The following is a 57671-nucleotide window of genomic DNA, read 5'->3' as shown; positions in this document are numbered from 1 at the left end:
TCCGTACTTTTGCTGGCATCCGGCGCTGGGCAGCGTCGGTGCTTGCCGCCAGTGTGCGGTGAAGCAATATCAAAACGCGGAAGACACGCGTGGTCGCCTGGTGATGTCCTGTATGACGCCAGCCACCGAAGGCACTTTTATTTCGATTGACGACGAAGAAGCCAAACAGTTCCGCGAGAGCGTGGTGGAGTGGTTGATGACCAACCACCCGCACGACTGTCCGGTCTGTGAAGAGGGCGGTAACTGTCACCTTCAGGATATGACCGTGATGACCGGCCACAGCTTCCGTCGCTATCGCTTTACCAAGCGTACCCACCGTAACCAGGATCTGGGGCCGTTCATCTCTCACGAAATGAACCGCTGCATCGCCTGCTACCGCTGCGTGCGTTACTACAAAGACTATGCAGACGGTCAGGATCTGGGCGTGTATGGCGCGCATGACAACGTCTACTTCGGTCGTCCTGAAGACGGTACGCTTGAAAGCGAATTCTCCGGTAACCTGGTAGAAATCTGCCCGACCGGCGTTTTCACGGATAAAACCCACTCCGAGCGTTACAACCGTAAATGGGACATGCAGTTTGCGCCAAGCATCTGCCAGCAGTGTTCCCTCGGCTGCAACACCAGCCCGGGTGAGCGCTACGGCGAACTGCGTCGTATCGAAAACCGTTACAACGGTACCGTTAACCACTACTTCCTGTGCGACCGCGGTCGTTTCGGCTATGGCTATGTGAACCTGAAGGACCGTCCGCGTCAGCCGGTTCAACGCCGTGGCGACGACTTCATTACCCTGAACGCTGAACAGGCGATGCAGGGCGCGGCAGATATTCTGCGTCAGTCGAAGAAAGTGATCGGTATCGGCTCTCCGCGCGCCAGCATCGAAAGCAACTTCGCCCTGCGCGAGCTGGTTGGGGCGGAAAACTTCTATACCGGTATCGCCCAGGGCGAGCAGGAACGTCTGCAGCTGGTACTGAAAGTGCTGCGTGAAGGCGGTATCCATACCCCTGCGCTGCGCGAAATCGAATCCTATGATGCGGTCCTGGTGCTGGGTGAAGACCTGACGCAGACCGGCGCACGCGCGGCTCTGGCGGTTCGCCAGGCGGTGAAGGGTAAAGCACGTGAAATGGCAGCGGCGCAGAAAGTGGCTGACTGGCAGATTGCGGCAATCCTGAACATCGGCCAGCGCGCGAAGCATCCTCTGTTTGTGACCAACGTCGACAACACCCGTCTGGACGATATCGCCGCGTGGACCTACTGCGCACCGGTTGAAGATCAGGCGCGCCTCGGCTTTGCGATTGCCCACGCGCTGGACAACAGCTCACCGGCCGTTGAGCTGGATCGCGACCTGCAAAACAAGGTCGACGTGATTGTTCAGGCCCTGGCAGGTGCGAAGAAGCCGCTGATTATTTCCGGTACCAACGCCGGTAGCGCAGAGATCATTCAGGCGGCAGCCAACGTTGCCAAAGCCCTGAAAGGCCGTGGTGCGGACGTCGGCGTGACTATGATTGCCCGTGCGGTGAACAGCATTGGTCTGGGCATGATTGGCGGCGGCTCGCTGGAAGAAGCCTTAAGCGAACTGGAATCCGGTGCCGCTGACGCCGTGGTGGTGCTGGAAAACGACCTGCATCGTCATGCATCTGCCGCTCGCGTTGACGCTGCGCTCTCCAAAGCGCCGCTGGTAATGGTGATTGACCATCAGCGCACCGCGATTATGGACAAAGCGCACCTGGTGCTCTCTGCGGCAAGCTTCGCAGAAAGCGATGGTACCGTTATCAACAACGAAGGCCGCGCGCAGCGTTTCTTCCAGGTTTACGACCCGGCGTACTACGACAGCAACACCGTGATGCTGGAAAGCTGGCGCTGGCTGCACTCCCTGCACAGCACCGTGCAGAGCCGTGAAGTGGACTGGACGCAGCTCGACCACGTTATCGACGCGGTAGTCGAAAAACTGCCTCAGCTGGCAGGCATTAAAGATGCCGCGCCTGAAGCAAGCTTCCGCATTCGCGGCCAGAAACTGGCGCGTGAACCGCACCGTTACAGTGGCCGTACTGCGATGCGTGCCAACATCAGCGTGCACGAACCGCGCCAGCCGCAGGATAAAGACACCATGTTCGCCTTCTCGATGGAAGGGAACAACCAGCCGTCTGCGCCGCGTTCGCAAATCCCGTTCGCATGGGCACCGGGCTGGAACTCCCCGCAGGCATGGAACAAGTTCCAGGCTGAAGTGGGCGGCTCCCTGCGCCACGGCGATCCGGGCGTGCGTCTGATTGAAGCCTCCGAAACCGGTCTGGACTTCTTCACCACCGTACCGGCGAGTTTCCAGGCGCAGGACGGTAGCTGGCGTATTGCCCCGTACTACCACCTGTTCGGTAGCGACGAGCTGTCCCAGCGTTCACCGGTCTTCCAGACCCGTATGCCGCAGCCGTACATCAAGCTTAACCCGGCTGATGCCGCGAAGCTTGGCGTTAACGCGGGTGCAAACATCGCCTTTAGCTATGACGGCCAGACCATCAGCCTGCCGCTGATTATTTCTGAAAGTCTGACAGCAGGGCAGGTGGGTCTGCCGATGGGTATGCCTGGCATCGCGCCGGTTCTGGCAGGTGCGCGTCTTGATAATCTGCAGGAGGCAAAAGCATGAGTTGGTTAACGCCGGATCTTATCGACATCCTGCTGAGCATTCTGAAAGCGGTTGTAATCCTGCTGGTGGTGGTCACCTGCGGCGCGTTCATGAGCTTTGGTGAACGTCGTCTGCTCGGTCTGTTCCAGAACCGTTACGGACCGAACCGCGTGGGCTGGGGTGGTTCACTCCAGCTGGTCGCGGATATGATCAAGATGTTCTTTAAAGAGGACTGGATCCCGCGCTTCTCGGATCGCGTGATCTTTACTCTGGCACCGATGATCGCCTTCACCTCGCTGCTGCTGGCGTTTGCTATCGTTCCGGTCAGCCCGACCTGGGTGGTCGCTGACCTGAACATCGGCATTCTGTTCTTCCTGATGATGGCAGGCCTCGCGGTTTACGCGGTCCTGTTCGCAGGCTGGTCCAGTAACAATAAATACTCGCTGCTGGGGGCGATGCGTGCTTCCGCGCAGACCCTGAGCTACGAAGTGTTCCTGGGGCTTTCCCTGATGGGCGTGGTGGCGCAGGCCGGTTCATTCAACATGACCGACATCGTCAACAACCAGGCCGACATCTGGAACGTTATTCCGCAGTTCTTTGGGTTTATTACCTTTGCCATCGCGGGCGTGGCAGTGTGTCACCGTCACCCGTTTGACCAGCCAGAAGCCGAACAGGAACTGGCCGACGGTTACCACATCGAATATTCCGGTATGAAATTCGGTCTGTTCTTCGTGGGCGAGTATATCGGTATCGTCACCATTTCCGCGTTGATGGTAACGCTGTTCTTCGGTGGCTGGCATGGCCCGTTCTTACCGCCGTTCATCTGGTTCGCGCTGAAAACCGCGTTCTTCATGATGATGTTCATTTTGATTCGCGCAGCGTTACCGCGTCCGCGTTATGACCAGGTAATGTCCTTCGGCTGGAAAGTGTGCCTGCCGCTGACGCTCGTCAACTTGTTGGTAACGGCCGCTGTCATTCTCTGGCAGCAGCCATAAGGGGCAATAGACCATGACCTTAAAAGAATTACTGGTAGGCTTCGGTACCCAGGTACGCAGTATCTGGATGATCGGCCTGCACGCGTTTGCCAAACGCGAAACCCGGATGTACCCGGAAGAGCCGGTATATCTGCCGCCGCGCTACCGTGGCCGTATCGTGCTGACGCGCGACCCGGACGGTTCCGAGCGCTGCGTTGCCTGTAACCTGTGTGCGGTAGCGTGTCCGGTAGGCTGTATCTCTCTGCAGAAAGCCGAGACGGTAGACGGCCGCTGGTACCCTGAGTTCTTCCGCATCAACTTCTCACGCTGCATTTTCTGCGGTCTGTGTGAAGAAGCGTGCCCAACCACGGCGATTCAGCTGACTCCAGACTTCGAGCTGGGTGAGTACAAGCGTCAGGACCTGGTGTACGAGAAAGAGGATCTGCTGATTTCCGGTCCGGGCAAATACCCGGAATATAACTTCTACCGGATGGCGGGTATGGCAATCGACGGCAAAGATAAGGGTGAAGCAGAGAACGAAGCTAAGCCTATCGACGTCAAGAGCCTGTTACCGTAAGGAGAGGGCAATGGAATTCGCTTTTTATATCTGTGGCCTTATCGCCATCCTGGCTACGCTGCGAGTGATCACGCACACCAATCCGGTGCATGCGCTGCTGTACTTAATCATCTCGCTGCTGGCCATTTCCGGGGTGTTCTTCGCACTGGGCGCGCACTTCGCCGGTGCGCTGGAAATCATCGTCTACGCCGGGGCCATCATGGTGCTCTTCGTGTTCGTGGTGATGATGCTGAACCTGGGCGGCTCTGAAATTGAGCAGGAACGTCAGTGGTTAAAACCGCAGGTGTGGATCGGCCCGGCAATTTTGTCGGCCATCATGCTGGTGGTGATCGTTTACGCCATTCTGGGTGTTAACGATCAGGGCATCGACGGCACGCCGATTGGCGCGAAAGAGGTAGGTATCACGCTCTTTGGCCCATACGTTCTGGCGGTTGAACTGGCCTCAATGCTGCTGCTGGCAGGTCTGGTTGTGGCTTTCCACGTTGGCCGCGAAGAGCGTGCTGGCGAGGTGCTGAGCAACCGCACTGACGACCGCGCGAAAAGAAAAACGGAGGAGCGCGCATGATCCCCTTAACACATGGACTGATCCTCGCTGCGATTTTATTCGTTCTGGGTCTGACCGGTCTGGTTATCCGCCGCAATCTGCTGTTTATGCTGATCGGGCTGGAAATCATGATTAACGCCTCCGCGCTGGCCTTCGTGGTCGCCGGAAGCTACTGGGGCCAGACCGATGGTCAGGTGATGTACATTCTCGCCATCAGCCTCGCGGCTGCCGAAGCGAGTATTGGCCTGGCGCTGTTGCTGCAGCTCCATCGTCGCCGCCAGAATCTGAACATCGATTCAGTAAGTGAGTTGCGTGGATGAACATGCTTGCCTTAACCATTATTTTTCCGCTGATTGGCTTCGTGCTGCTGGCGTTTTCTCGCGGCCGCTGGTCTGAGAACCTGTCTGCCACCGTCGGCATGGGCTCTGTTGGCCTGGCTGCGCTGGTGACGGCGTATGCGGGTATCGACTTCTTTAACAACGGGCGTCAGCCTTTCAGCGTGCCGCTGTGGACCTGGATGTCGGTCGGTGATTTCAACATCGGCTTCAACCTGGTGCTGGACGGCCTCTCGCTGACCATGCTCTCCGTGGTCACCGGCGTCGGCTTCCTGATCCACATGTTCGCCTCCTGGTATATGCGCGGTGAAGAGGGGTACTCCCGCTTCTTCGCCTACACCAACCTGTTTATCGCCAGCATGGTGGTTCTGGTGCTGGCCGATAACCTGCTGCTGATGTATCTGGGCTGGGAAGGCGTAGGTCTGTGTTCTTACCTGCTGATCGGTTTCTACTATACCGATCCGAAGAATGGCGCAGCGGCCATGAAAGCATTCGTCGTGACCCGCGTGGGTGACGTCTTCCTCGCTTTCGCGCTGTTCATTCTTTACAACGAACTGGGCACGCTGAACTTCCGCGAAATGGTGGAACTGGCGCCGGCGCACTTCGCCGCAGGCAACAACATGCTGTGGTGGGCAACGCTGATGCTGCTGGGTGGTGCCGTGGGTAAATCCGCGCAGCTGCCGTTGCAGACGTGGCTGGCCGACGCGATGGCGGGTCCAACCCCTGTCTCCGCGCTGATCCACGCTGCGACCATGGTAACCGCCGGTGTTTACCTGATTGCGCGTACCCATGGCCTGTTCCTGATGACCCCGGAAATTCTGCATCTGGTGGGTATCGTCGGTGCGGTCACGCTGGTGCTGGCAGGCTTTGCCGCGCTGGTGCAGACCGACATCAAGCGCGTTCTCGCGTATTCCACCATGAGCCAGATTGGTTACATGTTCCTGGCGCTGGGCGTTCAGGCGTGGGACGCGGCCATTTTCCACCTGATGACGCACGCGTTCTTTAAAGCGCTGCTGTTCCTCTCATCCGGTTCCGTGATTCTGGCCTGCCACCACGAGCAGAACATCTTCAAAATGGGCGGACTGCGTAAGTCCATTCCGCTGGTTTATGTCTGCTTCCTGGTGGGCGGCGCGGCGCTGGCGGCACTGCCGCTGATCACCGCGGGCTTCTTCAGTAAGGACGAAATCCTTGCGGGTGCCATGGCGAATGGTCATATCAATCTGATGGTTGCAGGTCTGGTCGGTGCGTTCATGACCTCCCTGTATACCTTCCGTATGATTTTCATCGTATTCCACGGTAAAGAACAAATTCACGCTCACGCAGGGAAGGGGATTACCCATCACCTGCCGCTGATTGTGCTGCTGGTACTGTCCACCTTCGTTGGCGCGATGATTGTGCCACCGCTGCAGGGCGTATTGCCAGACACCACCGAGCTTGAGCACGGTCGCGTTCTGACGCTTGAAATCACCTCCGGTGTGGTCGCTATCGCGGGCATCCTGATCGCTGCATGGCTGTGGCTGGGCAAACGTACGCTGGTCATTGCCGTGGCCAACAGTGCGCCGGGCCGCCTGCTGGGCACCTGGTGGTACAACGCGTGGGGCTTCGACTGGCTGTACGACATGATCTTCGTTAAGCCGTTCCTGGGCATCGCGTGGCTGCTGAAGCGCGACCCGCTGAACAGCCTGATGAACATCCCGGCGATCCTTTCCCGCTTTGCAGGTAAAGGCCTGCTGTACAGCGAGAACGGTTACCTGCGCTGGTATGTGGCGTCCATGAGCATCGGTGCGGTTGTCGTGCTTGCGCTGCTGATGGTGTTGCGTTGATCGTTAAGTGAATTTTATTCGAATTCGTTGAAAATCAGGCCCCTGCTGGGGGCCTTAAAAAGGAATGTAAATCGCCATGTTACTACCCTGGCTAATATTAATTCCCTTCATCGGCGGCTTCCTGTGCTGGCAGACTGAACGCTTTGGCGTGAAGATGCCGCGCTGGATTGCGCTGATCACCATGGGATTGACGCTCGCGCTTGGCCTGCAACTGTGGTTGCAGGGCGGTTACTCACTGACCCAGTCTGCGGGCATTCCGCAGTGGCAGTCTGAGTTCATCCTGCCGTGGATCCCGCGTTTCGGCATTACGATCCACCTGGCGATTGACGGTCTGTCTCTCCTGATGGTGGTGCTGACCGGTCTGCTCGGCGTTCTGGCGGTACTCTGCTCCTGGCGAGAAATTGAAAAATACCAGGGCTTCTTCCACCTGAACCTGATGTGGATCCTGGGCGGCGTAATCGGCGTGTTCCTTGCCATCGACATGTTCCTGTTCTTCTTCTTCTGGGAGATGATGCTGGTGCCGATGTACTTCCTGATCGCGCTGTGGGGCCACAAGGCGTCCGACGGTAAAACGCGTATCACGGCGGCAACCAAGTTCTTCATCTATACCCAGGCGAGTGGTCTGGTGATGTTGATTGCCATTCTGGCGCTGGTGTTTGTTCACCACAACGCGACCGGCACCTGGACCTTTAACTACGAAGACCTGCTGAAGACCCCAATGTCGCACGGCGTTGAATATCTGCTGATGCTGGGCTTCTTCATCGCGTTCGCGGTGAAAATGCCGGTCGTTCCGCTGCACGGCTGGCTGCCAGACGCGCACTCTCAGGCACCAACGGCGGGTTCCGTTGACCTGGCGGGCATCTTGCTGAAAACGGCGGCCTACGGTCTGCTGCGTTTCGCTCTGCCGCTGTTCCCGAACGCCTCCGCAGAGTTCGCACCGATTGCCATGTGGCTGGGTGTGATCGGTATCTTCTACGGTGCCTGGATGGCCTTCACGCAGTACGACATCAAGCGTCTGATTGCCTACACCTCCGTTTCCCACATGGGCTTCGTGCTGATTGCTATCTACACCGGCAGCCAGCTGGCGTACCAGGGCGCGGTGATCCAGATGATTGCGCACGGTCTGTCTGCAGCCGGCCTCTTCATCCTGTGCGGTCAGCTGTACGAACGTCTGCATACCCGCGATATGCGTATGATGGGCGGTCTGTGGAGCAAAATTAAGTGGCTGCCAGCGCTGTCCATGTTCTTCGCGGTGGCTACCCTGGGGATGCCGGGTACCGGTAACTTCGTCGGCGAATTTATGATTCTGTTCGGCAGCTTCAAAGTGGTACCGGTGATTACCGTGATCTCCACGTTTGGTCTGGTGTTCGCTTCCGTATACTCGCTGGCGATGCTGCACCGCGCTTACTTCGGTAAAGCGAAGAGCGAAATTGCTGCACAAGAACTGCCGGGGATGTCGCTGCGTGAGCTGTTCATCATCCTGCTGCTGGTCGTACTGCTGGTGCTGCTGGGCTTCTTCCCGCAGCCAATTCTGGATACCTCGCACAGCGCGATGGGTAACATCCAGCAGTGGTTTGTTAATTCTGCTTCTACTACAAGGCCGTAATTCGCCATGACAATAACTCCACAACAACTGATCGCGCTGCTACCGCTGCTGATCGTCGGATTGACGGTGGTGGTTGTGATGCTCTCCATTGCGTGGCGACGCAATCACTTCCTGAATGCCACGCTGTCGGTCATCGGCCTGAACGCCGCGTTAGTCTCTCTCTGGTTTGTTGGTCAGGGTGGGGCGATGGACGTCACCCCGCTGATGCGCGTTGACGGTTACGCCATGCTGTATACCGGACTGGTGCTGCTGGCAAGCCTGGCAACCTGTACCTTTGCGTACCCGTGGCTCGAAGGCTACAACGACAATAAAGAAGAGTTTTACCTGCTGGTTCTGATTGCCGCGCTGGGCGGCATTCTGCTGGCGAATGCGAACCACCTGGCCGCGCTGTTCCTCGGCATTGAGCTGATATCTCTGCCGCTGTTCGGCCTGATTGGTTACGCCTTCCGTCAGAAGCGCTCCCTGGAAGCAAGCATCAAGTACACTATTCTGTCTGCTGCTGCATCCTCGTTCCTGCTGTTTGGTATTGCGCTGCTGTACGCACAGTCCGGTAATCTCTCCTTCATGGCGCTCGGCAAGAGCCTAGGCGACGGCATGCTGCATGAGCCGCTGCTGCTGGCGGGTCTGGGCATGATGATTGTTGGCCTTGGCTTCAAACTCTCTCTGGTGCCGTTCCACCTATGGACGCCAGACGTATACCAGGGCGCTCCGGCTCCGGTGTCGACCTTCCTGGCGACGGCGAGCAAAATCGCTATCTTCGGTGTGGTCATGCGTCTGTTCCTGTACGCGCCGGTAGGTGACAGCGAAGCGGTACGCGTGGTGCTGGGCATTATCGCGTTCGTCTCCATCATCTTCGGTAACCTGATGGCGCTGAGCCAGACCAACATCAAGCGTCTGCTGGGCTACTCGTCTATCTCTCATCTGGGCTACCTGATGGTGGCGCTGATTGCGCTGCAGAGCGGCGAGATGTCGATGGAAACCGTTGGCGTGTATCTGGCCGGTTACCTGTTCAGCAGTCTCGGCGCCTTCGGCGTGGTGAGCCTGATGTCCAGCCCGTACCGTGGTCCGGATGCCGATTCACTGTTCTCCTACCGTGGCCTGTTCTGGCACCGTCCGATCCTGTCTGCGGTGATGACCGTGATGATGCTCTCTCTGGCAGGTATCCCGATGACGCTTGGCTTTATCGGTAAATTCTACGTGCTGGCCGTCGGTGTGCAGGCGCACCTGTGGTGGCTGACCGCGGGCGTGGTGATCGGTTCCGCGATTGGTCTCTACTACTACCTGCGCGTGGCCGTGAGCCTGTACCTGAGTGCGCCTCAGCAGCTCAACCGTGATGCCCCAACCAACTGGCAGTACAGCGCCGGTGGTATCGTAGTGCTTATCTCGGCGCTGCTGGTGCTGATCTTCGGTATCTATCCGCAGCCGCTGATTGATATCGTGCAGCGAGCGATGCCGCTGATGTAAAACAAAAAACCCGCCTCGGCGGGTTTTTTTATGTTTTTCGCCCTCTCCCTGTGGGAGAGGGACGGGGTGAGGGCACCAGCCCGCACCAGACTTAAGCCAGCTGCTTCCTGCTTATAAGCGGCCCGTCAATCTTCTTCATCGAGCGGTCCAGCACTTCCTCAATCACCGACGACAGCTCGTTCAGCTCAAACTTCGCCACGTAACCGTCCGCCTTCACCTTACGAATATGATCTTCGTTGGCGTTGCCGGAAAGGGAAGAGTGGATCACCACCGGAATGTCTTTCAGGAACGGGTCGGTTTTGATTTTGCGCGTCAGCGTAAAGCCGTCCATCTCCGGCATTTCAAGATCGGTCAGCACAAGCGCGATCTTGTCGGTGATGGGAACTCCTTCAGCCTGCGCCTGAGCGGCCAGTACGCCAATTTTCTCCCACGCATCTTTGCCGGTGATATGCAGCTGTGCCGGGATCTCCATCGCCTGCAGGCCTTTCTCCAGCATCGAACGCGCGACTTTCGAATCTTCCGCGACGATGGCGACAGCGCCTGGCTTAATATGGAATTTGGTGGTCTTCAGATTGGTGGCGTGCAGATCGTGATTGGCCGGGGTGATGTCGTACAGGATCTGCTCAACGTCCAGCACCATCGCCAGATCGTTGGTATCCGTTTTCTCGTCCAGGCAGGCGATGCTGGTGATGTAGCGACCGCTGACGGCGGTTTCCGCCGCGTGCACCTGCTTCCAGTCCAGACGCATGATGTTCTCAACCGACTCCACGGCAAACGCCTGTACGCTGCGCGCGTATTCGGTGATCAGCAGGATATTCAGCCCGGTGGTGGGCTTACAGCCCGCCACGGCGGCCAGGTCGATCACCGGGATCACCTGATCGCGAATATTCACCATTCCCATCAGCGGTGATTTCATCCCGGCAGGTTTCGTGAACTCCGGCATCGGCACAATTTCACGCAGTTTAAAGACGTTAATGCCAAACAGCTCAGATTTATTTTCGTTAAGAGAAGTGCCAAGACGGAACAGCAACAGTTCAAAACGGTTCGACAGGGTCAGATTCGCCCTGTCATCAATATCTTTCTGGAAATTATCCATTCTACCCTCGAGAGAAATGCTGACCTTTTAATCGTTATCGGCATCCTGAGGGAAAAATGAAGGACTAAACGCTGACCTGAGCGAAATCTTCGGCCAGCTCACATTCCGGGAACAGCGCGCGGCACTCTGCCAGCAGCTTTTCACAGCCCCGCGCGTCGTAGCGCGAGCTGACATGGGTGACGATGAGTCTCCCGACGCCCGCGTTACGGGCAAGCTGCGCCGCCTGACGCGTAGAGCTATGGCCCCGGCTGTTGGCTTTTTCTTCCATCGCTGTTTCAAGCGTTGCTTCATGCACCATCACATCCACGCCCTGGGCAAGGTGAAGCGCTGCCGGGCACGGGGCCGTGTCGCCAAATATCGCCAGCTTTTTGCCGGGCTGCGGTGCGGCGAGATAATCCTGGCCGTTGATGACGCGCCCGTCCTCCAGCGTGACGGTCTCACCGTGCTTCAGGCGCTGGAACAGCGGCCCGGGTTTTACGCCGTCGGCCATCAGCGCGGCGGCATCCAGCGCGCCGGGTTTATCATACGCATCAATACGGTAGCCATAGCACTCGACAGGGTGACTGAGCGGCTGAGCGCTCACCTTATATTCGCCGTCATCGAAAACCAGGCCTTCGGTAATCTCAACGACCTCCAGGGGATAATCTGTCCATGACCCGCTCAGGCGTAGCGTAGTTTCGACAAATTCACGAATACCCGCTGGCCCGTAAATCGTCAGCGGGTTGGCGTTTCCGGCCATCGAGCGGCTGCACAGCAGGCCGGGAAGGCCAAACAGGTGGTCGCCATGCAGATGGGTGATAAAAATTTTATCCAGCTTGCCGGGGTGGTAAGCGGTGTGTAACAGCTGATGCTGCGTCCCTTCACCGCAGTCAAACAGCCACAGCCCGCCGCGGGTGGGATGCTTAAGATCCAGCAGGATCGCCGTCACGTTTCGTGAGCGGGTTGGCACGCCAGCGGACGTACCCAGAAAAATCAGTTCCATAATGTAATCAGCCCTTTGCCGAACGGAGAGGGGTTTAGTATAACGTGATGAACCCCAGGAAGGAGACTGACATGATCCAGTGGCAAGATTTACATCATAGCGAACTCACCGTTCATTCACTTTACGCCCTGCTGAAACTGCGCTGCGAAGTTTTTGTGGTTGAACAGACCTGCCCGTATCAGGACATCGACGGCGACGATCTCGTTGGGGAGAACCGCCATATACTCGGCTGGCGGAATAACGAGCTGGTGGCGTATGCGAGGATTCTGAAAAGCGAAGACGATTTTGAGCCTGTCGTCATTGGCCGCGTCATCATCAGCGGTAAGGCGCGCGGCGAAAAGCTGGGCTATCAGCTGATGGAAAAAACGCTGGAGGCGTGCCGGAAACAGTGGCCTGACAAGGCGTTATACCTGGGCGCGCAGGCACACCTGCAGTCCTTCTACGGCCACTTTGGTTTCGTGCCGGTCACCGATGTGTACGATGAAGATGGCATTCCCCACGTCGGCATGGCGCGAGAAGCGAAGCAGGCGTAATAGCGAGTCGTTGGCTATAGTTAGCGGACTGGTGTACTAACATGGAGAAAAATATGTCATTTCAATCCTGGGATACCCGTATCGACGACGACCTGGCTTTACTGAGCGAAACGCTGGAAGAGGTGTTACGTTCCTCGGGCGACCCTGCCGATCAGAAATATATAGAGCTAAAAGCCCGCGCCGAACAGGCGCTGCATGAAGTGAAAAACCGCGTCAGCCATGCGTCTGATACCTACTACTACCGCGCCAAAAAAGCAGTGTATCGTGCCGATGATTACGTGCATGAAAAACCGTGGCAGGGTATTGGCGTGGGGGCTGCCGTAGGGCTGGTACTGGGGCTGCTGCTGGCCCGTCGCTAAACCGCTTAACCACTCCCTATACGTGGGTACTGCTATTTATCGTCAGTACCCCGTATAATACGAGGTTTTAACAGGGAGAGGTTCGCGTGAATTCGATTTTCCTCGCGCTGGAGCAATTGCGTACCCAGCTTTCGCAAGCGTTACCCGCAACACCCGGCTTACGTCATTTCGACGTCTCTTTCCCGTTAAACGACGCCTTCGACCCTCTCGCCTGGCTTGGGGCTCAGCAGTGCTATCCGCAGTTTTACTGGCAACAGCGTAACGGCGATGAAGAGCTGGCTGCGCTGGGGGCGGTTACCCAATTTTCCTCTCTGGCGTTAGCCACGCAGTTTTTGCGCGAGCAAAATGCGGCACAAGATACCCGTATCTGCGGCCTGAACGCTTTTAATCCGGAGCAGGGGAGCCTCTTTTTACCGCGGCTGCTCTGGCGACGTACCGCCGGCAACGCCACGCTGCGCCTGCAGTTGTGGAGCAATTATTCTCTTCAGGAAGATGCCCGCGCCGCGCTGGATTTTTTACAGCAGCTCCGTCCTGCAAGGCCTATCCGCCCGCTGTCCGTTCAGGTAGAGCACGAAACCCATCTGCCGCAGCAGGCCGAATGGCTGACGCTTATCCGCAGGGCGACAGAGACCATTGCGTGCGGTGAATTTGAAAAAGTGGTTCTCGCCCGGGCAACCGATATTCGTTTTACACAGCGCGTAAACCCCGTCGCGCTGATGGCAGCCAGCCGGGCCCTGAATTTACATTGCTACCATTTCTGCATGATTTTCGACGCCCGCAACGCGTTTCTCGGCTCGACCCCCGAGCGTCTGTGGCGGCGGCGCGGCACGCTGCTGCGTACGGAAGCGCTGGCGGGCACCGTCGCCAGCCATAGCGATGATAGCCAGGCGCAGCGTCTCGGCGAGTGGCTGCTGAACGATGATAAAAACCAGCGTGAAAATATGCTGGTTGTGGAGGATATCTGTCAGCGTCTTCAGCACTCTACGCAGACGCTCGAGGTACTGCCCCCCCAGGTGGTACGCCTGCGTAAAGTGCAGCATTTGCGCCGCTGTATCTGGACCGAGCTTAAACAGGCTGATGACGAGCAGTGTCTGCTCATGTTGCAGCCAACCGCAGCCGTTGCCGGATTACCCCGACAGCCTGCGCGCGAGTTTATTCAGAAGGTTGAACCCTTTAACCGCGAATGGTACGCCGGTTCGGCCGGGTATTTATCCCCCGAGCAGAGTGAGTTTTGCGTGGCGCTGCGCTCCGCGCGCGTTCAGGAGGACTCCCTGCGGCTCTACGCCGGCGCCGGTATCGTCAGCAGATCTGACCCGGAGCAGGAGTGGCAGGAGATTGAAAACAAAGCCGCCGGATTGCGCTCTCTGCTCCTAAGGGATTAATACAGATTCGCGCAATCCCGATTCATATCAAAATTCCAATTTTTTCTATTATTTATACTGTGTCGCATTCTTGATACCGGACAATCTCATGTCAGTAAGTTCTTTTAACCGACGCTGGGCGGCGGTGATCCTTGAAGCCCTGACGCGCCATGGCGTCAGGCACGTGTGTATTGCACCGGGTTCTCGCTCAACGCCGCTGACGCTGGCGGCCGCCGAAAACCGGGCGTTAATTCACCACACCCACTTTGATGAGCGCGGCCTCGGCCATCTTGCGCTGGGTCTGGCGAAGGTCAGCAAAGAACCCGTGGCGGTGATTGTCACTTCCGGTACCGCCGTGGCGAACCTCTATCCGGCGCTGATTGAAGCCGGGTTAACCGGTGAAAAACTGATTCTGCTGACGGCCGATCGTCCCCCTGAGCTTATCGACTGCGGCGCCAATCAGGCCATTCGCCAGCCGGGACTCTTTTCTTCGCATCCTTCGCAGACGATTTCGCTGCCCCGTCCCACCCAGGATATTCCGGCAAGCTGGCTGGTCTCTACCGTCGATCACGCCATGGAGACGTTGCGTAGCGGATCGTTGCATATCAACTGCCCGTTTGCCGAGCCGCTTTACGGTGAGCTGGACGACACGGGTCTTGACTGGCAGCAGACCCTCGGCGACTGGTGGGAGAGTGAAAAACCGTGGTTGCGCGAGCAGACGCATCTCGAGAGCGCGAAGCAGCGCGATTGGTTCTTCTGGCGACAGAAGCGCGGCGTGGTTATCGCCGGGCGCATGAGCGCCTCTGAAGGCAAGCTGGTTGCCGAATGGGCGCAAACCCTGGGCTGGCCGCTGATAGGCGACGTGCTTTCCCAGACCGGTCAGCCGCTGCCGTGCGCCGATCTCTGGCTGGGTAATGCCAAAGCGGTCACCGAACTGGCGCAGGCGCAGATTGTGGTCCAGCTTGGATCGAGCTTGACCGGCAAACGGTTACTGCAGTGGCAGGCGACCTGCACACCGGACGAGTACTGGCTGGTGGACGCGCTGGAAGGGCGGCTTGACCCGGCGCACCACCGCGGCCGTCGTCTGGTGAGCAGTATCGACGCCTGGCTGGCGCTTCATCCGGCTGAGAAACGCAAGCCCTGGGCGGTTGCCATTCCGGACCTTTCGCGCCAGGCGTGGGAACTAACCAAAGCGCACTGTGAAGCGTTTAGCGAAGCCGGGCTGGCGCACCGTATTCGCCAGTACCTGCCCGAGCAGGGGCAGCTGTTTGTCGGCAACAGCCTGGTCGTGCGGCTGATTGACGCTTTTTCGAAGCTGCCCGCGGGCTACCCGGTGTACAGCAACCGTGGTGCCAGCGGCATCGACGGGCTGATCTCCACGGCGGCGGGCGTACAGCGCGCCAGCGCGAAATCGACGCTGGCGATCGTGGGCGATCTCTCCGCGCTCTACGATCTCAACGCGCTGGCGCTGCTGCGTCAGGCGTCAGCCCCGTTTGTGCTGATTGTGGTCAACAACAACGGTGGGCAGATTTTCTCCCTGCTGCCTACGCCGCAGAGCGAGCGCGAGCGTTTCTATCTGATGCCGCAGAACGTGCAGTTCGAACACGCCGCGGCGATGTTTAGCCTGAAATACCATCGCCCGGAAAGCTGGGAACAGCTGGACGCGGCGTTAAACAGCGCATGGAAACAGCCGGGCGCGACGCTGATTGAGCTTGTGGTGAACGATGCTGACGGTGCGCAGGCCCTGCAAAGCCTGCTGGCGCAGGTGAGCCAGCTGTGATCCTTTCGGGCGTGCTGCAGGCCGGAAAACCAGGCTATCCCTGGCTGGTCTTTTTGCACGGTTTTTCGGGTGACTGTCGCGAGTGGCAGAGGGTCGGTGAAGGACTTAGCGATTATCGCAGGCTATATCTGGATCTGCCGGGGCACGGTGGATCCCGGAATCTGGGTGTGAAGGGGTTTGACGAGATGAGCGCGTTGCTCACCCGAACCCTGCTTAGTTACAACATACTTAAATTCTGGCTTGTCGGGTACTCCCTCGGCGGCCGCATTGCGATGTTCCATGCCTGCCAGCAGCCGAAGGGGCTGCATGGCGTGGTGGTGGAGGGAGGGCATCCGGGCCTGCAGGATGCCGATGCGCGAAATGCGCGGCTGGCATCCGACCGCCGCTGGGCAACGCGTTTTCGTACCGAACCGCTGGAGAAAGCGTTCGCTGACTGGTACCAACAGCCCGTTTTCGCCTCCCTTACGGACGCCCAGCGCGACGCGCTGATTACCCTGCGCAGCCATAACAGCGGCGCGAGGCTGGCGATGATGCTCGAGGCAACGTCGCTGGCCGTGCAGCCCGACCTGCGTGCTGCCCTGAGCGCGCGCGATTTCTCTTTTGATTATCTCTATGGCGAACGTGATGAGAAGTTTGCGGCCCTGGCCGCTGAGCTGAACGCCGTTCGCCATGCAATTCCCAACGCCGGACACAACGCCCACCGGGAAAACCCCGATGCGGTTACCGCAAGTCTGGCTCAGATACTGCGTCTTCGCATAAAGGACACTCTATGATCTACCCTGATGAAAACATGCTCTATGCACCGGTTGAATGGCAAGACTGCTCCGAAGGCTACACCGACATTCGTTACCATAAATCCACCGACGGCATTGCTAAAATCACCATTAACCGTCCGCAGGTGCGTAATGCCTTCCGTCCGCTGACCGTGAAAGAGATGATTCAGGCCCTGGCGGATGCGCGCTACGACGATAACATCGGCGTGATTGTCCTGACCGGCGAAGGCGATAAAGCGTTCTGCTCCGGCGGCGATCAGAAAGTGCGCGGTGACTACGGCGGATACCAGGACGACGCGGGTACGCACCACCTGAACGTCCTCGATTTCCAGCGTCAGATCCGCACCTGTCCAAAACCGGTGGTGGCGATGGTGGCGGGCTACTCCATCGGCGGCGGCCACGTGCTGCACATGATGTGTGACCTGACTATTGCCGCCGAGAACGCCATCTTCGGCCAGACGGGCCCGAAAGTGGGATCCTTCGACGGCGGCTGGGGTGCCTCCTACATGGCGCGCATCGTCGGGCAGAAAAAGGCCCGCGAAATCTGGTTCCTGTGCCGCCAGTACAACGCGCAGGAAGCGCTGGATATGGGCCTGGTGAACACCGTGGTGCCGCTTGCCGATCTCGAAAAAGAGACCGTGTGCTGGTGCCGTGAAATGCTGCAAAACAGCCCGATGGCGCTGCGCTGCCTGAAAGCGGCACTTAACGCCGACTGTGACGGTCAGGCGGGTCTGCAGGAGCTGGCGGGCAACGCCACCATGCTGTTCTACATGACCGAAGAGGGTCAGGAAGGGCGCAACGCGTTTAACGAAAAACGCCAGCCGGACTTCAGCAAATACAAACGGAACCCGTAATGCGTCGCGCGCAGGTTTACCGCTGGCAGATACCGATGGACGCGGGCGTGGTGCTGCGTGAACGGCGGTTAAAAACCCGTGACGGCTTCTTCGTGCATCTGCAGCAGGACGAGCGGGAAGGCTGGGGCGAGATTTCACCGCTGCCGGGCTTTAGCATGGAGTCGCTGGAAGACGCGCAGTCAGCATTGCTGGCGTGGGCGGACGCGTGGCGTGAGGGCGCGGATCCGGTATTGCCGGATGTGCCTTCCGCAGCTTTTGGTATCAGCTGCGCGCTCGCGGAGCTGGACGGCAGCCTGCCGGAAGCGGGAAATTACCGCACGGCACCGCTCTGCACGGGCGATCCGGACGAACTCTTCGCGCTGCTCTCCGCTATGCCGGGCGAGAAGGTCGCGAAAATCAAAGTTGGGCTCTATGAGGCAGTGCGCGACGGCATGGTCGCCAACCTGCTGCTGGAAGCGATCCCCGATCTTCATCTGCGTCTGGACGCCAACCGCGCCTGGACGCCGCTTAAGGCGCAGCAGTTTGCGAAGTACGTCAACCCGGCGTACCGCAGCCGCATTGCCTTCCTCGAAGAGCCGTGCAAGACGCGGGAGGATTCGCGCGCGTTTGCCCGCGAAACGGGAATTGCCATCGCCTGGGATGAAAGCCTGCGCGAGGCCGATTTCGAATTTGTCGCCGAACCCGGCGTCAGCGGGGTGGTGATTAAACCGACGCTGACCGGCAGCCTGGCGAAAGTGCGCGAGCAGGTCGCGGCGGCGAACGCCTTAGGGCTGAAGGCGGTCATCAGCTCGTCGATTGAGTCCAGCCTTGGGCTAACCCAGCTGGCGCGGATTGCCGCCTGGTTAACGCCTGACACGGTCCCCGGTCTCGACACGCTGAACCTGATGCAGGCTCAGCTTCTCCGCCCGTGGCCGGACAGCGCGCTGCCGTGCCTCGACGTTACGGCGCTGGAGCCGCTGCAATGAGTTTTACCGACTGGCCGTGGCGGCACTGGTGTGCGCAGTTTGCCGATAAACCGGCCCTGAGTCTGAACGACGAGGTGCTCAGCTGGCAACAGCTGTGCGCGCGCATTGACCGCCTTGCGGCGGGCTTTCACCGTCAGGGCGTGGAGGAGGGCGACGGCGTGCTGCTGCTGGCCCATAATCATCCGCACACCCTGCTGGCGTGGCTGGCGCTGCTCCAGTGCGGGGCGCGTATTCTTCCCGTGAATCCGCAGCTGCCGCGCCCGCTGCTGGACGTGCTGCTCCCGCAGATGACGTTGCGCTTTGCGCTGGTGCTGGACGGCAGCTACGACGGTCTTCCTGCCCTGGGCATGCGCGAGACCACCGATGCGTATTGCGCTGCGTGGCAACCGGCGCGGCTGGCGTCCATGACGCTGACCTCCGGCTCTACCGGGCTGCCGAAAGCGGCGGTCCATACCTGCGAGGCCCATCTTGCCAGCGCGCGCGGCGTTTTGTCGCTGATACCCTACGGTGAAGACGACGACTGGCTGCTTTCGCTGCCGCTGTTTCACGTTTCCGGCCAGGGAATTTTATGGCGCTGGCTGCAGGCCGGCGCGCGCTTAACCGTGCGCGAGAAACAGCCGCTGGCGGAGGCGCTGTGCGGCTGTACCCACGCCTCGCTGGTGCCAACCCAGCTCTGGCGTCTGCTTAATTCACACCAGCATGTTGCACTGAAAGCGGTGCTGCTGGGCGGGGCGGCCATCCCTGTTGAATTGACCGAACAGGCGAGAGAGCAGGATATTCGCACCTTCTGCGGCTACGGCCTGACCGAGTTTGCCTCTACCGTCTGCGCGAAAGAGGCGGACGGCGAGCCGGACGTGGGCTATGCGCTGCCGGGCAGAGAGGTTCAGGTGGTTAACGGGGAAGTCTGGATCAGGGCGCAAAGCATGGCCTCTGGCTACTGGCGGGATGGCGAACTGATTCCGCTGACCAACGCGCAGGGATGGTTCGCCACACGCGATAGCGGCGAATGGCATAACGGACGTCTGACGATCCTGGGCCGCATGGACAACCTCTTTTTTAGCGGCGGAGAAGGGATCCAGCCGGAATCGCTGGAACGCGTTATCGCCACGCACCCGCAGGTTAACCAGGTATTTATTGTTCCGCTGGACGACGCCGAGTTTGGGCAGCGTCCGGTGGCGGTAGTGGAGTGCGAGCCGGGAACGGATATCACCTGTTTACCTGACTGGGTGAGGGATAAGGTGGCGCGTTTTGAGCAACCCGTCCGCTGGCTGCTGTTGCCGACCGAACTCAAAAATGGCGGTATTAAAGTCTCGCGCCGCGCGTTGCAGCAATGGGTGAACGCATCGCTGAAGGGATAATAGCCGTTTCAAATAGTTACAATCTAATGACCTGCCGCACGCAGAGTGCTTGATCCCCGGGAGACTCCGGTTAAAATCTCGCGGTTTTGGGACTTCTTTATAATAATTGTGCGGGATCACGACAATGAAAAAAGTGGCATTAGTGGGCTTAGGCCTGATGGTTGTATCTGCGGCGGCTAACGCCATCAGCATTAACGGATCGGCGGGTCAGGATTATACCCACCTTGGCTTTGGCATGGGTACCGAGACTTCGGGTCTGGCGATGACCGGCGGCTGGACGCATAACGATGATGACGGCGACGCGGCCAGCCTCGGCCTGGGTCTCAACGTTCCTCTTGGCCCGTTCCTGGCCACCGTCGGCGGTAAAGGTATCTATACCAACCCAAATGACGGTGACGAAGGGTACGCGGCGGCAGTGGGCGGCGGCCTGCAGTGGAAAATTGGCGACAGCTTCGGCCTGTTTGGTGAGTACTACTATTCGCCGGACTCCCTCTCAAGCGGTATCGAAAGCTATGAAGAGGCTAACGCCGGCGCGCGCTGGACCATCATGCGTCCGATTACCATCGAAGCGGGCTATCGCTATCTGAACCTGGCCGGTAAAGACGGCAACCGCGACAACGCGCTGGCCGACGGCCCGTACGTGGGCGTCAGCGCAGGCTTTTAATCACTCCGGCGCGGCAATCTGTCGCGCCAGTTTCTCTCTTATCCACCCCGCGTTTGCGTTATAGTGTTTTGACCAAATAAGCGGGAGAACATAATGATTAACGTGGAGATGTTATCCACCGGCGACGAAGTGCTGCATGGACAAATTATTGATACCAATGCTGCCTGGCTTGCCGATCTTTTCTTTGAGCAAGGATTACCGTTAACGCGCCGCAATACGGTGGGCGACAATCTTGAGTCACTGGTCGCTATTCTGCGTGAACGCAGTGAGCACTGTGACGTGCTGATTGTGAACGGTGGGCTCGGCCCTACCAGTGACGATCTCAGCGCGCTGGCCGCCGCGACCGCAAAAGGCGAAGGGCTTGTGCTGCACGAGGCGTGGCTTTCGCAGATGGAGCGCTTTTTCTCCGAACGTGGCCGCGTCATGGCCCCCAGCAATCGCAAACAGGCTGAAATTCCCGCCAGCGCCGAGCTGGTTGATAACCCGGTGGGTACCGCGTGCGGATTTGCCATGCAGCTGAACCGCTGCCTGATGTTCTTCACGCCGGGCGTGCCCTCAGAATTTAAAGTGATGGTCGAGCAGCAGATCCTGCCGCGCCTTCGCCAGCGTTTTACCCTGCCGGAACCGCCGCTGTGCCTGCGTCTGACCACCTTTGGCCGCTCGGAAAGCGATCTGGCCCAGAGCCTCGATCACCTTCCGCTGCCGCCGGGCGTGTCCATGGGCTATCGCTCCTCCATGCCGATCATTGAACTTAAGCTGACAGGCCCGGCCGAGCAGAAAGAGGCGATGCTGGCGTTGTGGCCCGAGGTGCAGCGCGTGGCTGGTGAAAGCCTGATCTTTGAAGGTACGGAAGGGTTGCCCGCGCAGATTGCGAAGCATCTGCAGGCGCGTCAGCTCAGCGTGACCTTAAGCGAGCAGTTCACCGGTGGCCTGCTGGCGCTGCAGCTGTCGCGCGTCAACGCGCCGCTGCTGGCCAGCGAAGTTGTGCCGTTCCAGCAGGAGACCCTGGCGCAGACCGCCCGCTGGGCGTCCGAGAGAAGGGTGAAGCATTTTGCCGGTCTGGCGCTGTTTGTCGGCGGGCTTGATGAAGAACATCTCAACTTCGCGCTGGCGACGCCCGAGGGCACCCACGCCCTGCGGGTAAAAATGAGCATTACCCGCCACAGCCTGGCGGTGCGTCAGGAGGTGTGCGCCATGATGGCGTTGAATATGCTGCGCCGCTGGCTGAATGGCAAAGAGGTGGCCAGCGAGCACGGCTGGATTAACGTGGTTGAGTCGTTGTTCGTGGAGTAACACCTGCGCCGGGGCCTTTCGCCCCGGCCATGTTCAGCCGAGCGCCTTTGCCAGCAGCGTAATCGGATGTTCGCAGCGCTTGCTGGTGGACATCTCAATCTGCCATTTGCAGGTTTCGCAGTCCGTTACTACGATATCTGCGCCGCTCTCCTCAATCTGACGAAACAGCGGGGCGCCAATCGCCTGTGACGTTTCGTAGTTTTCACGCTTAAAGCCGTAGGTTCCCGCAATCCCGCAGCAGCGCGAGTCCAGCACCGTCAGCTCCAGCCCCGGGATTAGCCGCAGCAGCTCCAGCGTATAGAGCGACCAGCCCATCTTCTCCATATGACAAGGTGTGTGATACACCACCTTCAGGGATAATTCCCTCAGCGGCAACGTCTGCCCGCTATCCAGCTTGCGCCACAGGAAACGTGTCGCCAGCTCGATGTGCTCGCGCAGTCCGGTGTTGTCCACGTCCAGCAGATGCGGGTACTCATCGCGCAGGGTAAAGGTACAGGTGGACGAGGTCGCCAGCACCGGAATACCTTTATCAACAATCGCTTCGCGCAGTGACGTGACATTGCTCTGAGCCTGCCTGCGCGCTTTATCGGTAAACCCGTTGGCGATCAGCGGTACGCCGCAGCACTTCTCTTTATTCAGTAGCTGAACGCCCGTTCCCATGGCGTTCAGCACCTTCAGCAGGTCTTTACCCAGCTGCGGGTGGTTGTAATTCACGTAGCAGCCGTGGAAAAAGGCCACCTGCTCGGCGTACTGCGCCTGTTTCGCCGCGACGGATTTATACCAGCGGCGGAACGTACCGTGAGAATATTTCGGCAGGCTGCGGTGATGGTCTATCTTCAGCGTGGCATCCAGCAGCTGGCGCACCGGTTTGAGGGAGGTCGCGGCATTCACCAGCGGGGCAAACGGCGTAGAGACGCTGCCCATCAGATCGGTATGGCTCAGAATCGCGTCCCGCAGCGACGGCTTTTGCGCGCTGTAGCGCGCCCGGGCGCGCTGGATGATATCGCCGATTTTCACATCCGACGGGCAGGCGACTTCGCAGCGTTTGCAGTTGATGCAGTATTTCAGCGCTTCATCATACAGCTTGCCGTCCTTCAGGCGCAGACGCTCGCCGTCCGGTCCGGCCTGCTTTGGTCCGGGATAGCGTGGGTTCACGCCGCTGACCGGGCAGACGGTGGTACACACCGTGCATTTGATGCAGCTTTCAAAACGGGTATCGTTCATTGTTCAGCCTCCGTGCGCTGGCTAATCTGCTCTGCCACATACAGCGCCGTGACGGCGCAGACGCCGCCACCGCACCCCTGAGCAATAGGATCGTACCCGCCCAGCAGCGAGCCGATGGCAAAGAGATTACTGACAGGTCTACCGGCAAGCTGCGGATGCAGGTGGTTATCGACAATCACGCCGAACTGCTGCCAGGGCTGCGGCGAGAAGAAATCACTTTGATACCAGTCCGCGCGGGAGGCATGCTGGCGAACATCCAGTCCCATAATAGCTTCCCGGATACCCTCCCGGCTGCTCAGCAGCCCGTTGCTGAAGAAGCTGCCGCTTGCCAGCACCGTATAGCGCGCACGAAGCGGAATATCGTCGTGGTTGCGCGTCCAGATTTCGCTCACCGCGCCGCCGGTCAGAGTGATTTTTTTCACCTCATCACCCGCCATCCACACGCCGCCCTGCGCGACAAACTGGCGCTGGAGCTGGGTATGCAGACGAATGCCGGGTACGGACGGAGGCAGCGTTGGCAGCAGGCCGAGCGAGCAGGGCAGACGATCCGAGAGCCAGCGCCAGAGCCGGTTGTCGCGTAAGCCAAAGCAGGCGGGCATCAGCAGGGCGTCACAGCTGTCGCTGAGGGGCCTGAGCGCGTCATACAGCAGCGGCCATTTGTCCTCGTTATCCAGAAATCGGGCGATATTCACCGCGCGAAACTCGCTCGGGTTATCGCGCAGGACATCAAGCTCAGGTAGCTCTATCTCTGCCGTTTCGGCATTGATACCCTGGCGGCAAAGCGACGCCGCCGCGAGATGGGGCTGAAAATCCAGAAAACCACTAATACCCACGACCCGAACGCGCGCGGCATTGAAGGGGGCAACGGGCACCTCCTCCGGGCTGAGCCAGGCAGAGCGTAAGGTACCGAGCGGCGTGACGCGCTGGTGATTGAGCCGGGCGCTTCCCTTCAGACGCGCACCGCAGTCCGCCAGCAGCGCTTCGGTTTCCAGCGCAAAGCGGTCAACGTTGTGCGCGCCAATCAGGTGATAGGGGTGCTCCGGAGGCAGCTTATCGCGGTACGTTTCGTCCACCAGATCCAGCGAGCCCGACGAGAAGTGCAGGGCGCTCTGGCCCCGTGTGATAATGGCGCAGCGCAGCCCCTGCCTGGTGAGCCTGATGCCGCAGAGCAGGCCTGCCAGCCCGCCGCCGACGATTACGGTATCAAATTTCATCGTGTTGCTCCTTCTCAAGACCGCAAAGCCCCTGGTAGACCCAGCGGGTAAATTCGCTTTCGCGCAGGGCATCGCCCCAGGCGACAGGCTGAATGCCTTTCCAGCGCTCGTTTAAAAACGCGCTGAGCTGATCGAGCGACTGGGTGGCGGTGGTGGTATGAAAGCGCTGCAGCAGTCCGGCGGCACGACAGGCGCACAGCTCGCCCTGACAGGTCCCCATTCCGACGCGGGTGCGGCGGCGAAGATCGAGCAGGCTGTTAACCGTCAGATTTTCCACCGCGTACTGCACCTCACCGGCGGTGACGGCTTCGCACTCGCACACCAGGCTGCGGCTCAGGCGCCCTTCACCGAGCCACTGCGGCGTTCTGTCGCCGTGGCGGTAAATAGCGGATCCGCGCAGTGGCGCGGGCAGGGAGATGATTTTTTGCAGCGTTTTTTCGTTGGACTGACGCGAGCCGGGCAGGGGTTGTTCTGCCGTCACGCACCGTTCGGTATTGCCCAGCTTGCGGGCGACGGCATCGGTCGCCCACTCGGCCATCAGGCGGTAGGTCATCAGCTTGCCGCCGGTGATGGTGATAAACCCGTCCAGCCCGTCACGCTCGGCGTGATCGAGCAGCACAATGCCTCGGCTGACGTTACGCCCGCTCGGATCGTTATCGCTGGCGACCAGCGGACGCACGCCTGCGTAGGCGCGCAGAATACGCGTCTGCGCCATCACCGGGGCCAGTTTTTCCCCTTCGCGCAGCAGGACATCGACCTCTTCAGCGGTAACGCGGTTGTAGTCAATCTCGCTATAGTCCACGTGGGTTGAGGTCGTACCGATTAATGAGATGGTGTCACCCGGCACCAGAATATCGGCATCTGACGGTTTGCGGCAGCGGTTAATTACGTGGTTATTGATGCGGTGGTCGAGGATCAGCAGCGAGCCTTTCGCCGGGAACATGCGCACCGACAGGTCCGCGTATTCCGCGATGCGCTGCCCCCATATCCCCGCCGCGTTAACCACCACGGCGGCATACAGCTCGCTGTGTTCGTTATATTGCGTATCAACGATCCGTACGCCGCAGATGCGGTTTCCCTCGCGGATAAGCCCGGTCACTTCGTGTCCGGTCAGGATGTGAGCGCCATGTTCGCGGGCGTCCAGCATGTTGGCGGCAGTCAGGCGGAAGGGGTCAACGGTGCCGTCAGGCACTTTAACCGCGCCGATAAGCGCCGGGTTAACCGACGGTTCCAGCCGCCGCGCCAGAACCGGATCCATGGCCTCAGCCTGAATGCCCGCTGCACAGCAGGCGGTAATAAAGGTGTCCTGGAAGGTAAGGTCATCTTCGGGAAGAGTGATAAATAGGCCGTCAGTCGGCTCAATGCAGTGGCGGGCGATACGCTTGAGGATCTGGTTTTCAGCAATACATTCGCGCGCGGATTCAGCGTCGGTGACCGCATACCGGGCGCCGCTGTGCAGCAGGCCGTGGTTACGTCCGGTTGCGCCCGTGGCGATATCATGGCGTTCCAGAAGCGTGACGCTTAAGCCGCGAAGGGCGCAATCGCGCGCGATCCCGGCGCCGGTTGCGCCACCACCAATGATTATCACATCACTATAACGAGGATCGTGACTGGTCATTGTTTACCCTCTATGTTCGTTTTTTATCATTTAGCCATATTAATTTTGTGGTTTGTTTGATTTCGAACATAAACGCGCGGAATTCGAAAGTGAAACGTGATTTCATGCGCCTTTTTGCGCATTCTGTCATATTTCTGTAACAATCTGTGCGTTGATTCACAGTAACAATCACCGTGATTTCTTAACATCCCCGCCTCTGGAATTCAGGTGCGAGCCACCTGCTCATTCATTTCAAGGCCACGGAGGCTGTTATGCTCAGTATCTTCAAACCTGCGCCGCACAGGGCGCGTCTGCCAGAGGCAGAAATAGATCCGCTCTATCGCCGTCTGCGTTGGCAAATCTTCCTGGGGATCTTCTTCGGGTACGCGGCGTACTACCTTGTACGTAAAAACTTCGCGCTCGCCATGCCGTATCTGGTGGAGCAGGGCTTTTCCCGTGGCGATCTGGGGTTCGCGCTGTCGGGGATCTCCATCGCCTACGGTTTTTCCAAATTCATCATGGGTTCCGTGTCGGATCGCTCGAATCCGCGCGTGTTCCTGCCCGCCGGTCTGATCCTGGCGGCTGCGGTCATGCTGTTCATGGGCTTTGTGCCGTGGGCAACCTCCAGCATTGCCATCATGTTCGTGCTGCTGTTCCTCTGCGGCTGGTTCCAGGGGATGGGGTGGCCGCCGTGCGGGCGTACCATGGTGCACTGGTGGTCGCAGAAAGAGCGCGGCGGCATCGTGTCGGTGTGGAACTGCGCCCATAACGTGGGCGGCGGTATTCCGCCTCTGCTGTTCCTGCTGGGGATGGCCTGGTTCAACGACTGGCATGCGGCGCTCTATATGCCTGCCTTTGGCGCCATTCTGGTGGCGATTATTGCCTTCGCCCTGATGCGCGATACGCCGCAGTCCTGCGGCCTGCCGCCGATTGAAGAGTACAAAAACGACTATCCGGATGATTACAGCAAGGAGCACGAAGAAGAGCTGACTGCGAAACAGATCTTCATGAAGTACGTGCTGCCGAACAAGCTGCTGTGGTACATCGCGGTCGCGAACGTGTTCGTTTACCTGCTGCGCTACGGCATCCTCGACTGGTCGCCAACCTACCTGAAAGAGGTGAAGCACTTTGCGCTGGATAAATCCTCCTGGGCGTACTTCCTGTATGAATATGCCGGGATCCCGGGCACGCTGCTTTGCGGCTGGATGTCGGACAAGGTGTTTAAAGGTAACCGCGGCGCGACGGGCGTGTTCTTTATGACTCTGGTGACCATTGCTACCGTGGTGTACTGGCTCAACCCGCCGGGCAACCCATCAGTAGATATGGCCTGCATGATCGTCATCGGCTTCCTGATTTACGGTCCTGTGATGCTGATCGGTCTGCATGCCCTGGAGCTGGCGCCGAAAAAAGCGGCGGGCACGGCGGCGGGCTTTACCGGCCTGTTCGGCTACCTGGGCGGTTCGGTCGCGGCGAGCGCCATCGTGGGCTACACCGTTGACTTCTTTGGCTGGGACGGCGGCTTTATGGTGATGATCGGCGGTAGCGTGCTGGCGGTACTGCTGCTGATTGTTGTGATGATCGGTGAGAAACGTCACCACGCGGAAGTGCTGGCGCGTCGTCAATAAGGAGCTTAGCGATGAAATTAACCCAACTTGCAACCGGCCTGCTGCTGGCGGGCCTGATGACCGGGTCCGCGCTGGCGGCGGATAAAATTGTTATTGCCCACCGCGGCGCCAGCGGCTATCTGCCGGAGCATACGCTGCCGGCGAAGGCGATGGCCTATGCGCAGGGTGCGGATTACCTGGAGCAGGATCTGGTGATGACGAAGGACGACCAGCTGGTCGTCCTGCACGATCACTATCTTGACCGCGTGACGGACGTGGCGGATCGTTTCCCGGACCGCGCGCGCAAAGATGGCCGCTTCTATGCCATCGACTTCACGCTGGCGGAGATCCGTTCCCTGAAGTTTACCGAGGGCTTTGAGATTGAAAACGGCAAGAAGGTGCAGGTCTATCCGGGACGTTTCCCGATGGGCAAATCTGACTTTCGCATTCATACCTTCCAGGAAGAGATTGAGTTTGTTCAGGGGCTGAACCACTCAACCGGTAAAAACATCGGCATCTATCCGGAAATCAAAGCGCCGTGGTTCCACCATCAGGAAGGAAAAGATATTGCCGCGAAGACGCTCGAGGTGCTGAAGCAGTACGGCTACACCGGCAAGAAGGACAAGGTCTACCTGCAGTGTTTTGATGCCGCCGAGCTGAAACGCATCAAAACCGAGCTGGAGCCGAAGATGGGGATGGATCTCAATCTGGTGCAGCTGATTGCCTATACCGACTGGAATGAAACCCAGGAGAAGCAGCCGGACGGGAAGTGGGTTAACTACAGCTACGACTGGATGTTTAAGCCGGGCGCGATGAAGCAGATTGCGCAGTACGCCGACGGCATCGGGCCGGATTACCACATGCTGGTGGCGGAAGGTTCAACGCCGGGTCACGTGAAGCTGACTGCGATGGTGAAAGAGGCGCACGCCAGCAGGATGCAGGTGCACCCGTATACCGTGCGTGCAGACCAGCTGCCGCCATATGCCACGGACGTGAATCAGCTTTATGAAGTGTTGTATAAGCAGGCGGGCGTGGACGGACTGTTTACGGATTTCCCGGATAAAGCGGTGACGTTCTTAAAATAGAAAAAAGGGCCGTAAGGCCCTTTTTTACATCTCGATCTCTATATCGCCTTTTGCCCGGCAGCAGCAGGGCAAAATTTCCCCTTCATTGATAAAGGCCAGCGGCTCGGTCAGCCAGTCCACCTGGCCGGCGACCAGACGGCAGCGGCAGGAACCGCAGTAGCCGGAACGACACTGGTACTCTACTTCTACCTGATGCGCCTCAAGCGCCACCAGCAGAGAAGGATGCTCCTCCCGACACAGTACCTCAGTGCCGGAAAGACTTAACGTGACGCGTGACATCAGAGCTGGAAGTTGCTCAGGTCGTCGGTGTTGACTTCAGAATCAATCTGACCGACCAGATAAGAGCTGACTTCCACTTCCTGCGGCGCAACCTGCACGTTATCGGACACCAGCCAGGTGTTGATCCACGGAATCGGGTTAGAGCGCGTCTGGAACGGAAGGTCGAGACCAACAGCCTGCATGCGGATGTTGGTGATGTACTCAACGTACTGGCACAGGATATCTTTGTTCAGGCCAATCATGGAGCCGTCGCGGAACAGGTAGTCTGCCCACTCTTTCTCCTGCTGAGCGGCCAGCACGAACAGGTCGTAGCACTCCTGCTTGCACTCTTCAGCGATTTCCGCCATCTCCGGATCGTCCGTACCGCTGCGCAGCAGGTTCAGCATGTGCTGGGTGCCGGTCAGGTGCAGGGCTTCATCACGGGCAATCAGACGGATGATTTTGGCGTTGCCTTCCATCAGCTTGCGCTCGGCAAAGGCGAAGGAGCAGGCGAAGCTGACATAGAAGCGGATCGCTTCCAGCGCGTTGACGCTCATCAGGCACAGGTACAGCTGCTTTTTCAGCGCGCGCAGGTTCACGGTGATGGTTTTACCGTTCACGTGGTGGGTGCCTTCGCCCAGCAGGTGCCAGTAGCTGGTCATCTCGATCAGCTCGTCGTAGTAGTGGGCAATGCCTTCCGCGCGCTTCTGGATCTGCTCGTTGGTGACGATATCGTCAAACACCACCGCCGGATCGTTCACGATGTTGCGGATAATGTGCGTGTAAGAGCGGGAGTGAATGGTCTCGGAGAATGCCCAGGTTTCCACCCAGGTCTCCAGCTCAGGAATCGAGATCAGCGGCAGCAGCGCCACGTTAGGGCTACGTCCCTGAATAGAGTCCAGCAGCGTCTGGTACTTCAGGTTGCTGATGAAGATATGTTTTTCGTGATCCGGCAGCGACTGGTAGTCAATACGGTCGCGGGATACGTCCACTTCTTCCGGACGCCAGAAGAAGGAGAGTTGCTTTTCAATCAGCTTTTCGAAGATGTCATATTTTTGCTGATCGTAGCGTGCCACGTTGACCGGCTGGCCGAAGAACATCGGCTCTTTGAGCTGGTCGTTTTTCGTCTGTGAAAAGGTGGTATATGCCATGAGTGTGTCCTGTCTTACGAAATAAAGGCGGGGATATCCCCGCCCTTCATTAGATCTTACATGCGCCGCTTTCGCAGCCATCGTCCTGAATTGACGGTACCAGGTCGTCCTGCGCGTCTTCCGCACCATCACGGGTGTTGTGATAGTACAGGGTTTTCACGCCAAATTTGTAGGCGGTGAGCAGGTCTTTCAGCAGCTGCTGCATCGGGACCTTGCCTGACGGGAAGCGCGTCGGGTCATAGTTTGTATTGGCAGAGATCGACTGGTCGATAAACTTCTGCATGATACCCACCAGCTGCAGGTAGCCGTCGTTGTTTGGCATTTCCCACAGCAGCTCGTAGTTGTCACCCAGCGTCTCGTAATCCGGTACCACCTGACGCAGCACGCCGTCTTTCGACGCTTTGATGCTGACGTGGCCGCGCGGTGGCTCAATACCGTTGGTGGCGTTAGAGATCTGCGAAGAGGTCTCAGACGGCATCAGGGCAGAGAGCGTGGAGTTACGCAGGCCGTGAGTCTTGATGGACTCGCGCAGGCCTTCCCAGTCGAGGTGCAGCGGCTCGCTGACAATCGCATCCAGGTCTTTCTTGTAGGTGTCGATTGGCAGAATGCCTTTCGCGTAGGTGGTTTCGTTGAACCACGGGCACGCGCCTTGCTCTTTCGCCAGCTCGTTGGACGCTTTCATCAGGTAGTACTGAATCGCTTCGAACGTCTGGTGCGTCAGGTTGTTGGCGCTGCCGTCAGAGTAACGCTTGCCGTTTTTCGCCAGCCAGTAGGCGAAGTTGATCACGCCGATACCCAGGGTACGGCGGCCCATCGCACCGCGTTTAGCGGCCGGGATTGGGTAATCCTGGTAGTCCAGAAGGGCGTCGAGCGCACGAACCGCCAGCACGGCCAGCTCTTCCAGCTCGTCCAGGCTCTTAATCGCGCCCAGGTTGAACGCGGACAGCGTACACAGCGCGATTTCGCCGTTTTCGTCGTTCACGTCTTCCAGCGGTTTGGTCGGCAGGGCGATCTCCAGGCACAGGTTAGACTGGCGCACTGGCGCAACCACTGGATCAAACGGGCTGTGGGTGTTGCAATGGTCAACGTTCTGGATGTAGATACGGCCGGTAGAGGCACGTTCCTGCATCATCAGGGAGAACAGGTCTACTGCCTTCACGCGCTGCTTACGGATGCTGTCGTCTTTTTCGTATTTGGTGTACAGACGCTCGAACTCGTCCTGATCGGCAAAGAACGCGTCATACAGGCCCGGGACGTCGGACGGGCTGAACAGGGTGATGTCTTCGCCTTTCAGCAGACGGGTGTACATCAGCTTGTTGATCTGCACGCCGTAGTCCATGTGACGCACGCGGTTGCCTTCCACGCCTCGGTTGTTTTTCAGAACCAGCAGGCTTTCCACTTCCAGGTGCCACATCGGGTAGAACAGGGTCGCAGCACCGCCGCGCACGCCGCCCTGTGAGCAGGATTTTACGGCCGTCTGGAAGTGTTTATAGAACGGGATACAGCCGGTGTGGAACGCTTCACCGCCGCGAATCGGGCTGCCCAGCGCACGGATGCGACCGGCGTTGATGCCGATACCGGCACGCTGGGAGACGTATTTCACGATGGCGCTGGAGGTGGCGTTGATTGAATCCAGGCTGTCACCACACTCGATCAGTACGCAGGAGCTGAACTGACGGGTTGGGGTACGCACGCCAGACATGATCGGCGTCGGCAGAGAAATCTTGAACGTGGATACCGCATCGTAGAAACGCTTCACGTAATCCAGACGGGTGTCACGCGGGTAGTTAGAGAACAGGCAGGCTGCCACCAGAATGTAGAGGAACTGGGCGCTTTCGTAGATCTCACCGGTTACACGGTTCTGAACCAGGTATTTGCCTTCGAGCTGCTTCACCGCCGCGTAGGAGAAGTTCATGTCGCGCCAGTGATCGATAAACCCGTTCATCTGCTCGAACTCTTCTTCCGTATAGTCTTCCAGCAGATGCGTGTCGTATTTGCCCAGCTCAACCATTTTCACCACGTGATCGTAAAGCTTCGGCGGCTCAAACTGGCCGTAGGCTTTTTTACGCAGGTGGAAAATCGCCAGACGTGCAGCGAGGTACTGATAATCCGGTGCTTCGCGGGAGATGAGGTCTGCCGCTGCTTTAATGATCGTTTCGTGGATATCAGACGTTTTGATGCCGTCGTAGAACTGAATGTGGGAGCGCAGTTCAACCTGGGAGATAGATACGTTGTTCAGTCCTTCTGCTGCCCAGTCGAGAACTCGATGGATTTTGTCCAGATTGATACGCTCGGTAGTACCGTCGCGCTTTGTCACCAGCAGACTCTGATTCATGTGGGTTTTACCTGTCCGTGAAATAAAAAATATCCCCCGTTTATCCACAGATCCGTCTTGTGACTAACTCTGTGGATAAATACTACATGTAGGGGGTTTGCGATAAGAAAAACGCTATATGGTGAGTATTCTAGTATCGAATCTTTTCAGCACAAGGGTTGATTTTGGCGTTAAATTGAGGTTGTGAAAGGGTAAAAAAGGCTAAGTCCTCGTACCGTAAGGCCTGGAAGACATGTCAATAATTAAGAAAAAAAATTCAAAATTTGATCGAGTGCTGATTTCTTCAACGGGAGGTCAGAATTGCGCAACATGATGTCGCGCAATCTTTATAAGAATAACGAATGACGTTAGTCGTTTTTGGCGGTTGTGTGCAACATATAGTTAACATCAGCGCCCGGTGCGAGTTTGAATTTATTGGTTAGCGGATTGTAGTGCAGGCCGGTGATGTGCTGCTCTTTGAGCCACGTCTGGTCAACCCAGCTTAACAGCTCCGCAGGCTTGATGAATTTCTTCACGTCGTGCGTCCCTTTCGGCACCATGCGCAGTACATACTCCGCGCCAACGACGGCCATCAGCCACGCTTTACCGTTACGGTTGATGGTTGAGAAGAAGACCTGACCGCCCGGCTTCACCAGTTTTGCACAGGCATGTACCACCGACTGCGGATCGGGTACGTGCTCCAGCATCTCCATGCAGGTCACCACATCGTACTGATGGGCGTGTTTTGCCGCGTGTTCTTCCACGGTTTCCTGCACGTAGTCTACCTGTATGCCAGACTCCAGCGCATGAAGACGGGCAACCTGCAAAGGTTCAAAGCCCATATCCAGGCCCGTGACGTTCGCCCCTTCGCGCGCCATGCTTTCCGCCAGGATGCCGCCGCCGCAGCCGACGTCGAGCACTTTCTTACCGAACAGGCCGCCGGAACGCTCCGCGATATAGCCCAGACGCAGCGGATTAATGCGATGCAGCGGTTTGAACTCACCTTCGAGATCCCACCAGCGGGACGCCACCGCTTCAAATTTGGCAATCTCTTCGTGGTCAACGTTGTGAGCCATCGGGGATTTTTCGGCATTCATGGGCGCTTTTACTCCTTATTTAGCAAGACAAAGGAGTATATCAGGCAATCCCCGTGAATAAAGCGTATAGGTTTACCTCAATCACCTCGGCTGTGTTATAATTTGCGACCTTTGAATCCGGGATACAGTAGAGGGATAGCGGTTAGATGAGCGACCTTGCGAGAGAAATTACACCGGTTAACATCGAGGAAGAGCTGAAGAGCTCCTATCTGGACTATGCGATGTCGGTCATTGTTGGCCGTGCGCTGCCGGACGTCCGCGATGGCCTGAAGCCGGTACACCGTCGCGTACTATACGCCATGAACGTATTGGGCAATGACTGGAATAAAGCCTATAAAAAATCTGCCCGCGTCGTCGGTGACGTCATCGGTAAATATCACCCGCATGGTGATACCGCCGTTTATGACACCATCGTTCGTATGGCGCAGCCATTCTCCTTGCGCTACATGCTGGTAGATGGTCAGGGCAACTTTGGTTCAGTCGACGGCGACTCCGCTGCGGCGATGCGTTATACGGAAATCCGTATGTCGAAAATCGCTCATGAGCTGATGGCCGACCTGGAAAAAGAGACCGTTGATTTCGTCGATAACTACGACGGCACCGAGCGCATCCCAGATGTGATGCCAACCAAGATCCCGAACCTGTTGGTTAACGGTTCTTCCGGTATCGCGGTCGGTATGGCAACCAACATTCCGCCGCACAACATCACGGAAGTGATCAACGGCTGCCTGGCCTATATCGACGATGAAGACATCAGCATTGAAGGGCTGATGACACACATTCCGGGCCCGGACTTCCCGACGGCGGCGATCATCAATGGTCGTCGCGGCATTGAAGAAGCGTACCGTACCGGCCGCGGCAAGATTTACATCCGTGCCCGCGCCGAAGTGGAAGCGGACGCCAAAACCGGCCGTGAAACCATTATTGTTCACGAGATCCCGTATCAGGTGAACAAAGCGCGTCTGATTGAAAAAATCGCCGAGCTGGTAAAAGAAAAACGTGTTGAAGGCATCAGCGCGCTGCGTGACGAGTCTGACAAAGACGGTATGCGCATCGTGATTGAGATCAAACGCGACGCGGTGGGTGAGGTTGTGCTGAACAACCTGTACTCCCAGACTCAGCTTCAGGTCTCCTTCGGTATCAACATGGTTGCGCTGCACCATGGTCAGCCGAAGATCATGAACCTGAAAGAGATCCTGAGCGCGTTCGTTCGTCACCGTCGTGAAGTGGTGACCCGTCGTACCATCTTCGAACTGCGCAAAGCGCGCGATCGTGCGCACATCCTTGAAGCGCTGGCGGTTGCGCTGGCCAACATCGACCCGATCATCGAACTGATCCGTCGTGCGCCAACCCCGGCGGAAGCGAAAGCTGCCCTGATTTCCCGTCCGTGGGATCTGGGTAACGTCGCTGCGATGCTGGAACGTGCGGGCGATGACGCGGCGCGTCCTGAGTGGCTGGAACCTGAATTCGGCGTGCGTGACGGTCAGTACTACCTGACGGAACAGCAGGCCCAGGCGATTCTGGATCTGCGTCTGCAGAAACTGACCGGCCTTGAGCATGAAAAACTGCTCGACGAATACAAAGAGCTGCTGGAACAGATTGCTGAGCTGCTGCACATTCTGGGCAGCGCAGAGCGCCTGATGGAAGTGATCCGCGAAGAGCTGGAGCTGGTCCGCGATCAGTTCGGCGACGAGCGCCGCACCGAAATCACCGCCAACAGCGCGGACATCAACATCGAAGACCTGATCAACCAGGAAGACGTTGTTGTGACCCTGTCTCACCAGGGCTACGTGAAGTATCAGCCGTTAACGGACTACGAAGCACAGCGTCGTGGCGGTAAAGGTAAATCTGCAGCACGTATTAAAGAAGAAGACTTTATTGACCGCCTGCTGGTGGCGAACACCCACGACACGATCCTCTGCTTCTCCAGCCGCGGTCGTCTGTACTGGATGAAAGTTTATCAGCTGCCGGAAGCAAGCCGCGGCGCGCGTGGTCGTCCAATCGTTAACCTGCTGCCGCTGGAAGCGAACGAACGTATCACCGCTATTCTACCGGTACGCGAGTACGAAGAGGGCGTGAACGTCTTTATGGCGACCGCCAGCGGTACCGTGAAGAAAACCGCGCTGACCGAATTCAGCCGTCCGCGTTCTGCCGGTATTATCGCCGTGAACCTGAACGAAGGCGACGAGCTGATTGGCGTGGATCTGACCTCGGGATCTGATGAAGTCATGCTGTTCTCTGCGGCCGGTAAAGTGGTGCGCTTCAAAGAAGACGCCGTCCGTGCAATGGGCCGTACCGCGACGGGCGTGCGTGGTATCAAGCTGGCTGGCGAAGACAGCGTTGTTTCTCTGATTATTCCGCGCGGTGAAGGGGCTATCCTGACCGTGACGCAGAATGGTTACGGTAAACGTACGGCGGAAGGGGAATACCCAACCAAGTCTCGCGGTACGCAGGGCGTTATCTCCATCAAGGTGACCGAGCGCAACGGTTCCGTTGTCGGCGCGGTGCAGGTGGATGATGCGGACCAGATCATGATGATCACCGATGCCGGTACGCTGGTGCGTACCCGCGTGTCTGAGATCAGCGTGGTGGGTCGTAACACCCAGGGCGTGATCCTCATCCGTACAGCGGAAGATGAAAACGTGGTGGGTCTGCAGCGCGTTGCCGAGCCGGTGGATGACGAAGAGCTCGACTCCATCGACGGCAGCGTTGCGGAAGGCGATGATGATATCGCGCCGGAAGCCGACACCGACGATGACGTAGCGGATGACGCTGACGAGTAATGTCTCCTGATGCAAAAAAGGGCCGGATTCCGGCCCTTTTCTTTTGCATTAGCAGATAAGTCAACGTTGCGACCTGGCGCGTTTACCGCTACCTTAACCACATTCTTTTGACCCCGACGGCGGAGCCTCGCCCCCTTGAAATACCTCGTCTCCTTTCGTACTACGCTGAAAGTCTCTCGCTATCTGTTTCGGGCGCTGGCGCTCCTGCTTTGGCTGCTGGTGGCCCTGTTCTCGGTGTTTTACATCGTTAACGCCCTGCACCAGAAAGAAGCGGAGATCCGCCAGGAGTTTAACTTAAGCTCCGACCAGGCTCAGCGCTACATTCAGCGAACGTCTGACGTCATGAAGGAGCTGAAGTATATTGCCGAAAATCGTCTGACGGCGGAAAACGGCATCCTTGCGCTTCGCGGGCGTGATGACAAAACCGAGGTCCCGGACTTCCAGCCGCTGTTCCCGGATTCCGATTGCTCCACCATGAGCAATACCTGGCGCGGGTCGCTGGAATCCCTTGCCTGGTTTATGCGCTACTGGCGCGACAATTTCTCCGCCGCCTATGACCTGAACCGCGTCTTCCTGATTGGCAGCGAGAATCTTTGCATGGCTGACTTTGGCCTGCGCGATGTGCCCGTTGAGCGTGATGATGCGCTGAAAAGCCTGCATGAACGTATTGTGAAATACCGCAATGCGCCGCAGGACGAGCGCGGGAATAACATCTTCTGGGTGAGCCAGGGCCCGCGCCCGGGCGTGGGGTATTTTTACGCCCTGACGCCGGTCTATCTGGGCAATCGCCTGCAGGCGCTGATGGGGATTGAGCAGACCATTCGCATGGAGAACTTCTTCACCCCGGGCAGCCTGCCCATGGGGGTGACCATTCTGGATGAAAATGGTCATCAGCTGATCTCCCTTACCGGGCCCGATAACCGTCTAAACGTCGAACCACACTGGATGCAGGAGCGGTCGTGGTTTGGCTATACCTCGGGTTTCCGCGAGCTGGTCCTGAAGAAGAGCCTGCCGCCTTCGTCGCTGAGTATCGTCTATTCGCTGCCGGTAGATATGGTGCTTGAGCGGATACGCATTCTTATCATGAATGCGATTCTGCTGAACCTGCTGGCGGGGGGCGCGCTGTTCACGCTGGCGCGCATGTATGAGCGGAAAATCTTTATTCCCGCAGAAAGCGACGCCCAGCGGCTCGAGGAACACGAGCAGTTTAACCGCAAGATTGTCGCCTCGGCGCCGGTGGGGATCTGTATTCTGCGTACCCAGGACGGAACCAATATCCTGAGTAATGAACTGGCGCATAACTACCTGAACATGCTGACGCATGAAGACCGGCAGAGGCTGACGCAAATTATCTGCGGCCAGCAGGTTAACTTCGTCGACGTGTTGACCAGTACGCACACCAATCTGCAGATCAGCTTCGTGCATTCCCGCTATCGCAATGAAAACGTGGCGATTTGCGTGCTGGTGGATGTTTCCGCACGCGTGAAAATGGAAGAGTCGTTACAGGAGATGGCGCAGGCCGCAGAGCAGGCGAGTCAGTCGAAATCCATGTTCCTTGCGACCGTAAGCCACGAGCTGCGTACGCCGCTGTACGGGATTATCGGTAACCTCGATCTGCTGCAGACGAAGGAATTGCCGAAAGGAGTCGACAGACTGGTGACGGCGATGAACAACTCCTCCAGCCTGCTGCTGAAAATCATTAGCGATATTCTCGACTTCTCTAAAATTGAGTCTGAGCAGCTGAAAATTGAGCCGCGGGAATTCTCACCGCGCGAGGTGATGAACCACATCAGCGCCAACTATCTGCCGCTGGTCGTGCGTAAACAGCTGGGGCTCTACTGCTTTATCGAACCGGACGTGCCGCTGACGCTGCACGGCGATCCGATGCGCCTGCAGCAGGTCATCTCTAACCTGCTCAGCAACGCCATCAAATTCACCGATACCGGCTGTATTGTGTTGCACGTCTGCCGGGCAGGAGATTACCTGAGCATTCGCGTGCGCGACACGGGGGTCGGCATCCCGGCGAAGGAGGTGGTTCGTCTGTTCGACCCGTTCTTCCAGGTCGGTACCGGCGTGCAGCGTAACTTCCAGGGAACCGGACTGGGGCTGGCGATTTGTGAGAAGCTCGTCAGCATGATGGACGGCGATATCTCCGTGGATACCGAGCCCGGCATGGGCAGCCAGTTCACCATTCGCATTCCGCTTTATTCGGCGCAATATCCGGCTAAAGCGACGGTAGACGGGCTGAGCGACAAGCGCTGCTGGCTGGCGGTGCATAACGCCTCGCTGAATGACTATCTGACGGCGCTGCTTACCCACAGCGGCGTGAGGGTGTGCCGCTATGAAGGTCAAACGCCGGACGTGGACGATGTGCTGATCGCCGACGAGATGCTGGAGCTGCCGTGGCAGGGGAGAGGGTCAGTGCTCTTCTGCCGTCGGCACATCGGTATCCCGGTTGAGCGTGCGCCAGGAGAATGGGTACACAGTGTCGCAACCCCACACGAGCTGTTGAGCCTGCTGGCGCGCATCTACAAAGTGGAACTGGAAGAGAGCGACGGCGCGGGCGGATTGCCGTCACCGGAGTCTCTGGCGTCGGTGAATGACGATATGATGATTCTGGTGGTGGATGACCATCCAATTAACCGTCGCCTGCTGGCTGACCAGCTTGGATCGCTGGGCTATCAGTGCAAAACCGCCAATGACGGCGTGGATGCGCTGAACGTGCTGAGTAAGAATCATATTGATATCGTGCTGAGTGACGTCAACATGCCTAACATGGACGGCTACCGTCTGACGCAGCGCATCCGGCAGCTTGGCCTGACGTTGCCGGTGGTGGGCGTAACGGCGAACGCGCTGGCGGAAGAGAAGCAGCGCTGTCTGGAGTCAGGCATGGACAGCTGTCTGTCCAAACCGGTGACGCTGGACGTGCTGAAGCAGACCTTGTCGATTTACGCGGAGCGCGTGAGAAAAACCAGAATATAAAAAAGGCCCGCAAGGGCCTTTTATGTTTTTCCCCTTCTCCCGGTGGGAGAGGGATGGGGTGAGGGCATCAGGCCGCACACCCGTCGGGATCAATCCTTGTCCGTCGCGCTCAGCGTGACGGAGGAGAGATAGTTCAGCAGTGCAATATCGTTGTCCACGCCCAGCTTCATCATCGCTGATTTCTTCTGGCTGCTGATGGTTTTAATACTGCGGTTCAGCTTCTTGGCAATCTCGGTCACCAGGAAACCTTCTGCGAACAGGCGCAGAACTTCACTCTCTTTCGGAGACAGGCGTTTGTCACCATAGCCACCCGCGCTGATTTTTTCCAGCAGACGAGAAACGCTTTCAGGCGTGAACTTCTTGCCTTTCTGCAGCGCTGCGAGCGCTTTTGGCAGATCGGTCGGTGCGCCCTGTTTCAGCACAATCCCTTCGATGTCCAGATCCAGTACCGCGCTCAGGATCGCCGGGTTGTTGTTCATGGTCAGAACAATGATCGAGATATCCGGGAAGTGGCGTTTAATATATTTGATGAGCGTGATCCCATCACCGTATTTGTCTCCAGGCATGGAGAGGTCGGTAATGAGCACGTGTGCATCAAGCTTTGGGAGGTTATTGATCAGTGCTGTAGAGTCTTCAAATTCACCGACTACATTCACCCACTCGATCTGTTCAAGTGATTTGCGAATACCGAACAGTACAATCGGATGGTCATCGGCAATAATTACGTTCATATTGTTCATGTATAAGGCTACCTTGCTACAGCAAGCTTTTGACGTAGGCGTCAATGTCGCTGATGTATTTTTCAATGCCAGAGGCATCTTTCTCACGAATTAGATGTTCCAGCGTTTCACATAACTGCTTGCCGGGAACCAGATTAAGCATGGCAAACACCCCTTTAAGCCGGTGTGCTGTCTGTGCCAGCGCTGCAAAATCATTCGCAGCGGACTCAGTATACAACCGCTTAACATCATCTGGTACTGTATCAACAAAGAGTGAATAGTATCCGCTGGCGTGAAGCTCGGCATTTTCATTACCGCCAAGCGGGGATTCCGCTATCTCTTCCTGCGCCAGCTGCTCTTCTATTAGTTGTAGTACAGCTTCCTGCATCGCATTGCTTATATTAAAGTTGACGCGCAGCTGGCCAGGGCCGATTTTCCGCACGCCTGACTCATCATCGCTTAAAAGCAAGCCGGAGGCAGTAAGATTAGACGGATTATCAGTTAAAAACAGATCAAATTCTTGACTTGCAAGTCTTTCATCCGGCGTGATGCAGGCCGCACCCCAGTTTTCTAGCTGGCGAACGACAATATTGCGGATCTCGTTCGACGTAACGTCGACCATCACCACGACATCATCGAGCAGACGTTCTTCATCTTCTTCCTGCGGATTGGCGGCCATTTTGACGTGCAGAGAATAGCGGGTGCCGAGGGATTCACGGGCCTTGATATTCAGATGGCCGCCGAGCTTACGCGCCAGCTGATCGCATAGCCAGAAGGTAAGGGCATTTGCCTTGCCGTAGCGATCGCTTTGTGTGTCATTCAGGAACGGGAAGTGCAGATTATCAATTTCACTCGTGGTGACGCCTTCACCAGTGTCCAGGATGCGGAACGTCAGGCGGTCTTCTGCCGACTCTTCCGTACTGACTTCAAGGGTGATCTTGCCAATCTGCGTGGTAGTCACCGCGTACTGAATAATCATCAACAGTATGCGGCGCAGCGCTTCACGATCGCCGTGGCGTTCGTCATTTGCCGGGAGATTGTTATTGATCAGCAGCTGCAGACCTTTGCGCTTAATCACGGGCAGGACTTCCGGAACCACTTCATCAATCAGAGCCTGAATAGAGAAAAGGCTTGGCGTTCCCTTCCAGAAATCATTCTCCAGCATGTTCGCCAGCTGGATCTCATCAACCATTCTGACCAGCGAGTCGGCCTGACAGGCAAGCTGGTGGCTTTCTGACGTATTTAACGCCGCCGCCTGGGTCGCCAGCGTTTTTAACGGCTGCTTGAAGGCATCGCCAATGTTCTGCATAAATGCGGCGCGCCCCTGCTGGTTTTTCTCATACAGCCTTTGCGCCTGCTTGAGCTTTTTATTCACCAGCACTTCGCGATCCTGATCGCGGATGATGAAGATTTGCGTGCGTGGAGCCACCTGGCTGCGGAACTGGCGGATCTCGTACAGTTCATTGTTGATGGTGGCCTGAATCACCCCCTGGTGCTGATCCGCCATGGTGGTGATGTTCTGCAGGTTAAGATGCGGCAGCAGATGGTCGGCAATTTTGTTGCTCATCACCGTGCGATTCGCTTCCTGGTCGTGAACTAAGACCCCAAGCGGCAGCACGGAAACAATCTCTTCATTCAGCGCGCGTAATACGCGCAGCTCATTGCTGGTGCCGGCAGGAACCGCAGAGGCGTCGCTTTGACGCCCCGACTGGAAACGGAAGGTGCTGTACCCAAACAGGGCCAGCGCCAGCAGACCGATATTCAGCAGCAGAGGCAGCAGGATATTTTGCAGGGTATCCAGCAGCAGCGTGCCAAACGGCACCTGCCACACCAGACGCATACCGGTCGAGTTCAGGGATGAGGCAATTTCGATTTTCGAGCCGTTAAAGGAGATCGATACGCTCTCTGCGGCCTCTTTGTCAAATGCCGCACGCATGTTCTGAGTGCTGCTGTCGGGCTCCAGACGGAAACTATCGAGCGGCATGTCCGGTGGGATTAAATCATTTATCGGTAAATCGAAGGCGACCACCGTCGCCAGATGTCCTGGCTGGTTGAACGTGGTGCGCAGAGTAAAATAATGACCGTTTTGCCATGCCAGACGGCGCAGAGAAGAGAAGCTCTCACGTTCATCAAGCGCATTCGCCTGCTGCAGCATCTCTGCCCGGCGGGAATCGACGATGCTGCCCACGGTGGTCTCTTTAAACCCGGAAGAGAGATCTTTTAACGGTAGCGTAGAGATCAGGATCATGCTGTTGTCCTGACCATTCAGATAATACATCGACCATGGCACCGTTTCCGCACCCCAGAGGGTATCCAGATAGGTCGAAATACGCTGCGTCATCTCAAGCGTCGCGCTGTCGTGAGAGCCAAAAATAAGCGCCTCGGTTTTACGCTGCGGTTTTTCGAGGTAATAGACATCCTGCTTAAGCCGCGTCTCCTGAAGTCCATCTCCGGACGAGGAGGCAGGCGCGGCCGCGATATTGTCGTAAATCTGCCATGTGGCGTAGCGCCAGGTATCTATGCGCTTATGGACGGCGTGGGTGATATCGACGACCTGATAGCTCTTATCCTTCAGCCATGCATTAACCGCGCTTTGTACCATCACCCCCATGGTCACTAACAGCACAACGATCAAAAGAAGAAAGAAACGGGTGATGCTCCCGGGAAGGAGGGAGAATTTGCTCGGGGCGGTGGTTTCAGTCTGACTCATTGATATCTTTAACCCGTTGTGGTCGTGCTCTGTGGCGATAGGGCAGTATAAAGGGTAATAACTGAATTTCCAGCGCCACTGTCCGGGAAGAGGCGACTTTTTCACTGGACAATATCGGCGGTGGATGGAGCAATAAACGTGTACAAACTCGCCGTGCGCGTACAAATAATAAGTGCGCTAAGCCAGCAAATAGCACGAATTAACAAGAAATTAAGCGCTATATCATTTGCGTGCCAGAGAAGGATAGCCGGTGAGAAATTAGTTAATAGTCGTTACAATTTCGGATCGGTAGCACAAAAAATGAGAAGTTACGTAAAGAAAGGTAAAAAAAAACCGAATGCGAAGCATTCGGCTCAATTAGGGATAAACAGACATTCAAAATTGAATGACGGTAATAAATAAAGTTAATGATGATAGCGAGAGTTATTTTAGAGATTAGGTGCGATCTTGTTTTGTCATTCAGTGCTGTAACGGATTTTATTGTAACCTATTGATTTATATGTGGTGTATTTTACGTTTGATTATAAGTGCTAATTTTCTAAGCTATTTGTGCTTTGTAAAAGTTCCTTGATATTTACATTTTGAAACATGTTGATAGATAAATGAAACATCTTCAAAGTTTTCGTATCATATTCGCATTGGATTATTCTGTAATTTTGCGGAGAATGAAATTGCCGACTGGTTAATGAGGGTTAACCAGTAAGCAGTGGCAATTATAAGGCATATAACAGAGGGTTAATAAAATGAAAGTTAAAGTACTGTCCCTCCTGGTACCAGCACTCCTGGTGGCAGGCGCAGCAAATGCGGCCGAAATTTATAACAAAGATGGCAACAAATTAGATCTGTACGGTAAAGTTGATGGTCTGCACTATTTCTCTGACGACAAGGGTGCCGACGGCGACCAGACCTACATGCGTCTCGGCTTCAAGGGCGAAACTCAGGTTAACGATCAGCTGACCGGCTACGGCCAGTGGGAATACCAGATCCAGGGCAACACCTCCGAAAGCGAAAATGATGCATGGACGCGTGTGGCGTTTGCGGGTCTGAAATTCGGTGACGCGGGTTCTTTCGATTACGGTCGTAACTACGGCGTAATCTACGACGTAACCTCCTGGACTGACGTTCTGCCAGAATTTGGTGGCGATACCTACGGCGCAGACAACTTCCTGCAGTCCCGTGCTAACGGCGTTGCGACCTACCGTAACCAGGACTTCTTTGGTCTGGTGGATGGTCTGAACTTTGCTCTGCAGTATCAGGGTAAAAACGGCAGCGTAAGCGGTGAAAACGTGGGTGGACGCAGCCTGCTGAAACAGAACGGCGACGGCTACGGTGCTTCCGTGACCTATAACCTGGGCGAAGGCTTCAGCGTAGGTGGCGCAATGTCCTCCTCCAAACGTACCGCCGATCAGAACGGTGCAAGCGTTTACGGTCATGGCGATAACGCAGAAGTTTATTCTGGCGGCCTGAAATACGATGCCAACAACATCTATCTGGCAGCGCAGTACTCCCAGACCTACAACGCAACCCGTTTCGGTACCTCTAATGGCGACAGCCCGACTACCGCTTACGGTTTTGCTAACAAAGCGCAGAACTTCGAAGTGGTTGCTCAGTACCAGTTCGACTTCGGTCTGCGTCCATCCGTGGCCTACCTGCAGTCTAAAGGCAAAGACATCGAAGGTTACGGCGATCAGGATCTGCTGAAATATGTTGACGTTGGTGCGACTTACTACTTCAACAAAAACATGTCCACCTATGTGGATTACAAAATCAACCTGGTTGATGAAAATGAATTCACCCGTCAGGCGGGTATCGGTACTGACGATATCGTAGCGCTGGGCCTGGTTTACCAGTTCTAATCGCTTTATCGTGTGACGTAAGGGGCCTGATGGCCCCTTTTTTGTGCTTCCCCGATGCTCACTACTCACCCGTTTTGGTGTACTCTTGCCGCCCTGGCATGAGGATAATAATGAATGGACATGACTTTTTTACGCGCCAGCTTTCTGGCTATGCTTTTTTTCCTGACCGCGTGTGACGATCCCGCGCCCGTGGCGAAAACCGATGCACCCGCCGCGACGGTGCTCGAAGGCAAAACGATGGGAACCTTCTGGCGCGTCAGCGTGATGAACCTCGATAAAACTCGCACGGATGAGCTTCGCAGCAAAATTCAGGCGCAGCTGGACGCCGACGATCAGCTGCTCTCAACCTATAAAAATGACTCGGCGCTGATGCGCTTTAATCTCTCCACCAGTACCTCTCTGTGGCCGGTGAGCGAGGCGATGGCCGATATCGTGACTGAATCCATACGCGTGGGTTACAAAACTAACGGGGCGATGGATGTGACCGTCGGCCCTCTGGTGAACCTCTGGGGATTTGGCCCGAATAAACAGCCTGTGAAGACGCCTGAACAGGCGGCCATTGATGACGCCCGCGCCCGAACGGGGCTGCAGCATCTGACGGTGATCAACCAGTACGGGCAGCAGTACCTGCAAAAAGATATTCCCGATCTGTTTGTCGATCTGTCAACGGTCGGGGAAGGCTATGCGGCGGATCATCTTGCTGCACTGATGGCGCAGGAAGGCATTTCCCGTTATCTGGTTTCGGTTGGCGGCGCGCTGGTCAGCCGGGGCATGAACGCCAGCGATAAGCCGTGGCGCGTAGCGATTCAAAAACCAACCGATCGGCAAAATGCCGTGCAGGCGATAGTGGATATCAACGGACATGGCATCAGTACATCCGGAAGCTATCGTAACTATTACGAGCTTGACGGGAAGCGTATTTCACATGTTATCGATCCGCAGACCGGGCGCCCCATCACGCATAATCTGGTCTCAGTGACGGTCATTGCCCCCACCGCGCTGGAAGCGGATGCCTGGGATACCGGGTTAATGGTTCTCGGCCCGGAAAAAGCTAAAGAGGTGGTCCGTCAGGAAGGGCTGGCGGTTTATATGATTGTTAAAGAGGGCGACGGGTTTAAAACCTGGAGCTCGCCGCAGTTCAACAGTTTCCTGGTCAGCGACAAAAATTAAAAAGCAAGGTTGCGGGTTTTTTATCGGTGGCGCTCAGGCACGCTCTATGTATGCTTATACGAGGAGCCGATCATGAAAAACCCAACCTTAATTACCGATGAGGATCGCTGGCAGGCCGTACTGGCCCGCGATCCGCTCGCTGACGATCAGTTTGTCTTCGCCGTGCAGACAACGGGTATTTTCTGCCGTCCGTCATGTCGCGCCCGCCACGCGCTGCGTAAAAATGTCCGTTTTTATCCTGATGCCCGGCATGCCGTTCAGGCAGGGTTTCGCCCGTGCAAGCGCTGCATGCCGGACAAACGCGATCCGCAGGCGCAGAAGCTGGCAAAAGTGGAACATGCCTGCCGGCTTCTGGAGCAGGATCCTGCGTTAACCCTGGAGAAGCTGGCGGAGCAGGTCGCCATGAGTCCTTTCCATTTTCACCGTCTGTTTAAAGCCGTGACCGGCATGACGCCAAAAGCCTGGCAGCAGGCTGCGCGGGGTCAGCGTCTGCGCACCGCGCTTGCGCAGGGAGACAAAATTACCGACGCCGTGCTGGCGGCGGGATTTCCCGACAGCAGCAGCTATTATCGTAAAGCCAACGATGCGCTGGGCATGACGGCGAAGCAGTACCGTAAAGGAGAGGTGGCCGTGCGGTATGCCATCGATGACTGTTCGTTGGGACGCTGTCTGGTTGCGGAAAGCGAGCGGGGGATCTGCGCGATCCTGCTGGGTGACAGTGATGAAGAATTAGCCGAAGAGCTTGCCGCGCATTTTCCAAAAGCAGCGCATGCGCCGCTGGAAGAGGATTTCGCACAGCGGGTCAAGCAGGTGATTGCCAGTATCGATCACCACGATGTACCGCTTGCGCTGCCGCTGGATATTCGTGGAACCGCTTTCCAGCAGCGCGTCTGGCAGGCACTTCGCAACATTCCCTGCGGCGAAACGGCAAGTTACCAGCAGGTGGCGCAGGCGATTGGCCAGCCCAGGGCGGTACGCGCCGTTGCCGGAGCCTGTGCGGCAAACACGCTGGCAATTGTGATCCCCTGTCATCGCGTGGTTCGCAACGACGGCGTGCTGTCGGGCTACCGCTGGGGAACGGCGCGAAAAGCGCTATTACTGAAACGTGAGGCGAAACGCCGGGAGGGATAATGCTCGATCTTTTTGCGGATGCTGAACCCTGGCAGGAGCCGCTTGCGCCGGGGGCGGTTATCCTGCGTCGCTTTGCTCTCTCCCGTGCGGAGGCGTTGCTTGCCGGAATTGAAGAGGTCACAGCGGTTTCACCGTTTCGCCATATGGTGACGCCGGGCGGCTACACCATGTCGGTGGCCATGGCCAACTGCGGCGAACTGGGCTGGGCGACGAACGAGCGGGGCTATCTGTATGCCCCGAACGATCCTGCGACCGGCCAGCCCTGGCCTCCGATGCCTGCGGTTTTTCAGGCGCTTTGCCATGAGGCCGCCGTGGCAGCCGAGTATCCTGACTTTCGGCCGGATGCCTGCCTGATTAACCGCTATGCCGTTGGCGCAAAGCTCTCGCTGCATCAGGATAAGGATGAACCCGATCTGCGCGCGCCTATCGTCTCGGTATCGTTAGGTCTGCCCGCCGTCTTCCAGTTTGGGGGATTACGCCGCAACGATCCGCTCAAACGCATCATGCTGGAACATGGCGATGTGGTGGTGTGGGGCAGGGAATCGCGGCTTTATTATCACGGCATTCAGCCGTTGAAACCCGGCGTCCACCCCCTCACGGGTGAGTACCGCTTTAATCTGACCTTCCGTCAGGCGGGGATGAATAAACTAAAATAAGAATTATTCTTGATGTCCGCGCAAGGCAGTTTACACTGCTGGCTGATTTTTATTGTCCGGATTGCCTGCATGCAACTACTTCTCCTCGTCTGGCGTCAGTATCGCTGGCCCTTCATCGCCGTTATGGCGTTAAGCCTTGCCAGCGCCGCGCTGGGTATTGGCCTGATCGCATTTATTAACGTGCGGTTGATAGAAATGGTCGACACCTCGCTCTCCGTATTGCCGGAGTTTCTTGGCCTTTTGCTGCTGTTGATGGCGGTTACGCTCGGCTCACAGCTGGCGCTGACCGCGCTTGGCCACCATTTCGTTTTTCGTTTGCGCAGTGAGTTTATCAAGCGGATCCTGGACACCCAAATAGAGCGCGTTGAGCAGCTCGGCAGCGCCTCCCTGCTGGCGGGGCTGACCAGCGACGTGCGCGCCATTACCATCGCGTTCGTTCGTCTGCCGGAGCTGGTGCAGGGGATCATTCTGACCTTTGGCTCGGCGGCCTATCTCGCCTGGCTCTCCACCAAAATGCTGGCGGTGACTGCACTGTGGATCGCCATCACCATCTGGGGCGGTTTTATGCTGGTGTCGCGCGTCTATAAACATATGGCGGTGCTGCGCGAAACCGAAGATAAGCTCTATAACGATTACCAGACGGTACTGGAAGGGCGTAAAGAACTCACCCTGAACCGCGAGCGCGCCGAGTATATCTTTAACAATCTCTATATTCCGGACGCGCGCGAATACCGGCACCACATCATTCGCGCCGATACCTTCCACCTGAGCGCTGTGAACTGGTCAAACATTATGATGCTGGGTGCCATTGGCCTGGTATTCTGGATGGCGAACAGCCTGGGCTGGGCGGACACCAACGTAGCGGCAACATACTCACTGACGCTGCTGTTTTTGCGCACGCCGCTGCTCTCGGCGGTCGGCGCGTTGCCCACCTTGCTGAGTGCGCAGGTGGCCTTTAATAAGCTCAAAAAATTCGATCTCGCGCCGTTCCAGGCAGAATTTCCGCGCCCGCAGGCCTTCCCGAACTGGCAGACGCTCGAGCTACGTAACGTCACGTTCCGCTATCAGGACAGCGCCTTCTCCGTAGGGCCGATCAACCTGACGATCCGCCGCGGCGAGCTGTTGTTCCTGATTGGCGGCAACGGCAGTGGTAAATCGACGCTGGCTATGCTGCTCACCGGGCTTTATCAGCCGCAGTCGGGCGAGATTTTGCTGGATGGCAGGGCGCTGAGCGCGGAGAAACCCGAAGATTACCGCAAGCTTTTCTCGGCGGTATTCACCGACGTCTGGCTGTTCGATCGGCTGCTGGGGCCGGATGGGCAGCAGGCTAATCCGGCGCTGGTGGAAAAATGGCTGGCGCAGCTGCAGATGTCGCACAAGCTGGAGTTACAGGACGGGAAGATCCTCAACCTGAAGCTTTCCAAAGGGCAGAAAAAGCGCGTGGCGCTGCTGCTGGCGCTGGCGGAAGAGCGTGACATCATCCTGCTCGACGAGTGGGCAGCGGATCAGGACCCGCATTTCCGCCGCGAATTTTATCAGGTGCTGCTGCCGCTGATGCAGGAGATGGGCAAAACCATTTTCGCCATCAGCCACGACGATCACTACTTCATGCATGCTGACCGCCTGCTGGAGATGCGCGACGGCAGGCTGAGCGAGCTGACCGGTGAAGAGCGCGATGCGGCATCGCGTGACGCGGTGGCGCGTACGGCCTGATGCCCTCACCCAAACCCTCTCCCACAGGGAGAGGGGAGAGATCGTGGCCGTAATGCCGCTTTTTTCTCCATCCCGGCCCGTTGTTTATTCTTATTTACATATCCCCGCGCTATGCTTAACCCCAACTCATTTAATGGATTTATGATTGATGTCGGTATTAAAGAAAAACAGCGCCAGACAGCGTGACCAGGAGCGCGCGCGACTCATCTGGCTCCTTACGACCGATAAAGCGGTCACTTCTACGCTATTAGGCAAACTCACCCTGGCTGAGCAATATGATGTCGGCACTCTGGCCGACGATATTGCTGAGGTAGGTGCGCTGGTTGCTCACTTACCCCCGCCGGATCTGGCGGACACCCTTGAAGCGCTTCCCTCGGAAGAACGTCACGCCCTCTGGCGTCTGGTACAGGATCACGAGCGCGGACGGGTGCTGCTTGAGGCCTCCGAAAACGTCTGGGACGACCTGATCGACGAGATGAGCGACCGGGATATTCTCGACGCTCTGCAAACGCTGGATATCGACGAGCAGATTTACCTCGTTCAGCACCTGCCGCGAAACCTGACCGGTCGCCTGCTGGCGTCACTGCCTGCAGAGGAGCGGGCGCGCGTGCGTCAGGTGATGCACTATGAGAAAAACAGCGTCGGCGCGATCATGGAGTTCGGCGTTATCACGGTGCGACCGGACGTGACGCTCGGTACCGTACAGCGCTATCTGCGTCGCCTGGGCAAAATGCCGGACAACACCGATAAGCTGTTTGTCACCTCCCGGGACAAAACCCTGCTCGGCGAGTTGGAGCTGAAAACCATCCTGCTCAACAGCACCCAGCGGAAGGTGAGCGAGGTGATGGAAAACGAGCCGATGGTCTTCTCCCCGGAAGACGATGCGGAGAAAGCGGCGCGAACCTTCGAACGTGACGACCTCGTGAGTGCTGCCGTCGTGGATTCCGTCGGCAAACTGATGGGGCGTCTGACCATCGACGAGATCGTTGACGTGGTCTACGAAGAAACCGATAACGATCTGCGTGCGCTCGGAGGGATCAGCGCAGAAGATGACGTCCATGCCTCCGTCGGCAAGGCGGTGAAAACGCGCTGGGCGTGGCTGGCCATTAACCTGTGTACCGCGTTTATCGCCTCCCGCGTGATTGACGGCTTTGAACACACTATTTCGCAGCTGGTGGCGCTGGCCTCGCTGATGCCGATTGTGGCCGGGATTGGCGGCAACACCGGAAACCAGACCATCACCATGATCGTCCGCGCGCTGGCGCTGGAAAATATTCAGCCCGGCAACTTCGCCTTTCTGATCTTCAGAGAGATGGGGGTGGCGTTGATCAACGGCCTGGTATGGGGCGGCATTATGGGCGGCATCACCTGGTGGCTGTATGACGATATGGCGTTAGGCGGAGTGATGATGCTGGCGATGGTGCTGAATTTGCTGGTGGCATCGATGATGGGCGTCATTATCCCGTTGACCATGACCAAACTGGGGCGCGACCCCGCGGTGGGGTCGAGCGTGATGATCACCGCCATCACCGATACCGGCGGTTTCTTTATTTTTCTTGGACTGGCGACGATTTTTCTTCTTTAAGCCGACGCTTAATGCGGGCGGGGAGGAGTGCCATGACGATAATTCCGCCCAGCACGCCAATTGCCAGATTGCCGGTTGATACCGTGGCGGCAACGGTGACCAGCATGACGACCGTTTCCGCTATCGGGGCCGTTTTCAGCGTGGTGGGCTGAAGGCTGTGCCAGCTGAAGGTTTTGACGGCGACGATCGCCATAATGCCCGCCAGCACCGCCATCGGGATGTTGGCCATCACCTCGCTGAGCGCCGTCACCAGGATCAGCAGCACGATGCCCGCAGCGAAGGTTGAAATGCGGCTTCGGCCTTTCCCCATCTCCACGTTAACGATGGTTTGTCCTATCATCGCGCAGCCTGCAATACCACCGTAAAATCCGGCCAGAATATTGCCGACGCCTAATCCAATGCTTTCGCGGCGTTTACTTGACGGTGTCGCGGTCAGTTCATCCACCAGCTTTGCCGTGAGCAGGGACTCCAGCAGGCCGACAAAGGCGATGCTCAACGCGCACGGCCAGATAATGCTCAGCGTCTGTAAATTGAGGGGGACCAGAAGTTCACTAAGTCCCGGCAAACTGCCGCTCATTGAGCCTTCATCGCCCACGGTCGGCAGGCTTTGCACGGTTGAAACGGTAAACAAGGTTAACAGCACAATCGCAATCAGCGGGGAAGGGATGCTTTTGATATATCGCGGCACCCAGAGCACGATCAGCAGCGTCAGCACGAACAGGCCCACAATCAGCGGGCTTCGGCTCCAGAAATGCGGCACCTGAGCTAAGAAGATCAAAATGCCCAGGGCGTTAACAAACCCGGTCATGACCGACTGGGGAATAAAGCGCATCAGCCTTGCCATGCCCAGCACGCCAAACAGAATCTGAATCACGCCAGCCATGAGCACGGCGGGAAGAATGTACTGCACGCCGTGCTGATGCACCATCGGGCCAATGACCAGCGCCACGGAACCGGCCGCTGCCGTGACCATCGCCGGACGACCACCGAGTACGGACAGGGCGAGACACAGCACTACGGAAGCGATCAGGCTGACCTTCGGGTCAACGCCCGCGACCACCGAAAACGAGATGACTTCGGGGATCAGAGCCAGGGCGGTAATCACGCCTGCCAGCGTTTCGCGCGTCAGCTTCTTAGGGGAACGCAGCACGTTGGCTACGCGCTCTTCGGGGGATACAGCAGAATGGGGTAAGGACATAACAGTTCGCTGGTTAGGGCAGGCTTCCGTGCGCGCGATCACAAAACGCAACATACTAGCCAGTAAAACCGCGCTTTACCAGACGCATCGCTAATTCCTCACAAACAATCCATCATTAAATTTCACAATTACAATAATTTCGTAACCTTTAAACAATATTTAAAAGTTGTTACCGTGCCACCGCAGCTTTTTTCACCTGCAATTTCCACGCATCAAGCACTTTTACACTAAGGCATAAATTATGAAAAAAATGACTGCCATGCTCTTTTCTCTGGCCGTGGGGCTTAACACCGTCTCCATGGCGGCGAAAGCTGACGCACCAAAAGAGCAGGAAACGGACGTCCTTTTAATCGGTGGCGGGATCATGAGCGCCACGCTGGGAACCTATCTGCAAGAACTGCAGCCGGACTGGTCTATGACCATGGTCGAGCGCCTTGATGGCGTGGCGCAGGAGAGTTCGAACGGCTGGAATAACGCCGGTACCGGCCATTCGGCACTCATGGAACTGAACTATACGCCGCAGAAAAAGGACGGTTCCATTAGTATCGAGAAGGCAGTAGAAATCAACGAAGCATTCCAGGTTTCTCGCCAGTTCTGGTCTCATCAGGTCAACAGCGGCGTGCTGCACGACCCGCACTCCTTCATCAACACCGTGCCGCACATGAGCTTTGTGTGGGGCGAGCAGAACGTCAACTTCCTGCGCGCGCGCTACGCCGCTCTGCAGCAGAGCACGCTGTTCCGCGGGATGAAATACTCTGAAGACCACGCGCAGATTAAAGAGTGGGCTCCGCTGGTCATGGAAGGTCGTGACCCGAACCAGAAAGTGGCGGCGACCCGTACCGAAATTGGTACTGACGTTAACTACGGTGAAATTACCCGTCAGCTGGTGACGTCTCTGAAGAAAAAAGAGAACTTCAATCTGCAGCTCAGCACCGAAGTGCGCGGTTTCAAGCGCAACGCGGATAATAGCTGGAGCGTGACCGTTGCCGATCTGAAAAACAATGAAGCTGAACACGTCATCAAGGCGAAGTTTGTCTTCATCGGTGCGGGCGGCGCGGCGCTGAAGCTGCTGCAGGAGTCCGGTATTCCGGAAGCTGACGACTACGCGGGCTTCCCGGTCGGCGGTCAGTTCCTGGTGTCCGATAACCCGGAAGTGGTGAATCGTCATCTGGCAAAAGTGTACGGTCAGGCTTCCGTGGGCGCGCCGCCAATGTCCGTTCCACACATCGACACCCGTATGCTTGACGGCAAACGCGTCGTGCTGTTTGGACCGTTCGCGACCTTCTCCACTAAATTCCTGAAAAACGGCTCCCTGTGGGATCTGCTGAGCGCAACCACCACCTCTAACGTCAAGCCGATGATGGACGTGGGTCTGGATAACTTCGATCTGGTGAAATACCTGATTAGCCAGGTGATGCTCTCTGACGACGACCGTTTCGAAGCGCTGAAAGAGTACTATCCTCAGGCGAAGAAAGAAGACTGGCGTCTGTGGCAGGCGGGTCAGCGCGTTCAGATCATCAAGCGCGATCCGAAAGAGGGTGGCGTGCTGCGTCTGGGTACCGAAGTGGTGAGCGATAAGGATGGCACAATCGCCGCGCTGCTGGGCGCGTCACCGGGTGCGTCTACCGCTGCGCCAATCATGCTGCACCTGATGGAAAAAGTGTTTAAAGATAAAGTCGCCAGTCCGGAATGGCAGGCGAAGCTGAAAACCATTATTCCATCCTACGGCACGAAGCTGAACGGTAACGTGGACGCGACGGAGCAGGAGCTGGAATACACCAGCCGCGTACTGCAGCTGCAGTACATCAAACCGCAGGCTGCGGATGCTGCGCCGAAAGCGGAGCTGAAGCCCCAGCCGGAAAACAAACCGGTTGCGGATATCGCGCTGTAAGGTAAAAGCAAAACGGCAACATAGGTTGCCGTTTTTGCTGCTTTCTCCCTCTCCCGATGGGAGAGGGCTGGGGTGAGGTCACCAGAGCGCACCCGACCTGGTTTTAACGTACTACCGCTTGTCCGACATTCTCATCGGCCTTCCACACGCGATATTTAACGTCGACATTTTCAGGCGTATAAACCACGATCGGCAACTTGCTGTTGTAGCGCAGCAGGCTATTGTCGCCCAGATACGCTGTCACAAATTTCTTCTCTTTCTTGCCGTCCGGGCAGGCCATCATGGTGGAGACCGGAGAGGTCACTTTATCAAAGACGTAGTAGTCATAACCCCAGCCTTCCAGCGTTTTGCTTTCCAGCTGACCGCCCAGACGATGCTGGTTGCAATCCACTTCCAGCGTCTTGCCAATCAACAGCTCCACTTTGAAATTCGCTTCATCCTGCTGTGCCGGTAGCTGGATCACCTGACGCTTCATCCCTTTATCCGCTTTCGGGTACGGGGCGACTTTTTCCAGCGGCTGCTCTTTAGGTGTTTCGCTGGCGAAAGCACTGGTGCTGACACATGCGGCGGCGATGAGTGCGATGGCAAATTTAGGTGCGTTTTTCATTGTCATTCCTTTATGTCAAAACGATCCTGCACAGGTTAACATATCAATTATGAATGATTGGTGTTATTTACTTACATTTTCAATATTAATAGCGCAATAAACCACATATTTGCCATTTAAGTAGAGATTTGTACTGGCGTGGAGTCCGGCAGGCGTTTGTGTTATTTTAGACCCTCTATAATGTTATTCATCTGTAAAAGGGAAGAGAGATGGTTCGTGCAAAACTGAAAACGCCTGAAGGCCGCAAGTTCCTCCTGGCGCTGCTGGTTGTGTTTATGATTGCTGCCGCGTGCGTGGGGCGTGCCACCATTGTAGGCGTTATCGAACAGTACAACATTCCTCTCTCTGCCTGGACAACCAGCATGTATGTCCTGCAGTCGGCGATGATCTTTGTCTACAGCCTGGTGTTCACCGTTCTGCTGGCCATCCCGCTGGGCATTTTCTTCCTGGGCGGACGTGATAAACACTAGACGCCGATTTGCGATATCGAAGCCATCCTGCGGGGTGGCTTTTTTTATGTCTAATAATTTTTATTCGCATTTCCAGGATATTCTGTTTCGAACAAGACATTTCAACATGAAGCAGGAGATGCGCAATGTTATCCCGGTTTGCAACGCTCAGCCGGATCCCGAAAGGAGTCTGGGTGGTGGGCGGCGTCAGTATGTTAATGGATATCTCCTCGGAGATTATCCACAGCCTGCTGCCGCTGTTTATGGTGACGACGCTGGGCGCCAGCGTTATTTTCATTGGTTTGATTGAAGGTCTGGCTGAAGCTACGGCGCTGTTTATCAAGGTGTTTTCCGGCGCCATCAGTGACTATCTGGGCAAGCGTAAAGGACTGGCGGTTCTGGGCTACGGTCTTGGCGCATTGAGTAAACCGTTGTTCGCTATCGCCTCTTCTTCCGGCATGATCCTTGGGGCGCGCTTAATCGACCGGGTCGGGAAGGGGATACGGGGAGCGCCGCGCGATGCGCTGGTTGCTGATGTTACGCCGCCGGAACTTCGCGGCGCGGCCTTTGGGCTGCGTCAGTCTATGGACACCGTCGGTGCATTTCTCGGGCCGCTGCTGGCCGTAGGATTAATGCTGCTGTGGAACGATGACTTCCGCACGATTTTCTGGATCGCGGTGATCCCCGGCGTGCTCGCCGTGGCGCTGCTTTTCTTCGGCCTGCATGAGCCGAAAACGCCCGTCGAACATAAACGCACGAACCCCATCAAAAAAGAGAACCTCAGGCGTCTCGGGAAAGGCTGCTGGTGGGTCATTGGCCTGGGAGCCATCTTCACGCTCGCACGTTTCAGTGAAGCATTTCTTGTGCTGCGCGCACAGCAGTCGGGGGTGCCGCTGGCGCTGATCCCGCTGGTGATGGTGGCCATGAATCTGCTCTATTTCCTCTCTGCCTATCCGTTTGGCAAGTTATCGGACGGGATGAGCCACACCCGATTACTGCAGTGGGGCCTGGTGATGCTGATTGGGGCAGATGTTGTGCTGGCGCTGAGCACCCACTGGGCTGGAATGCTTCTGGGCGTCGCGTTTTGGGGAGTACATATGGGTATGACCCAGGGATTACTGGCGGCAATGATCGCTAAAACCGCACCGCCCGATCTGCGCGGCACTGCTTTCGGTATTTTTAGTCTGGTCAGCGGCGTGGGATTATTAATCGCCAGCGTGGGAGCCGGCGCGATATGGGAAACGTTTGGCGCGGAATATACGTTTTATGCCGGAGCGGTGATTTGTCTGGCTACGCTGGTGTATCTGCGCAAAACCCCGGACGAGGCGAAATAAAAAAACCAGCCATCAGGCTGGTTTTCAGTATGTTTTTGGTCGGCACGAGAGGATTTGAACCTCCGACCCCCGACACCCCATGACGGTGCGCTACCAGGCTGCGCTACGTGCCGACGCATAAAAAGAATACTACTCGATTCCGTTTTGAATGCAAGGGAATCTGTCGCTAACTGGTTTATTATTAATCAGTTAGCGATGAAGCGCTTCTCATCCGTCAGGACCTGCAGCAGCAGGCTCAGCTGCGGTTTCTGGTCCTTCAACCGTTCACCCTGCAGATTATACGTCTGATAATTCCCGTTACTGTTCAGCACCAGCGTCAGCTTCGGTGTGGTCACCACCAGCGTGTCATTCCCGGCAGCCGTGACCCAGTTATGGCGGCGCGCAGCGCTGAAGAGATCCTGTCCCTGCGAATACTCGTTCGCTGGCGTGCTGACATGCAGCAGGCGTTGCATCAGGGTAGTCATCACATCTTTATGCTCGGTAAGCATATTGATGCGCTGCGCCGGGGTGCCAGGCCAGTGGATCACCAGCGGAACCTGCAGGTTCGGGCGTGACCAGCTCATGCTCTTCGTCTCGTCACCTAACGGGACGCCATGGCCTGCGGTCACGAGCACCACGGTGTTATCCAGCTTGCCGGACTCACGTAGCGCGTCAAGCACGCGGCCAATCTGCGCATCAACATCACCCGCCGCGCGGCCATAGCGGCGCGCGAAATCACTCTTATTGCTGTTAGCAAGCGTTGTGCCGTTAAAGGCAACCCATGAGAACCAGCGGTTATCTTCCTGCGCGTAGCGCTGAAGCCAGTTTATCCATTGGCCGGCGGTCTGCGCATCGGACTGATTTTGTGCCGCTGGCAGTGAGAAATCGGACAGTAGTGCCTGGCGGTAGAGCGGGCTGTTAAAGCCATCGGATGAGAACAACCCTAACTGATAGCCCTGCTGATTCAGCCCGGTGATCAGCGCCGCAGGCGTGCGGGTAGAGAGTACGCCGTCCATGTATCCGGCTGAAATGCCATAGAAGAGGCCAAAGATGCCCGCGTCGGTTGTGTTACCGGAGCTCATATGCTGAGTAAACGAGACGTTTTGACTCGCGAAATCGGCCAGTACAGGCATCTGCTTCTCGTAACGGGAATAGTTCAGGCCATCAACGGTGATCAGCAGGACGTTTTGCCCGCGCCCCATATCGCGATAGCGTAGATCGCTCAGAGGATACTGCACGCTGACGGCTTCAGGATTACCCTGCTCGATAAGACGGCGCTGGTACTCCTGAGCGTCAAGCAGGCCGTGTTTCTCGAGGAAACGACGGGCCGTCATCGGGTACGAGAGCGGCAGGTTCGCGCGCTGCATGGTAATAGGGCGATAGAAGTTCGCATCCGCCCAGATATACAT

45 protein-coding genes and 1 tRNA gene (2 of these 46 only partly in view) are annotated in these 57671 nt (G+C 57.1%); 31 read left to right on the top strand and 15 right to left on the bottom strand.

All coding sequences use genetic code 11. The features are described 5' to 3' along the window. The 8 genes from nuoG to nuoN form a co-directional block, all read left to right on the top strand. Nucleotides 1–2635: the 3' portion of an NADH-quinone oxidoreductase subunit NuoG gene (gene nuoG, locus KGP22_RS15500; protein ID WP_127731786.1), read on the top strand. The gene continues 89 nt to the left of window position 1, outside the view; 2635 of the gene's 2724 nt are visible here — the last part of the coding sequence; its start codon lies off the left edge, out of view; its stop codon occupies nucleotides 2633–2635. After that, entirely contained in the window at nucleotides 2632–3609 is a 978-nt protein-coding gene (gene nuoH / locus KGP22_RS15495) for an NADH-quinone oxidoreductase subunit NuoH (protein WP_047346615.1), read from the top strand. Before nuoG ends, nuoH begins: the two co-directional genes overlap by 4 nt. A gap of 13 nt (nucleotides 3610–3622) precedes the next feature. Further along, on the top strand, nucleotides 3623–4165 hold the full coding sequence (gene nuoI / locus KGP22_RS15490) for an NADH-quinone oxidoreductase subunit NuoI (RefSeq protein ID WP_003861491.1): 543 nt from the start codon (nucleotides 3623–3625) through the stop codon (nucleotides 4163–4165). A gap of 10 nt (nucleotides 4166–4175) precedes the next feature. Then, a complete protein-coding gene (gene nuoJ, locus KGP22_RS15485) occupies nucleotides 4176–4730 on the top strand; it encodes an NADH-quinone oxidoreductase subunit J (RefSeq protein ID WP_008500212.1) in 555 nt (184 codons plus the stop codon). Then, on the top strand, nucleotides 4727–5029 hold the full coding sequence (nuoK, locus tag KGP22_RS15480; protein WP_003861496.1) for an NADH-quinone oxidoreductase subunit NuoK: 303 nt from the start codon (nucleotides 4727–4729) through the stop codon (nucleotides 5027–5029). Before nuoJ ends, nuoK begins: the two co-directional genes overlap by 4 nt. Continuing rightward, on the top strand, nucleotides 5026–6867 hold the full coding sequence (gene nuoL, locus KGP22_RS15475; RefSeq protein WP_111965274.1) for an NADH-quinone oxidoreductase subunit L: 1842 nt from the start codon (nucleotides 5026–5028) through the stop codon (nucleotides 6865–6867). Before nuoK ends, nuoL begins: the two co-directional genes overlap by 4 nt. Nucleotides 6868–6943: 76 nt before the next feature. After that, a complete protein-coding gene (gene nuoM, locus KGP22_RS15470) occupies nucleotides 6944–8473 on the top strand; it encodes an NADH-quinone oxidoreductase subunit M (protein ID WP_023312532.1) in 1530 nt (509 codons plus the stop codon). Nucleotides 8474–8479: 6 nt separating this feature from the next. Then, nucleotides 8480–9937, top strand: a complete 1458-nt coding sequence (nuoN, locus tag KGP22_RS15465; protein WP_023312531.1) for an NADH-quinone oxidoreductase subunit NuoN — start codon at nucleotides 8480–8482, stop codon at nucleotides 9935–9937. Between the two features lie 91 nt (nucleotides 9938–10028). Here nuoN and KGP22_RS15460 read toward each other — a convergent pair whose 3' ends face one another. Continuing rightward, the gene (locus tag KGP22_RS15460; RefSeq protein ID WP_136195492.1) at nucleotides 10029–11033 is read right to left on the bottom strand and encodes a chemotaxis protein; all 1005 of its coding nucleotides are present in this window, start codon (nucleotides 11031–11033) and stop codon (nucleotides 10029–10031) included. A 64-nt stretch (nucleotides 11034–11097) separates the two neighbouring features. Further along, complete coding sequence (gene rbn, locus KGP22_RS15455; protein WP_223580053.1) at nucleotides 11098–12015, bottom strand: ribonuclease BN; 918 nt, start codon at nucleotides 12013–12015, stop codon at nucleotides 11098–11100. A 71-nt stretch (nucleotides 12016–12086) separates the two neighbouring features. On the opposite strand from rbn, the gene KGP22_RS15450 reads away from it, so the two are divergent. The 10 genes from KGP22_RS15450 to KGP22_RS15405 all read left to right on the top strand — a co-directional run bounded on the left by KGP22_RS15450 (nucleotide 12087) and on the right by KGP22_RS15405 (nucleotide 21955). Next, nucleotides 12087–12548, top strand: coding sequence for a GNAT family N-acetyltransferase (locus KGP22_RS15450; RefSeq protein WP_223580044.1), 462 nt, complete (start codon nucleotides 12087–12089; stop codon nucleotides 12546–12548). 53 nt (nucleotides 12549–12601) lie between these two features. After that, nucleotides 12602–12907, top strand: a complete 306-nt coding sequence (elaB, locus tag KGP22_RS15445; RefSeq protein ID WP_008500219.1) for a stress response protein ElaB — start codon at nucleotides 12602–12604, stop codon at nucleotides 12905–12907. Nucleotides 12908–12993: 86 nt separating this feature from the next. Continuing rightward, complete coding sequence (menF, locus tag KGP22_RS15440) at nucleotides 12994–14289, top strand: isochorismate synthase MenF (RefSeq protein WP_223580042.1); 1296 nt, start codon at nucleotides 12994–12996, stop codon at nucleotides 14287–14289. Nucleotides 14290–14377: 88 nt separating this feature from the next. Beyond that, a complete protein-coding gene (gene menD, locus KGP22_RS15435; protein ID WP_223580040.1) occupies nucleotides 14378–16048 on the top strand; it encodes a 2-succinyl-5-enolpyruvyl-6-hydroxy-3-cyclohexene-1-carboxylic-acid synthase in 1671 nt (556 codons plus the stop codon). Continuing rightward, nucleotides 16045–16821 (top strand): 2-succinyl-6-hydroxy-2,4-cyclohexadiene-1-carboxylate synthase, encoded by a 777-nt coding sequence (menH, locus tag KGP22_RS15430; protein ID WP_223580038.1) that lies wholly within the window; start codon nucleotides 16045–16047, stop codon nucleotides 16819–16821. The genes menD and menH overlap by 4 nt, the downstream gene beginning before the upstream one ends. Beyond that, on the top strand, nucleotides 16818–17675 hold the full coding sequence (menB, locus tag KGP22_RS15425) for a 1,4-dihydroxy-2-naphthoyl-CoA synthase (RefSeq protein ID WP_223580036.1): 858 nt from the start codon (nucleotides 16818–16820) through the stop codon (nucleotides 17673–17675). Before menH ends, menB begins: the two co-directional genes overlap by 4 nt. Further along, nucleotides 17675–18640 carry an o-succinylbenzoate synthase gene (menC, locus tag KGP22_RS15420; protein ID WP_223580034.1) on the top strand — a complete coding sequence of 322 codons (966 nt, stop codon included), beginning with the start codon at nucleotides 17675–17677 and terminating at the stop codon, nucleotides 18638–18640. The genes menB and menC overlap by 1 nt, the downstream gene beginning before the upstream one ends. Then, entirely contained in the window at nucleotides 18637–19998 is a 1362-nt protein-coding gene (gene menE, locus KGP22_RS15415; protein ID WP_223580032.1) for an o-succinylbenzoate--CoA ligase, read from the top strand. The genes menC and menE overlap by 4 nt, the downstream gene beginning before the upstream one ends. 124 nt (nucleotides 19999–20122) lie before the next feature. Continuing rightward, nucleotides 20123–20662 carry a YfaZ family outer membrane protein gene (locus KGP22_RS15410; RefSeq protein ID WP_111965282.1) on the top strand — a complete coding sequence of 180 codons (540 nt, stop codon included), beginning with the start codon at nucleotides 20123–20125 and terminating at the stop codon, nucleotides 20660–20662. A gap of 93 nt (nucleotides 20663–20755) precedes the next feature. After that, entirely contained in the window at nucleotides 20756–21955 is a 1200-nt protein-coding gene (locus tag KGP22_RS15405) for a nicotinamide mononucleotide deamidase-related protein YfaY (protein WP_111965283.1), read from the top strand. A 33-nt stretch (nucleotides 21956–21988) separates the two neighbouring features. On the opposite strand, the gene glpC is transcribed toward KGP22_RS15405, so the two are convergent. The 3 genes from glpC to glpA are packed head-to-tail and all read right to left on the bottom strand — an operon-like array spanning nucleotide 21989 to nucleotide 26011. Further along, entirely contained in the window at nucleotides 21989–23179 is a 1191-nt protein-coding gene (gene glpC, locus KGP22_RS15400; RefSeq protein WP_149366450.1) for an anaerobic glycerol-3-phosphate dehydrogenase subunit GlpC, read from the bottom strand. Then, nucleotides 23176–24393, bottom strand: coding sequence for a glycerol-3-phosphate dehydrogenase subunit GlpB (glpB, locus tag KGP22_RS15395; RefSeq protein ID WP_111965285.1), 1218 nt, complete (start codon nucleotides 24391–24393; stop codon nucleotides 23176–23178). The genes glpC and glpB overlap by 4 nt, the downstream gene beginning before the upstream one ends. Further along, nucleotides 24383–26011, bottom strand: coding sequence for an anaerobic glycerol-3-phosphate dehydrogenase subunit A (gene glpA / locus KGP22_RS15390; RefSeq protein WP_223580030.1), 1629 nt, complete (start codon nucleotides 26009–26011; stop codon nucleotides 24383–24385). The genes glpB and glpA overlap by 11 nt, the downstream gene beginning before the upstream one ends. 251 nt (nucleotides 26012–26262) lie before the next feature. On the opposite strand from glpA, the gene glpT reads away from it, so the two are divergent. Both glpT and glpQ read left to right on the top strand, forming a co-directional pair. Next, complete coding sequence (gene glpT, locus KGP22_RS15385; protein ID WP_045354273.1) at nucleotides 26263–27615, top strand: glycerol-3-phosphate transporter; 1353 nt, start codon at nucleotides 26263–26265, stop codon at nucleotides 27613–27615. A gap of 11 nt (nucleotides 27616–27626) precedes the next feature. Beyond that, on the top strand, nucleotides 27627–28679 hold the full coding sequence (gene glpQ / locus KGP22_RS15380; RefSeq protein WP_223580028.1) for a glycerophosphodiester phosphodiesterase: 1053 nt from the start codon (nucleotides 27627–27629) through the stop codon (nucleotides 28677–28679). Between the two features lie 24 nt (nucleotides 28680–28703). Here glpQ and yfaE read toward each other — a convergent pair whose 3' ends face one another. The 4 genes from yfaE to ubiG form a co-directional block, all read right to left on the bottom strand. Further along, nucleotides 28704–28958: a class I ribonucleotide reductase maintenance protein YfaE gene (gene yfaE, locus KGP22_RS15375; protein ID WP_008500234.1), complete on the bottom strand. Its 255-nt coding sequence runs from the start codon at nucleotides 28956–28958 to the stop codon at nucleotides 28704–28706. Further along, entirely contained in the window at nucleotides 28958–30088 is a 1131-nt protein-coding gene (gene nrdB, locus KGP22_RS15370; RefSeq protein WP_047074992.1) for a class Ia ribonucleoside-diphosphate reductase subunit beta, read from the bottom strand. The genes yfaE and nrdB overlap by 1 nt, the downstream gene beginning before the upstream one ends. A gap of 49 nt (nucleotides 30089–30137) precedes the next feature. Continuing rightward, nucleotides 30138–32423 carry a class 1a ribonucleoside-diphosphate reductase subunit alpha gene (nrdA, locus tag KGP22_RS15365; RefSeq protein ID WP_045908710.1) on the bottom strand — a complete coding sequence of 762 codons (2286 nt, stop codon included), beginning with the start codon at nucleotides 32421–32423 and terminating at the stop codon, nucleotides 30138–30140. A 347-nt stretch (nucleotides 32424–32770) separates the two neighbouring features. Beyond that, nucleotides 32771–33499, bottom strand: a complete 729-nt coding sequence (ubiG, locus tag KGP22_RS15360) for a bifunctional 2-polyprenyl-6-hydroxyphenol methylase/3-demethylubiquinol 3-O-methyltransferase UbiG (protein ID WP_223580026.1) — start codon at nucleotides 33497–33499, stop codon at nucleotides 32771–32773. A gap of 146 nt (nucleotides 33500–33645) precedes the next feature. On the opposite strand from ubiG, the gene gyrA reads away from it, so the two are divergent. Continuing rightward, nucleotides 33646–36282: a DNA topoisomerase (ATP-hydrolyzing) subunit A gene (gene gyrA / locus KGP22_RS15355; protein ID WP_223580024.1), complete on the top strand. Its 2637-nt coding sequence runs from the start codon at nucleotides 33646–33648 to the stop codon at nucleotides 36280–36282. 135 nt (nucleotides 36283–36417) lie between these two features. Beyond that, complete coding sequence (rcsC, locus tag KGP22_RS15350; protein ID WP_223580022.1) at nucleotides 36418–39264, top strand: two-component system sensor histidine kinase RcsC; 2847 nt, start codon at nucleotides 36418–36420, stop codon at nucleotides 39262–39264. An 89-nt stretch (nucleotides 39265–39353) separates the two neighbouring features. Here the strand turns inward: rcsC and rcsB are convergent, their stop codons facing one another. Both rcsB and rcsD read right to left on the bottom strand, forming a co-directional pair. Then, entirely contained in the window at nucleotides 39354–40004 is a 651-nt protein-coding gene (gene rcsB, locus KGP22_RS15345) for a response regulator transcription factor RcsB (RefSeq protein WP_003859405.1), read from the bottom strand. Nucleotides 40005–40020: 16 nt separating this feature from the next. Then, nucleotides 40021–42693, bottom strand: a complete 2673-nt coding sequence (rcsD, locus tag KGP22_RS15340) for a phosphotransferase RcsD (RefSeq protein ID WP_223580020.1) — start codon at nucleotides 42691–42693, stop codon at nucleotides 40021–40023. Nucleotides 42694–43436: 743 nt separating this feature from the next. Here rcsD and KGP22_RS15335 point away from each other — a divergent pair. The 6 genes from KGP22_RS15335 (at nucleotide 43437) to mgtE (ending at nucleotide 50804) form a co-directional block, all read left to right on the top strand. After that, nucleotides 43437–44549, top strand: a complete 1113-nt coding sequence (locus KGP22_RS15335) for a porin OmpC (protein WP_033146057.1) — start codon at nucleotides 43437–43439, stop codon at nucleotides 44547–44549. Between the two features lie 114 nt (nucleotides 44550–44663). Next, nucleotides 44664–45719: an FAD:protein FMN transferase ApbE gene (apbE, locus tag KGP22_RS15330; protein ID WP_111965292.1), complete on the top strand. Its 1056-nt coding sequence runs from the start codon at nucleotides 44664–44666 to the stop codon at nucleotides 45717–45719. Nucleotides 45720–45791: 72 nt separating this feature from the next. Next, nucleotides 45792–46850 carry a bifunctional DNA-binding transcriptional regulator/O6-methylguanine-DNA methyltransferase Ada gene (gene ada / locus KGP22_RS15325; protein ID WP_223580017.1) on the top strand — a complete coding sequence of 353 codons (1059 nt, stop codon included), beginning with the start codon at nucleotides 45792–45794 and terminating at the stop codon, nucleotides 46848–46850. After that, nucleotides 46850–47506 (top strand): DNA oxidative demethylase AlkB, encoded by a 657-nt coding sequence (gene alkB, locus KGP22_RS15320; RefSeq protein ID WP_111965294.1) that lies wholly within the window; start codon nucleotides 46850–46852, stop codon nucleotides 47504–47506. Before ada ends, alkB begins: the two co-directional genes overlap by 1 nt. Before the next feature lie 69 nt (nucleotides 47507–47575). Further along, nucleotides 47576–49219 carry a multidrug ABC transporter permease/ATP-binding protein gene (locus KGP22_RS15315; protein ID WP_149366458.1) on the top strand — a complete coding sequence of 548 codons (1644 nt, stop codon included), beginning with the start codon at nucleotides 47576–47578 and terminating at the stop codon, nucleotides 49217–49219. Nucleotides 49220–49367: 148 nt separating this feature from the next. Continuing rightward, nucleotides 49368–50804 (top strand): magnesium transporter, encoded by a 1437-nt coding sequence (gene mgtE, locus KGP22_RS15310; RefSeq protein WP_223580016.1) that lies wholly within the window; start codon nucleotides 49368–49370, stop codon nucleotides 50802–50804. On the opposite strand, the gene KGP22_RS15305 is transcribed toward mgtE, so the two are convergent. Continuing rightward, entirely contained in the window at nucleotides 50767–52056 is a 1290-nt protein-coding gene (locus KGP22_RS15305; protein ID WP_223580015.1) for a SulP family inorganic anion transporter, read from the bottom strand. The genes mgtE and KGP22_RS15305 overlap by 38 nt on opposite strands. Before the next feature lie 187 nt (nucleotides 52057–52243). Here KGP22_RS15305 and mqo point away from each other — a divergent pair, with 187 nt between their 5' ends. Further along, nucleotides 52244–53893, top strand: coding sequence for a malate dehydrogenase (quinone) (gene mqo, locus KGP22_RS15300; protein ID WP_047652540.1), 1650 nt, complete (start codon nucleotides 52244–52246; stop codon nucleotides 53891–53893). A 103-nt stretch (nucleotides 53894–53996) separates the two neighbouring features. Here mqo and eco read toward each other — a convergent pair whose 3' ends face one another. Further along, nucleotides 53997–54500 carry a serine protease inhibitor ecotin gene (gene eco / locus KGP22_RS15295; RefSeq protein WP_223580013.1) on the bottom strand — a complete coding sequence of 168 codons (504 nt, stop codon included), beginning with the start codon at nucleotides 54498–54500 and terminating at the stop codon, nucleotides 53997–53999. Nucleotides 54501–54709: 209 nt separating this feature from the next. Between eco and KGP22_RS15290 the strand changes: the two genes are divergently transcribed. Both KGP22_RS15290 and KGP22_RS15285 read left to right on the top strand, forming a co-directional pair. Further along, nucleotides 54710–54970 carry a DUF2534 family protein gene (locus KGP22_RS15290; RefSeq protein ID WP_010433451.1) on the top strand — a complete coding sequence of 87 codons (261 nt, stop codon included), beginning with the start codon at nucleotides 54710–54712 and terminating at the stop codon, nucleotides 54968–54970. Nucleotides 54971–55095: 125 nt separating this feature from the next. Next, the gene (locus tag KGP22_RS15285) at nucleotides 55096–56283 is read left to right on the top strand and encodes an MFS transporter (RefSeq protein ID WP_223580011.1); all 1188 of its coding nucleotides are present in this window, start codon (nucleotides 55096–55098) and stop codon (nucleotides 56281–56283) included. Between the two features lie 36 nt (nucleotides 56284–56319). Here the strand turns inward: KGP22_RS15285 and KGP22_RS15280 are convergent. Beyond that, nucleotides 56320–56396 (bottom strand) — tRNA-Pro (locus tag KGP22_RS15280). Between the two features lie 72 nt (nucleotides 56397–56468). Beyond that, a protein-coding gene (gene yejM, locus KGP22_RS15275) for an LPS biosynthesis-modulating metalloenzyme YejM (RefSeq protein WP_223579999.1) crosses the window boundary here: on the bottom strand, nucleotides 56469–57671 show its 3' portion. 558 nt of this gene lie beyond the right edge of the window; only the last 1203 of its 1761 coding nucleotides appear in the window; the start codon falls outside the window, past its right edge; its stop codon occupies nucleotides 56469–56471.

Origin of the sequence: Enterobacter sp. JBIWA005, from assembly GCF_019968805.1 — a bacterium.
GTDB lineage: Bacteria > Pseudomonadota > Gammaproteobacteria > Enterobacterales > Enterobacteriaceae > Enterobacter > Enterobacter vonholyi.
The sequence above is the reverse complement of the archived record's forward strand: the minus strand, read 5'-3'. Positions and strand labels throughout refer to the sequence as shown.

Excerpts from the sequence above, each read along its gene's own strand:
- nuoH (WP_047346615.1), top strand. The coding sequence starts at position 2,632 with ATGAGTTGGTTAACGCCGGATCTTATCGACATCCTGCTGAGCATTCTG.
- nuoI (WP_003861491.1), top strand. The coding sequence starts at position 3,623 with ATGACCTTAAAAGAATTACTGGTAGGCTTCGGTACCCAGGTACGCAGT.
- nuoJ (WP_008500212.1), top strand. The coding sequence starts at position 4,176 with ATGGAATTCGCTTTTTATATCTGTGGCCTTATCGCCATCCTGGCTACG.
- nuoK (WP_003861496.1), top strand. The coding sequence starts at position 4,727 with ATGATCCCCTTAACACATGGACTGATCCTCGCTGCGATTTTATTCGTT.
- nuoL (WP_111965274.1), top strand. The coding sequence starts at position 5,026 with ATGAACATGCTTGCCTTAACCATTATTTTTCCGCTGATTGGCTTCGTG.
- nuoM (WP_023312532.1), top strand. The coding sequence starts at position 6,944 with ATGTTACTACCCTGGCTAATATTAATTCCCTTCATCGGCGGCTTCCTG.
- nuoN (WP_023312531.1), top strand. The coding sequence starts at position 8,480 with ATGACAATAACTCCACAACAACTGATCGCGCTGCTACCGCTGCTGATC.
- KGP22_RS15460 (WP_136195492.1), bottom strand. The coding sequence starts at position 11,033 with ATGGATAATTTCCAGAAAGATATTGATGACAGGGCGAATCTGACCCTG.
- rbn (WP_223580053.1), bottom strand. The coding sequence starts at position 12,015 with ATGGAACTGATTTTTCTGGGTACGTCCGCTGGCGTGCCAACCCGCTCA.
- KGP22_RS15450 (WP_223580044.1), top strand. The coding sequence starts at position 12,087 with ATGATCCAGTGGCAAGATTTACATCATAGCGAACTCACCGTTCATTCA.
- elaB (WP_008500219.1), top strand. The coding sequence starts at position 12,602 with ATGTCATTTCAATCCTGGGATACCCGTATCGACGACGACCTGGCTTTA.
- menD (WP_223580040.1), top strand. The coding sequence starts at position 14,378 with ATGTCAGTAAGTTCTTTTAACCGACGCTGGGCGGCGGTGATCCTTGAA.
- menB (WP_223580036.1), top strand. The coding sequence starts at position 16,818 with ATGATCTACCCTGATGAAAACATGCTCTATGCACCGGTTGAATGGCAA.
- menC (WP_223580034.1), top strand. The coding sequence starts at position 17,675 with ATGCGTCGCGCGCAGGTTTACCGCTGGCAGATACCGATGGACGCGGGC.
- menE (WP_223580032.1), top strand. The coding sequence starts at position 18,637 with ATGAGTTTTACCGACTGGCCGTGGCGGCACTGGTGTGCGCAGTTTGCC.
- KGP22_RS15410 (WP_111965282.1), top strand. The coding sequence starts at position 20,123 with ATGAAAAAAGTGGCATTAGTGGGCTTAGGCCTGATGGTTGTATCTGCG.
- KGP22_RS15405 (WP_111965283.1), top strand. The coding sequence starts at position 20,756 with ATGATTAACGTGGAGATGTTATCCACCGGCGACGAAGTGCTGCATGGA.
- glpC (WP_149366450.1), bottom strand. The coding sequence starts at position 23,179 with ATGAACGATACCCGTTTTGAAAGCTGCATCAAATGCACGGTGTGTACC.
- glpB (WP_111965285.1), bottom strand. The coding sequence starts at position 24,393 with ATGAAATTTGATACCGTAATCGTCGGCGGCGGGCTGGCAGGCCTGCTC.
- glpA (WP_223580030.1), bottom strand. The coding sequence starts at position 26,011 with ATGACCAGTCACGATCCTCGTTATAGTGATGTGATAATCATTGGTGGT.
- glpT (WP_045354273.1), top strand. The coding sequence starts at position 26,263 with ATGCTCAGTATCTTCAAACCTGCGCCGCACAGGGCGCGTCTGCCAGAG.
- glpQ (WP_223580028.1), top strand. The coding sequence starts at position 27,627 with ATGAAATTAACCCAACTTGCAACCGGCCTGCTGCTGGCGGGCCTGATG.
- yfaE (WP_008500234.1), bottom strand. The coding sequence starts at position 28,958 with ATGTCACGCGTCACGTTAAGTCTTTCCGGCACTGAGGTACTGTGTCGG.
- nrdB (WP_047074992.1), bottom strand. The coding sequence starts at position 30,088 with ATGGCATATACCACCTTTTCACAGACGAAAAACGACCAGCTCAAAGAG.
- nrdA (WP_045908710.1), bottom strand. The coding sequence starts at position 32,423 with ATGAATCAGAGTCTGCTGGTGACAAAGCGCGACGGTACTACCGAGCGT.
- ubiG (WP_223580026.1), bottom strand. The coding sequence starts at position 33,499 with ATGAATGCCGAAAAATCCCCGATGGCTCACAACGTTGACCACGAAGAG.
- gyrA (WP_223580024.1), top strand. The coding sequence starts at position 33,646 with ATGAGCGACCTTGCGAGAGAAATTACACCGGTTAACATCGAGGAAGAG.
- rcsB (WP_003859405.1), bottom strand. The coding sequence starts at position 40,004 with ATGAACAATATGAACGTAATTATTGCCGATGACCATCCGATTGTACTG.
- rcsD (WP_223580020.1), bottom strand. The coding sequence starts at position 42,693 with ATGAGTCAGACTGAAACCACCGCCCCGAGCAAATTCTCCCTCCTTCCC.
- KGP22_RS15335 (WP_033146057.1), top strand. The coding sequence starts at position 43,437 with ATGAAAGTTAAAGTACTGTCCCTCCTGGTACCAGCACTCCTGGTGGCA.
- apbE (WP_111965292.1), top strand. The coding sequence starts at position 44,664 with ATGGACATGACTTTTTTACGCGCCAGCTTTCTGGCTATGCTTTTTTTC.
- ada (WP_223580017.1), top strand. The coding sequence starts at position 45,792 with ATGAAAAACCCAACCTTAATTACCGATGAGGATCGCTGGCAGGCCGTA.
- alkB (WP_111965294.1), top strand. The coding sequence starts at position 46,850 with ATGCTCGATCTTTTTGCGGATGCTGAACCCTGGCAGGAGCCGCTTGCG.
- KGP22_RS15315 (WP_149366458.1), top strand. The coding sequence starts at position 47,576 with ATGCAACTACTTCTCCTCGTCTGGCGTCAGTATCGCTGGCCCTTCATC.
- mgtE (WP_223580016.1), top strand. The coding sequence starts at position 49,368 with ATGTCGGTATTAAAGAAAAACAGCGCCAGACAGCGTGACCAGGAGCGC.
- KGP22_RS15305 (WP_223580015.1), bottom strand. The coding sequence starts at position 52,056 with ATGTTGCGTTTTGTGATCGCGCGCACGGAAGCCTGCCCTAACCAGCGA.
- mqo (WP_047652540.1), top strand. The coding sequence starts at position 52,244 with ATGAAAAAAATGACTGCCATGCTCTTTTCTCTGGCCGTGGGGCTTAAC.
- eco (WP_223580013.1), bottom strand. The coding sequence starts at position 54,500 with ATGAAAAACGCACCTAAATTTGCCATCGCACTCATCGCCGCCGCATGT.
- KGP22_RS15290 (WP_010433451.1), top strand. The coding sequence starts at position 54,710 with ATGGTTCGTGCAAAACTGAAAACGCCTGAAGGCCGCAAGTTCCTCCTG.
- KGP22_RS15285 (WP_223580011.1), top strand. The coding sequence starts at position 55,096 with ATGTTATCCCGGTTTGCAACGCTCAGCCGGATCCCGAAAGGAGTCTGG.